The organism is Methylobacterium sp. A52T (assembly GCF_053346095.1).
Genome location: NZ_JBKFBI010000040.1, coordinates 1 through 40,757 on the forward strand (window position 1 = coordinate 1; position 40,757 = coordinate 40,757).

Annotated in this window: 38 protein-coding genes and 1 pseudogene; 16 read left to right on the forward strand and 23 right to left on the reverse strand. The window is 67.4% G+C overall.

Annotated elements, in window-relative coordinates:
• The 6 genes from ACLBYE_RS12195 to ACLBYE_RS12220 form a co-directional block, all read right to left on the reverse strand.
• A partial coding sequence (locus tag ACLBYE_RS12195) for an aspartate/glutamate racemase family protein (RefSeq protein WP_447694407.1) occupies positions 1 to 733 on the reverse strand: 733 nt, incomplete at its 3' end.
• A gap of 18 nt (positions 734 to 751) precedes the next feature.
• Positions 752 to 1,570, reverse strand: coding sequence for an ABC transporter permease (locus ACLBYE_RS12200; RefSeq protein WP_447694408.1), 819 nt, complete (start codon positions 1,568 to 1,570; stop codon positions 752 to 754).
• Positions 1,571 to 1,599: 29 nt separating this feature from the next.
• Positions 1,600 to 2,499 carry an ABC transporter permease gene (locus ACLBYE_RS12205; RefSeq protein ID WP_447694409.1) on the reverse strand — a complete coding sequence of 300 codons (900 nt, stop codon included), beginning with the start codon at positions 2,497 to 2,499 and terminating at the stop codon, positions 1,600 to 1,602.
• On the reverse strand, positions 2,496 to 3,539 hold the full coding sequence (locus ACLBYE_RS12210) for an extracellular solute-binding protein (RefSeq protein WP_447694410.1): 1,044 nt from the start codon (positions 3,537 to 3,539) through the stop codon (positions 2,496 to 2,498). The genes ACLBYE_RS12205 and ACLBYE_RS12210 overlap by 4 nt, the downstream gene beginning before the upstream one ends.
• 37 nt (positions 3,540 to 3,576) lie before the next feature.
• Positions 3,577 to 4,677: an ABC transporter ATP-binding protein gene (locus tag ACLBYE_RS12215; protein ID WP_447694411.1), complete on the reverse strand. Its 1,101-nt coding sequence runs from the start codon at positions 4,675 to 4,677 to the stop codon at positions 3,577 to 3,579.
• Complete coding sequence (locus ACLBYE_RS12220) at positions 4,674 to 5,423, reverse strand: maleate cis-trans isomerase family protein (RefSeq protein ID WP_447694412.1); 750 nt, start codon at positions 5,421 to 5,423, stop codon at positions 4,674 to 4,676. The genes ACLBYE_RS12215 and ACLBYE_RS12220 overlap by 4 nt, the downstream gene beginning before the upstream one ends.
• A gap of 176 nt (positions 5,424 to 5,599) precedes the next feature.
• Here ACLBYE_RS12220 and ACLBYE_RS12225 point away from each other — a divergent pair, with 176 nt between their 5' ends.
• Positions 5,600 to 6,328 (forward strand): GntR family transcriptional regulator, encoded by a 729-nt coding sequence (locus ACLBYE_RS12225; RefSeq protein ID WP_447694413.1) that lies wholly within the window; start codon positions 5,600 to 5,602, stop codon positions 6,326 to 6,328.
• 114 nt (positions 6,329 to 6,442) lie between these two features.
• Here ACLBYE_RS12225 and ACLBYE_RS12230 read toward each other — a convergent pair whose 3' ends face one another.
• Together ACLBYE_RS12230 and ACLBYE_RS12235 are read right to left on the reverse strand one after the other, a co-directional pair.
• The gene (locus tag ACLBYE_RS12230; protein WP_234080889.1) at positions 6,443 to 6,691 is read right to left on the reverse strand and encodes a PilZ domain-containing protein; all 249 of its coding nucleotides are present in this window, start codon (positions 6,689 to 6,691) and stop codon (positions 6,443 to 6,445) included.
• Between the two features lie 205 nt (positions 6,692 to 6,896).
• Complete coding sequence (locus ACLBYE_RS12235) at positions 6,897 to 8,429, reverse strand: diguanylate cyclase (protein WP_447694414.1); 1,533 nt, start codon at positions 8,427 to 8,429, stop codon at positions 6,897 to 6,899.
• A 24-nt stretch (positions 8,430 to 8,453) separates the two neighbouring features.
• Between ACLBYE_RS12235 and ACLBYE_RS12240 the strand changes: the two genes are divergently transcribed.
• Positions 8,454 to 8,999 (forward strand): efflux RND transporter permease subunit, encoded by a 546-nt coding sequence (locus ACLBYE_RS12240; protein ID WP_447694415.1) that lies wholly within the window; start codon positions 8,454 to 8,456, stop codon positions 8,997 to 8,999.
• 256 nt (positions 9,000 to 9,255) lie between these two features.
• Positions 9,256 to 9,483, forward strand: a complete 228-nt coding sequence (locus ACLBYE_RS12245) for a hypothetical protein (RefSeq protein WP_029360406.1) — start codon at positions 9,256 to 9,258, stop codon at positions 9,481 to 9,483.
• A gap of 20 nt (positions 9,484 to 9,503) precedes the next feature.
• On the opposite strand, the gene ACLBYE_RS12250 is transcribed toward ACLBYE_RS12245, so the two are convergent.
• Positions 9,504 to 9,779, reverse strand: a complete 276-nt coding sequence (locus ACLBYE_RS12250; RefSeq protein ID WP_042675634.1) for a hypothetical protein — start codon at positions 9,777 to 9,779, stop codon at positions 9,504 to 9,506.
• Positions 9,780 to 9,985: 206 nt separating this feature from the next.
• Here ACLBYE_RS12250 and ACLBYE_RS12255 point away from each other — a divergent pair, with 206 nt between their 5' ends.
• The gene (locus ACLBYE_RS12255; protein WP_447694416.1) at positions 9,986 to 10,276 is read left to right on the forward strand and encodes a hypothetical protein; all 291 of its coding nucleotides are present in this window, start codon (positions 9,986 to 9,988) and stop codon (positions 10,274 to 10,276) included.
• A 453-nt stretch (positions 10,277 to 10,729) separates the two neighbouring features.
• On the opposite strand, the gene ACLBYE_RS12260 is transcribed toward ACLBYE_RS12255, so the two are convergent.
• The gene (locus tag ACLBYE_RS12260; protein WP_447694417.1) at positions 10,730 to 11,980 is read right to left on the reverse strand and encodes a type II toxin-antitoxin system HipA family toxin; all 1,251 of its coding nucleotides are present in this window, start codon (positions 11,978 to 11,980) and stop codon (positions 10,730 to 10,732) included.
• Positions 11,981 to 12,669: 689 nt separating this feature from the next.
• On the opposite strand from ACLBYE_RS12260, the gene ACLBYE_RS12265 reads away from it, so the two are divergent.
• From ACLBYE_RS12265 to ACLBYE_RS12300, 8 genes are all read left to right on the forward strand, one after another.
• Entirely contained in the window at positions 12,670 to 13,560 is an 891-nt protein-coding gene (locus ACLBYE_RS12265) for a hypothetical protein (protein ID WP_447694418.1), read from the forward strand.
• A 110-nt stretch (positions 13,561 to 13,670) separates the two neighbouring features.
• On the forward strand, positions 13,671 to 14,114 hold the full coding sequence (locus ACLBYE_RS12270) for a hypothetical protein (RefSeq protein ID WP_447694419.1): 444 nt from the start codon (positions 13,671 to 13,673) through the stop codon (positions 14,112 to 14,114).
• Between the two features lie 14 nt (positions 14,115 to 14,128).
• The gene (locus ACLBYE_RS12275) at positions 14,129 to 15,853 is read left to right on the forward strand and encodes an AAA family ATPase (RefSeq protein WP_447694420.1); all 1,725 of its coding nucleotides are present in this window, start codon (positions 14,129 to 14,131) and stop codon (positions 15,851 to 15,853) included.
• A 622-nt stretch (positions 15,854 to 16,475) separates the two neighbouring features.
• Positions 16,476 to 17,018, forward strand: a complete 543-nt coding sequence (locus tag ACLBYE_RS12280) for a hypothetical protein (RefSeq protein ID WP_447694421.1) — start codon at positions 16,476 to 16,478, stop codon at positions 17,016 to 17,018.
• Positions 17,012 to 18,013, forward strand: a complete 1,002-nt coding sequence (locus ACLBYE_RS12285) for a GHMP family kinase ATP-binding protein (protein WP_116656884.1) — start codon at positions 17,012 to 17,014, stop codon at positions 18,011 to 18,013. The genes ACLBYE_RS12280 and ACLBYE_RS12285 overlap by 7 nt, the downstream gene beginning before the upstream one ends.
• Before the next feature lie 65 nt (positions 18,014 to 18,078).
• Entirely contained in the window at positions 18,079 to 19,011 is a 933-nt protein-coding gene (locus ACLBYE_RS12290) for an NAD-dependent epimerase/dehydratase family protein (protein ID WP_447694422.1), read from the forward strand.
• Between the two features lie 80 nt (positions 19,012 to 19,091).
• Entirely contained in the window at positions 19,092 to 19,679 is a 588-nt protein-coding gene (locus ACLBYE_RS12295; protein ID WP_447694423.1) for a D-sedoheptulose 7-phosphate isomerase, read from the forward strand.
• Positions 19,680 to 19,734: 55 nt separating this feature from the next.
• Positions 19,735 to 20,928 carry an HAD-IIIA family hydrolase gene (locus ACLBYE_RS12300; RefSeq protein ID WP_447694424.1) on the forward strand — a complete coding sequence of 398 codons (1,194 nt, stop codon included), beginning with the start codon at positions 19,735 to 19,737 and terminating at the stop codon, positions 20,926 to 20,928.
• Between the two features lie 52 nt (positions 20,929 to 20,980).
• Here the strand turns inward: ACLBYE_RS12300 and ACLBYE_RS12305 are convergent, their stop codons facing one another.
• Entirely contained in the window at positions 20,981 to 21,130 is a 150-nt protein-coding gene (locus tag ACLBYE_RS12305; protein WP_175556382.1) for a hypothetical protein, read from the reverse strand.
• A gap of 98 nt (positions 21,131 to 21,228) precedes the next feature.
• A complete protein-coding gene (locus ACLBYE_RS12310; RefSeq protein WP_447694425.1) occupies positions 21,229 to 21,774 on the reverse strand; it encodes an NUDIX hydrolase in 546 nt (181 codons plus the stop codon).
• A 232-nt stretch (positions 21,775 to 22,006) separates the two neighbouring features.
• Here ACLBYE_RS12310 and ACLBYE_RS12315 point away from each other — a divergent pair, with 232 nt between their 5' ends.
• Genes ACLBYE_RS12315 through ACLBYE_RS12325 form a run of 3 tightly spaced genes read left to right on the forward strand, consistent with a single transcriptional unit; the run spans position 22,007 to position 25,138 of the window.
• Complete coding sequence (locus tag ACLBYE_RS12315; protein WP_447694426.1) at positions 22,007 to 23,245, forward strand: class I SAM-dependent methyltransferase; 1,239 nt, start codon at positions 22,007 to 22,009, stop codon at positions 23,243 to 23,245.
• A gap of 26 nt (positions 23,246 to 23,271) precedes the next feature.
• The gene (locus tag ACLBYE_RS12320; protein WP_447694427.1) at positions 23,272 to 24,225 is read left to right on the forward strand and encodes an NAD-dependent epimerase/dehydratase family protein; all 954 of its coding nucleotides are present in this window, start codon (positions 23,272 to 23,274) and stop codon (positions 24,223 to 24,225) included.
• Complete coding sequence (locus ACLBYE_RS12325; protein WP_447694428.1) at positions 24,212 to 25,138, forward strand: NAD-dependent epimerase/dehydratase family protein; 927 nt, start codon at positions 24,212 to 24,214, stop codon at positions 25,136 to 25,138. Before ACLBYE_RS12320 ends, ACLBYE_RS12325 begins: the two co-directional genes overlap by 14 nt.
• A 567-nt stretch (positions 25,139 to 25,705) precedes the next feature.
• Here the strand turns inward: ACLBYE_RS12325 and ACLBYE_RS12330 are convergent.
• The 4 genes and pseudogenes from ACLBYE_RS12330 to ACLBYE_RS12345 form a co-directional block, all read right to left on the reverse strand.
• Positions 25,706 to 26,068: a hypothetical protein gene (locus tag ACLBYE_RS12330; RefSeq protein ID WP_447694429.1), complete on the reverse strand. Its 363-nt coding sequence runs from the start codon at positions 26,066 to 26,068 to the stop codon at positions 25,706 to 25,708.
• Between the two features lie 199 nt (positions 26,069 to 26,267).
• Complete coding sequence (locus ACLBYE_RS12335; protein WP_447694438.1) at positions 26,268 to 26,825, reverse strand: transposase; 558 nt, start codon at positions 26,823 to 26,825, stop codon at positions 26,268 to 26,270.
• Positions 26,714 to 27,100, reverse strand: a pseudogene (locus ACLBYE_RS12340) (hypothetical protein); the annotation flags it as partial. The pseudogene ACLBYE_RS12340 and the gene ACLBYE_RS12335, both read right to left, overlap by 112 nt.
• A gap of 381 nt (positions 27,101 to 27,481) precedes the next feature.
• The gene (locus tag ACLBYE_RS12345; RefSeq protein ID WP_447694430.1) at positions 27,482 to 28,807 is read right to left on the reverse strand and encodes an IS701 family transposase; all 1,326 of its coding nucleotides are present in this window, start codon (positions 28,805 to 28,807) and stop codon (positions 27,482 to 27,484) included.
• Between the two features lie 652 nt (positions 28,808 to 29,459).
• Here ACLBYE_RS12345 and ACLBYE_RS12350 point away from each other — a divergent pair.
• On the forward strand, positions 29,460 to 31,136 hold the full coding sequence (locus ACLBYE_RS12350) for a relaxase/mobilization nuclease domain-containing protein (RefSeq protein ID WP_447694431.1): 1,677 nt from the start codon (positions 29,460 to 29,462) through the stop codon (positions 31,134 to 31,136).
• Positions 31,137 to 31,365: 229 nt separating this feature from the next.
• Here ACLBYE_RS12350 and ACLBYE_RS12355 read toward each other — a convergent pair whose 3' ends face one another.
• From ACLBYE_RS12355 to ACLBYE_RS12385, 7 genes are all read right to left on the reverse strand, one after another.
• Positions 31,366 to 32,151: a hypothetical protein gene (locus tag ACLBYE_RS12355; RefSeq protein ID WP_447694432.1), complete on the reverse strand. Its 786-nt coding sequence runs from the start codon at positions 32,149 to 32,151 to the stop codon at positions 31,366 to 31,368.
• 142 nt (positions 32,152 to 32,293) lie between these two features.
• Positions 32,294 to 33,718 carry a phosphomannomutase gene (locus tag ACLBYE_RS12360; protein ID WP_447694433.1) on the reverse strand — a complete coding sequence of 475 codons (1,425 nt, stop codon included), beginning with the start codon at positions 33,716 to 33,718 and terminating at the stop codon, positions 32,294 to 32,296.
• Positions 33,719 to 33,943: 225 nt separating this feature from the next.
• A complete protein-coding gene (locus ACLBYE_RS12365) occupies positions 33,944 to 34,264 on the reverse strand; it encodes a hypothetical protein (protein WP_447694434.1) in 321 nt (106 codons plus the stop codon).
• A 14-nt stretch (positions 34,265 to 34,278) separates the two neighbouring features.
• The gene (locus ACLBYE_RS12370; protein ID WP_447694435.1) at positions 34,279 to 35,031 is read right to left on the reverse strand and encodes an FkbM family methyltransferase; all 753 of its coding nucleotides are present in this window, start codon (positions 35,029 to 35,031) and stop codon (positions 34,279 to 34,281) included.
• A 56-nt stretch (positions 35,032 to 35,087) separates the two neighbouring features.
• A complete protein-coding gene (locus ACLBYE_RS12375) occupies positions 35,088 to 35,429 on the reverse strand; it encodes a hypothetical protein (protein ID WP_447694436.1) in 342 nt (113 codons plus the stop codon).
• A gap of 158 nt (positions 35,430 to 35,587) precedes the next feature.
• Positions 35,588 to 36,382 carry an ABC transporter permease gene (locus ACLBYE_RS12380; protein ID WP_076729265.1) on the reverse strand — a complete coding sequence of 265 codons (795 nt, stop codon included), beginning with the start codon at positions 36,380 to 36,382 and terminating at the stop codon, positions 35,588 to 35,590.
• A gap of 45 nt (positions 36,383 to 36,427) precedes the next feature.
• Positions 36,428 to 40,429 (reverse strand): glycosyltransferase, encoded by a 4,002-nt coding sequence (locus tag ACLBYE_RS12385; protein WP_447694437.1) that lies wholly within the window; start codon positions 40,427 to 40,429, stop codon positions 36,428 to 36,430.
• Positions 40,430 to 40,757: the final 328 nt, after the last annotated feature.

A 40,757-nucleotide genomic window follows, 5' to 3' on the forward strand; every position in this document is an offset into this window, starting at 1 on the left:
GGGCGACCCGGGGGGCGAGCGGCCGGGCGAGGCCCGTGGCCGGCTTCGCGGGCGGCCGGGCGAAGCGGCCGGCCCGCGGCGGGCGCGTCCCGAGCCGCACCAGGGCCTGCGCCTGACCCAGGGCGGCCGCCAGCGGGTCGACGAGCGGCACCGGCACCGCGTCCCGCAGGACCGTGGCGAGGCCGGCGAGCGGCGCGCCGGCCAGGATCACGACGTCGGCCCCCTCCCCCACCGCCCGCTCGGCCAGGGCCAGGATCTCGGGCCGCAACTCGTCCTGCACGTCCGTCACGGCCTGGAACGGCCGGCGCACCGCGTGGAGGCCGGCGCACCGCGCCGACAGCCCAGCCAGCGCCACCGCGTCCTCGTACCAGGGCAGCAGGGCGGGCGCGAAGGTGACGATCGCGAACCGCGCCCCAAGCTGGCAGGCGGTCAGCATCGCGGCCTCGGCCATGCCGACGACCGGCAGGTCGAACAGCTCCCGCGCGGCGACCAGACCGGGATCGCCGTAGGCGGCGATCACCGCGGCGTCGTGGCCGGCATGGTGGGCAGCGAGCGTCTCCAGCACGGCCGCGCCGGCGAGCTGCGCCTCGGCCCGGCTCGCGATGTAGGGCAGGCCGGACGCGGCGGTGAGCGCGGTGATGTGCGCGTCGGGGGCAAGCGCCGCCTCGGCGGCTCGCGCCATGCGCGCGGTCATCGCCGCCGAGGTGTTGGGGTTGAGAAGCAGGATGCGCATGCGAGGGCTCCGGGCGCTTCAGCCCGCCATCCGGCGGGACAGGCCGGCGGCGCGCTCCATCACGGCGGCGAGCACCACGGTCACGAGGATCAGCAGGCTGGAGGCCGCCGCCACCGTGACGTCGAGGCGGCCCTCCAGGTCCTGCCACATGCGGATCGGCAGCATGTCGGTGGCGGCGTCGCGCAGGAACAGCGAGACCGGGACGTTGTCGAAGCTCGCCATGAAGGCGATGAAGCCGCCGGCCAGGATCCCGGGCCGGATCAGGGGCAGGGTCACCCGGCGGAACGTGTAGAGGCGCGAGGCGCCGAGCGAGGTCGAGCTCTCGAGGAGCACCGGGTCCATCTGCGACAGGGCCGCCACTGTGGTGCGGACCACGTAGGGCACGCAGACCACGGTGTGGCCGAGCACGAGGGTCAGCGGCGAGACCGGGATGCCGGCGAGGCTGAACAGCATCAGGGCGGCGAGCCCGAAGGCCAGGGCCGGCAGGACGAGGGGCGACAGGAACAGGCTGTCGAGGAGCCGCGCGGAGAGCCGCCGCGACCGGGCGATGGCGAGCGCCGCCGCGGTGCCCAGCGCCACCGACAGCAGGGTCGTCCAGCCCGCCACCACGAGGCTGTTCCAGGCGGCAGCCCGCAGCTGCTCGGCCTCCGCGAGCGCCGCGTACCAGCGCAGGGCGTAGCCCGGCGGCGGGAAGCGCAGGGAGAAGCCGCTGGTGAACGACACCACCACGACGATCACGGTGGGTGCCGCCAGCAGGACGAGGCAGAGCCCGGCCAGCAGCAGCACCGCGCCGTGGAAGCTGAACCAGTCGAGATCGCGCCGCAGGCTCGTCCGCATAGTGACCTCCCGGAGACCGCCCGTTGACCTCAGGCGCGCGCGCGGCCGACCGACAGGCGGCCCGCGAGGTTGAGGAGCGTGACGCAGGCGAGCACCGCCACGAGGAAGACGATCGCGATCGCCGCCGCGAACGGCCAGTTGTTGAGCGAGGAGGCCTGCTGGTACAGGTACATGGGCATGAACAGCATCTGCCCGCCGCCGATCAGCGACTGGGTGATGAAGGCGGTGATCGCCGCCGCGAAGGTCAGCAGGCAGCCCGCCAAGATGCCGGGCAGGCAGAGCGGCAGCGTCACCCGGAGGAAGGTGCGCCACGCCCCCGCCCCGAGCGCCGCCGAGGCGTCGGCGAGGTTCGGGTCGATCCGCGACAGGGCGGTGACCAGGGGCAGGACCATCAGCGGCAGCTGCACCTGCGCCAGCGCCAGGACGAGGCCGCCCTCGGTGTAGAGCAGCTTCAGGGGCGCGTCGGTGAGGCCGAGGCCGAGGAGCGTGGCGTTGACGATGCCCTGGCGCCCGAGGATCACGATCCACGCGAAGGTCCGCACCACCACGCTCGTGAGCAGCGGCAGCAGCACGATCAGGGTCAGCAGACCGCGCAGCCGGCCGGGCGCCCAGGTCAGGAGCAGCGCCAGCGGCAGGCCGAGCAGGAGGGTCAGCGCCGTGACCTCGACGCCGAGCCACAGGGTCGCGCCGAGTACCCGCAGGGAGAACGGGTCGAGCAGGAACCGGGCGTACTGGTCGAGGCCGAACTGGGTCATGGCCGGATCGGCGTAGAAGCTCACGAGCACCAGCAGCGCCAGCGGCGCCAGGAAGAAGACGAGGAAGAACGCCCCGAGCGGCAGCGCGAGGCGGATGTCGTAGGCCGCCGTCCAGGCGCGGCCCGGGCGGAGGGGCGCCGCGACCGGGCCCGCCGTGACCGGGCCGGCGCTCACACCCGGATCTCGCGGTTGAAGCGCTCGATCCAGGCCGGCCGGCCGCGGTTGATCGCGGCCCAGTCCTGGAACACCGACTTGCGCTTCAGCTCGTCCGCGTCCTTCGCCAGGACCTTCGCGACCTCGCCCTCGATGGCGACCTTCCGGTTGGTCGGCACGATCAGGTAGGGGCTCTGCATCAGCTTGGCCTGCACCTCCGGCGACAGCGCGGCCTCGATCAGCTTGAAGGCCAGCTCTTTCGACGGCGTGTTCTTGACGATGTGGATCGTCGTCTTGAAGGCGATGATGCCTTCCTTCGGTGCGGCGAACTCCACCGGCACGCCCCGGGCCTTCAGGATCTGGATCGCGTTGAAATTGCCCGGCCCGATGTCGACCTGCTCCTGCTGGTAGAGGGCCGCCAGGGCGCCCGGGTTGGCGGCGACGGCGGCGAGGTTCGGCTTGAGCGCCTCCAGCGCCTTGAAGCCCGGCTCGACGTCGGTCTCCGAACCGCCGTGCATGCGGGCGATCTCCACGAGGAAGCCGGTGCCGAGCGTCGAGTTCAGGTTGGTGATGCCGACCCGGCCCCTGTACTCGGGCTTCCACAGGTCGGCCCAGGAGGTCGGCGGCGTCTTCACCTTCTCGGGATTGTAGGTCAGGCCGACGATCTGGAAGAACGGCGCCGGGCCCATCGGCTCCTGCGCGTCCGCGATCAGGTCGCCGTAATGGGCCGACTGGGCCACCGGGTAGGGCTCGACGAGGTCCTGGGCGATGGCCGTGAGGGCCGGCCCCGGATCGTGCAACATCACGTCGATCGGCGGGTTGGCGCGGGCCGCCTGGACCTTGGCGATCTGGTCGACCGAGAGCATCGGATCGAGAATCACGTCGCCGCCCGAGCTCTTGCGGAAGGCCGGCACCAGCACGGCCCGGTGCGCCTCCTCCCAGCTGCCCGTGAAGGTCGCGAAGACGAGCTTGCGCGCCTGCGCGCGGGACAGGCCCGGGAAGGCCTGCACGGCCCCGAGGGTCAGGGCGCTGGCGAGGAGGCTGCGGCGGTGCAGGGGCATGGTCGGTTCTCCTGGCTCGGTATCGGGCGGCTCGGCCTCAGTGTCGGGGATCGGGAAAGACGCCGACCCGCTCGGGTGCTGTCGGGCGCAGGCGCACGCGGGCACCGGGCGGCCGGGGCCGGGCGCCCGCCGCGCGCGGCTCGGCGGTCTTGAGGCGGGCGCCGACGTCGAGGCGGATCTCGTGGACGAGGGTGGCGCCCAGCGGCAGGCCGACCTCGACCGCGCCGTCGAGGCCGTCCGCGACCCCCGCCCCGGCCCCCGGTCCCTCCTCCGCGAAGGCGACGTGCTCGGGCCGCAGGCAGGCGGCGACCCGGGTCCCGTCCGGCAGCGTCGTGGCGGCGGGGAGCAGGCCGCCCGCCTCCAGGGCCACCACGCGGGCGCCGCCCGGCTCCGTCGCGAGCCGGCCGTGCAGGACGTTGGCCGTGCCCACGAAGGTGTTGACGAACAGCGTCTCGGGGCGGTCGTAGACGTCGGTCGGGGGGGCGAACTGCTCCAGGCGGCCGGCGTTGAGCACGGCGACCCGGTCGGCCATCGACAGGGCCTCCTCCTGGTCGTGCGTGACGATCAGCGTGGTGGTGCCGGCGCTGCGCTGGATGCGCTTGATCTCGATCTGCATGTCGAGCCGCAGGTTCTTGTCGAGGGCCGCGAAGGGCTCGTCGAGGAGCAGGATCGAGGGGCGCACGGCGAGCGCCCGGGCCAGCGCCACCCGCTGCTGCTGGCCGCCCGACATCTCCCGCGGGAAGCGCCCGGCGAGGTGCTCCAGGCGCACCAGCGCCAGCATCTCGGCGACCCGCGCCCTCTGCTCGGCCCGCCCGACACCCCGGGCCGCGAGGCCGTAGGCGACGTTGTCGGCGACGCTCATGTGCGGGAACAGGGCGTAGTTCTGGAACACGATGCCGACGGTGCGCCGGTTCGGCGGCAGGTGGTCGACGGCTTGGCCGCCGATGATGACGCGCCCCTCCGTGGGCTTCAGGAAGCCCGCCACCGCGCGCAGCAGGGTGGTCTTGCCGCAGCCCGAGGGCCCGAGCAGGGCGACGAGCTCCCCGCCCCTGATGTCGAGGGTCACGGTGTCGACCGCGAGCGCCGACCCGTAACGCTGGGTGATCCCGTCGAGGATCAGGGTGGTCCCGGCGCTCACGGGCGGCCCTCCCCGCCCGCCGCGAAGGCGCGGCCGTGCGCGGCCAGATGCGCCGTCGGGCAGCCCGCCAGCTCCAGGCCCTTCCACAGGGTGACGGCCACCGAATCGATCACCGGCACGCCGAGTTCCGCCTCCAGGGCCGGGGCGAGCGGGGCGCCCGCGAGGTTCGTGCACACGATCGCCACCGCGTCGACGCCCTCGGCCGCCACGGCCCGGACCATGCCGGCGATGGCCTCCGGGCCGGTCTCGGCGAAGGCGAAGTTCTCCGACAGGTCGAGGTGGCGCTCGGCGGCGCAGTCGAAGCCGGCCGCGCCCCAGTTGTCCCGGATCCGGCGCTGCACGTCGCCGGTGTAGGGCGTGACGAGGCCGATCCGCCGGAAATTCCGGGCGCGGAACAGGTCGCGGAAGGCGAGCGCCGCGGTGGAGGCCGGGCACCCGGTCCGGTCGGTGATCGCGGCGCTCAGGCGCTCGTCCGCGTCGAAGCCGAGCCAGGCGCCGGAGGTGCCGTTCCACAGGATCGCGGCGACGCGGGCATCGGCGAGCAGTTCGGCCGCCGCCAGGATCGGCTCGGGGTCGAACTGGTCCAGCGCCGCCGCCGACAGGCCGATCTCCGTCACGCGGAAGCGGGCGAAGTGGGCGCTCACGCCCGCGACGCCGGCCAGCAGATGCGCCGTGGCCGGCTCGAGGACGCTGTTCGACGAGGGCGTCAGCATGCCCAGACGCGTCGTGCCGTTCGCTCGTTCCATCGCATCCATCCTCGATCCGTGAAGCATCCGACAGGCCCGGGCGGGCGACAAGGTATTTTCTGCATGCTGCATGCAATTTGCGCAAATGCATGATATGGCAGCGCAAGCGGCCGAAAAATATGTCATCGATCGGGCGGCCGGACGCGCTAGGCTGGCGCGGGAGAACGGGAGGATCGATGGACGTCGTCGCACGCCGCCGGGGCCGGCCCCGCAAGGCCCCGGTCGTCCCGGCCGCGCAGGTGCCGCGGACCGGGCTGCACGAGCAGGCGGCGGGCCGGCTCAGGGACATGATCGTGCGCGGCGTGCTGCCGGCCGGCGCGTCCCTGGTGGAGACGGACCTGTCCGTCGCCCTCGGGGTCAGCCGCACACCGTTGCGGGAAGCGCTCAAGCTCCTGGCCGCGGAGGGGCTGGTCGAGCTGCACCAGAACCGCAGCGCCCGCGTCCCGGACTGGACGCCGGAGGAGATCCTCGAACTGTTCGAGGCGCTCGCCGGGATCGAGCGGCTGACCGCGGAACTCGCGGCGCCGCGGATCTCCGAAGTCCAGATGGACGCGCTGCGCGGCAAGCAGGCGCAGCTCGACCGGATGCACCGGGACCAAGTGCTCGACGTCTATTTCGCCCTGAACCAGGAGATCCACCGGACGATCGTCGAGGCCGCCCGGAACCGCCCGCTGGCGGAGGCCCACGCGGCGCTCCAGGCCCGGGCCCAATGGGCGCGCCTGCGCGCGCTCTCCAGCGGCAGCCGCTGGGAGGAATCCGCCCGCGAGCACCGGGACCTGTTCGCGGCGCTCGCCGCGCGGGACGCCGCCTCGGCCGGGACCGTCGCCCACCGCCACGTGCTGCGGACCGGCGTGGTGATCGCCGAGACACTCCAGGCCCGGCGCGCGGACCCCGCGGCGCGGTAACTAAGCGTTAACCCTGTCGTCGCATCGGTGGGTCACCAGCCGGACGCTGGCCTTCCACGCCCATCCGATCCGCCCCTCAACACGGGTGGGCGTGGAAGCCTCGGCCGCCGCCCGTCAGGCGTCGCCGAACGCGACCCCGAGCTCGGTCTCCTGGCGCCACGTGACGCGCGCCGGCCGGCGCTGACCGCCGACCCCGTAGGCCAGCACGAACGCGTCGGGCACGCCGATCACGCTGACGACCCTCAGGCGGGCGCCCCCGTCCGACATGTTGCGGATCGTGCAGTCGATCACGCCGCCGCCGGCGAGTTCGATATGGCCCTCAAGCAGGGTCCGTCTGCGGGGCGCGGCGCGTCTGTCGTCCATCCTCGTTACCCTATAGTTGCGGGCCGGATCCCTCCGGATCCGCGCGCGCTCCACCGACCCGGGGCACGGATGATCGATCTCGCCCGCCCCGTCCCGGCGCGACGCCGTCGAGCCCTCGCCGGGCCGTCCGCCATCGCGCCCAGGAGACCACGGCGTTCGTGTCGATTCCGTCAAAGCGCTCCGCGAAAGCGCGGCAGCGCGCCGGTCAGGAGGCCCGCACCAGCTGCAGGGCGCCCCGCGGGGGCGGCGGCGCGACGCTGCGGGTCTGGTTGCGACCGCCGTTCTTGGCCTCGTACAGGGCGCCGTCCGCCAGCCGGTAGGGATCCGGCAGCGGCGCGCTCCGGTCGGCGCCCGGCCGGACGGCCGCGAGCCCGATGCTCACCGTCACAGCGCCAGCCCCGATCCCTGCCGACGGGACGGTCAGCTTGGCCACCTCGGCGTGGACCGTGTCGGCGACGCGCAGGGCGCCGGCCTCGTCCGTGTCGGGCAGGAGCAGGGTGAACTCCTCGCCGCCGATGCGGCTGACGAGATCCTGGGGGCGGTGCACGCTCGCCGCGAGGCAGCGGGCCAAGCCCCGCAGGATCTGGTCGCCCACCGGGTGCCCGTAGCGGTCGTTGAAGCGCTTGAAATGGTCCGCGTCGACGATGAGCAGCGACAGGGGGTGGCCGTCGCGCCGGGCGGCGTCCAGGTTCCGCCGGAGGGCGTCCTCGAAGCAGCGGCGGTTCGGCAGGCCGGTCAGGGCGTCGGTGCGCGACAGCGCCGCCATCTCGGCCCGCAGCGCCTCGCGGCGGCGCAGCTCCCGCCCGAACAGGAGCGACAGCGCGATCGTGAGGCCGCACAGCGCCAGCACGATGCCGCCGATGATCCTCGCCTTCGCGGCCCACTCCGCCTCCACGTCCTTGGTGGACAGGGCGACGTTCAGGATCAGCGGCAGATTTCCGATCCGCGTGAACGTGTAGTTCCGCTCGACGCCGTCGCGCACGGAGGTGCTGACGAAGTTGCCGCGTCCCTCGCGCAGGAACCGTTTGAAGATCGCGGTCTTCCCGATATTCGCCCCGAGATCCGCCTCCACGTAGGGGTAGCGCATCAGGCGGGTGCCGTCGGTCAGGTACAGGTTGATGGCCCCGCCCGGTCCGAGATCGATCTCGCTGAACAGGTGCGTGAAGTAGGACAGCTTCACGGTGCCCAGGACCACGCCGCCGAAGCTGCCGTCGGGCCGGTCGATGCGGCGGCTGAACGGGAGCATCCGCTCTCCGTTGAGCCGCGACACGATCGGGCGCCCGACATGGAGGCCGAGCCCGGTGCTCGCCCGGTGGACCTGGAAGTACTCGCGGTCCGCGTAGTTGCCGGGGCGCGGCGGCACGGCCGCGATGTCTCCGATGGCGTCGCCCCGCTCGTCCAGGATCAGCATCACGCCCATGTCGCGGGCGGTGGCGGCGCGGTCGAACAGGATGAGCTGGCGCAGGTGCGGGTCGGCCTCGGCCAAGCCCGGCACCTTCAGGTTGTCGACCGCCGCGTGGATCGAGAGATCGTACATCTCGATGTTGCGCGCGATGTCGCGCTCGAGGACCTGCAGGAGGTTCCAGGAGGTCTGCTCCGCGCTGGTCCAGGCGTCGCGACGCAAGTCGGCCAGCATGAGACCGGACGTCACGACCATGCCCAGCGGAGCCAGGATCCCGAGGACGATCCACGTGCGGGCCGAGCCGAGCCACGGGGCGACGCGTCGCCAGACGTTCATCGTCCCCCCGCGGACGGCGCTTCGTTGCCATGCTCTGGCACGCCGAGCCTTAACCGCCGCTTTCGCGGCGGTCGGGCCGGTCTTGCATCCCGGCGTCTCTGTCCACGATTCGAGAGACCTCGTCGATCGCGCCGCGCGGCCTTCCGAGTTCGCCGCCGGCCGGCGGGAAACGCTGCGTCACGGGCGCGCCGGGGATGCCGACGATCGCCGCCAGGAGACTCAAGCCATGTCCGGCGGTCCGGCGCGCGGTCGACGCGGCGGAAGACCTCGCTGCACTTCCCCGGCCTCGACCCGGCACTGACTCTGCGCGGCGAGCCGTTCTCGGTTCAGACAGCGATCGGTTTCATAACGCCCTTCGGCATCGCGATCCTGAACGGCGTCGTGCTCGCGAGCTACCTCCGCGACCTGGAGGCGTCCGGCTCGGGCGTCCGGGAGGCCGCCACCCACGCCGCCGCGATACCGCTGCGGCCTGTGATCTTGATGGCTCACCTTACGGCACTGAGCTTCCAGCTATGGCGTTCTCGACCAGCGCCCGCGCGGAGGTTCGACGGCTGCTCGCCACCGTGGTGATCGGGATCCTGATCGCCGCGACACCGGTCACCCTGGTGGTGCTGCCGGCGGTCGATCCCACCGTCGCCAGCCTTCACCGCCCTCCGAGTGGTCCCAGCCCCCTCCGGGATACGGTTCCAAAGCGCGGCGGCGCGTGGAGACTGACCCGTGAACGCGACAAAGTATCCGCAATCGGTATGTGGATACGCAATTCTGTGCTGATGCCGGGACGATGCTCAGGCGACTATGCTGAACTGACACGGAGCGGGAGTCCGGCATGTTGGACGGCGACGCCTTTGCCCACGAGATCGCGGCGCTCCTGATCGCCGACATCAAGACCTCCGGCGCGCGCACGCGCGGCGAGCTCGAGGAGGCCTGCCGGATCTCCCTCGAGAGCCTGCTCGGCGGCACCGCGGTGCCGCCGCAGATCGCCGTGCTGATGCCGATTGGCCTGGAGCGGTGGCCACGGGTGGTCGTGAAGGGACGGCCCCTGCCGGACGTGTAGGCCGGCGCCGCTCGCCCCCCTCAGCGGCCGATGACGCCGGTGCCCCCGGTCGGGCCGATGGCGTTCGGCCCGGTATTCGGAGCGGGCGTCGCGGCTTGGTTCCTCTGGATGTCCATCCGCAGCGTATTGCTCTGGGTCGTCTGCTCCTGTCGCAGAGCGCGGACCTGGCCGCTGGTCTCCATGGATTGGTTGGCGGCGTTCGGATTGTTCTGCTGCACCTGGGCCAGGGCGGGTGTCACGGCGGCCGCGGCCAGACCGAGGCTCGCGGCGGTGAGCGTGGCGATGAGGGGGCGCATTGAAAAGCTCTCGCGCTGAGGGATCCTGCGGAGTTGACACGCCGGCCGCCCGCCAAGTTCCATCCCGGTCGCGTCAGGGGGCCGTCCTCGCCGTTTGGCGAGGTGGTTAGCCAATTCCTGCAGACCGACGGCGTTCTTCATGCCTTGTTAACGCATCGGGGCAAGGCTGTCGGTGGCGTCGGGTGCGGGACGTTGAGAGGGGCGTGATGCGGGCCTTATCGGCGGAGGATGAACAGGCTGTCGATCGGCTCACGCTGCAGCTTCTTCACGACGCATATTGCGACCTCGCGGCGGTCCTGCGCGGTGCCCAGCCCCAGGCGGCCGCCGCGATCCTCGGCGTCATGGAGCAGCGCGTGACCGACGTTCTGACCCGGATCTGGCGGCAGGGTTCGGAAGGGGCGGCCTCGGTGGAGATCGCCGTCGCCGTCGGCGAGCGGATCGGGGAGATCATGGATCAGGCCCACGGACGGGACGTCGCCGGCACGCGAGCCGCTTGATTTGAAGAGATCACGGACACCGGCACAACCAGCGTGTTCAACGCCTTGCGCATAATCTATCATTCGAGGCTCAGGTAAAATTGCGGTCCGCACAGAACTTTTTTGACCTAAGCGAGTATATATTATATATTCCGAATATACGACCCCAGAATCTTCATCTTTTCCATCTTTTGCACGAAATATCTTAGCCAAAATGCCTGGCTACTGCAAAAATATTCTCATAATTATATCGGCTCGTGTCGAAAGGCCGGCGTATGGCTTTGTGGGCCAATCACGGCGTGTTCGAAGTTCTTATGTTTCTTGACGACATGATTTTTATAGAGGCTTAAGCCAGTTCCAGATCCTTCGCGGCGCGTCTAATTAGTAGTTCGACGGTATCTCTCAAAGTATGCAAATATTTGCTTCGTTGTTCCATCTTGTCACGGGCGTGGCGCCATTTGATGGCGCGGAATCTCATTGTGGCGCGCTGTTCTTAGGTAGCGAGCCGAGGCATGCCAGGAATATTTCCCGATCCCGTCTAGACACGCCTCGGGCGTCGAGAAATGCTGGGATGCGTGAGGTGGCTTCATGAATCTCATCGAGAATGGAGCTGGCTTCGGTAGCGGAGAGGCCAAATTTTGTATAGGCCGCGAATGCGGTGCTCGGGTTGCATTCCCGGCTAATACCGGGAGCCGGGGCGCAGACATGCTTGGTGCCCGACGGATGCGGGACAACATCGAACACCGGTGAAAGATTCCAGCCGGTTCCATCGTTGATGAAGGCGTGGTTGCGCAAATGATCGTCGGTGTTCCGGAGATAGGCATTGACTAGGAGCCTACGAAACATCTCGCGTTCGGGCTCGTGTACACCGATACGGCGCGCGGCTGCCGCGATGTCCAAATAGGTCTTGCTTGTCGCATAACCATAAGCTGGCTCGCCCAGCAAAGTGCCGGCGCTGAGGTAGGACAAACACGCTCCAGCCGAGGATCGGTCAAAACGTGATAGCAAGAGAACCGGCCTGTCGTTTACGACACGAAGCTCACGCTCCGGGACTCGAAGGCCTGCTGCCTCAGCGAAATCGAGGCAAACTGCTTCAGCTCTTGGATTGTCGAACCTGTCGTCCCACGCGGAAAATTTGGCTATCCATTCTTTATCTGAAATCCGAACACGCGCCTTTGGTCGAGCGCCCCCAATATCCGAACTGTGGATGAGTAGCTGCGCGAGTTGGCGCGCCGACACTTCGCCTTCCTCGTATTTCTCTGCTGCGATGAGCGCATCTTCGAGATCGTCCTCACTTTGAGCGCGCTCAAGCGCCGCTTCCATCCTGGGTGTCCACCTTTCGGGAGCCTCTGGCGTTGAGCCGAAGGCCAGATCGCCAGTCCGCGACAGGCCGCCCAGAGCCAGAAATTCCGGCATGCCGAGTTCCAGTTCTGGAAATACCTGTGTCAGGATTCCTTTGCCCCAGCCGTCGGGGCCTGCATCGTGAAAGGCCAGATGGACCTCTCCCACGGTCGCAGGCCGCCACTTGTTTCCGAGCGGCAGGCCAATGGGGTCAATCGGCCTCCGTCCTTCAGAAGCTAGATAGTCGGAGCTATAGGCAAAACGACCGAGCCGCCGTGAGGAGCCACCTTCGAAGACCAAGAGGCCGATGGGCACATAGCCGCTCGGCCCTGACCGGAACACGTGCATTTCCTCGATGCGGTTGTACTTAGAGGTTCGCCACATACCCGCTCACGATGATCCCGCGGCGATCCAGCACGGCAACCGCTGTGTCTCTGATGTGATCACACAGACAATGTCGCCATGTTGATCTGTGCGAATCGGCGAGGTCAGTGCACTGAGCAAGAATCTGCTGGCGACACCCGGCCACCCGGCCATCAGGCGATCATGGGATGTGATGCGCTCACCCGCAATAACGAAAAGGGCGCCAGGCTTCCGTTAACGATCGCGACAGGAAGGACTTCCTCAAGATCATATTGCCGCATCTGCGGCCTTCTCAAAGGCGCCGATCCACGCCAAGTTCGTCCCTGGCAGACCACACGCACACGCCGCGCCGCTCTTTAGCAGGGGGCGGCCAGCACCGGTGTTAGCAGCACCGAGTGCCGGCCTGACCACGATCCGTATCGTTAGGAGATACAGACTATGGCTGCGACCTTAACTACCGGCCTTATCGCGCCGACGAAACTGTCCCGACGCATGAATTCCGGGCAGTCCCACTTCCCGTCCCGGCCACCCGCCTGATCGCCTGAAGGTGCGCTGGCACGCGATACGCCGTGCCTCAGCGTCCCCTCGCTATCCCGCAATCCTGACGCCCTCGTCACCGCAGGCCTGAGGCTGCGAAAAACGAGCCCGTTCGTCGCTCAGCCATTCGGTGAGGCGCGCGCGGGTCGGCGTCGCCTGGACGGAAACCATCCATGACCATCGTCGTCCCCCACCCCGCCGCCCAGCGCGGCGGCCGACAGCGGCTATCTGCACGTGGGCAGCCTGGATCCGCGACCAGCAGCCGGATCACCGTCCCGCTCGGGAGCGCTGCGGCCCTCGGCTGCGGCCACGTCCAGCCCGCGATCCCGCAGATCTGCGCACCCGAACTGATGGCCGCGGCCCAGGCCGCGCTCGACGGCGCGTTCCGGGCGACCTTCGTGCCCGATCCCCTGCTTGGACCAGGCTTGTCGCAACTCGGATCCGTGCTGGCCTCCATGGTCAAGAGGCACGGGTCGCTCATCGAGGCGGCCATCACGGACGTCCTGGAGCGAAGCGGGCGCTACTTGGTGCTCCGCAACGTCGCGATGCCGATCACCGTTCCGACCCAGGAACTCGTCCGCGCCAGCAGCGTCGCCCAGCTCAACCAGACCTCGATCGAACTCGCGGGCGCCGTCGCGCAGTCGGTATTTCTCGACCTGATCGTCGTCGACCGGAAAGAGAGCCGAGCCATCATCGCGGAGGTCAAGAGAGGCTCCGGAAAAAATGAGGCTAGGAAAATCCACCAAGTCGAATGGGTACTGCGGTGCGCGCAGGTCCAGGGCCGCTCGTTTCTGGCTTCACTCGGCTACGAGGTCGCGCAAATCCGCGCGGTGCTGATCGACGTCTATGGACGGGCCGGGTACGGTGATGACCTTACGGTGAGCGGACCGGCCATAGATCAGCTGTTCGCGACCCCGGTCTTGGCCGCGCTCGAGACTGTCACGGCGGCGCTTCAAGCCCGATTGCGCGCGGCTGTGCCGGACCTTCTGACGATGGCGTTGGCGAGCCTCGCCGGTCCTGAGAACGTCAAACACCCGCACCCGCCCGGGCCGCTCGCGCCCTGACCGCACCACGCTGGCATCAGGTCGCGGCCGCGACCTGATGCGTCCATCTCGCTCTCCATCAATCCCGCACCGTGCGCCTGCGCGCCGTCGCGCTCTCCAGGTCTGTCTCAATGACACTCGCTCGTGACCCCGATGCCCATCTCTCCGGCACAACTGACGCGGCCAAACTCTCGCTGCCGCTGTCCTGGTGGCGCGTCCTCGCCCCTGAGGCGCTCGATATGGCGGCGCAGTGCCGACTGTCCGCTGCCCTGAATGCCACGCAGCCCCTGCCGTCCCCCGACTGGTCCGCTGCTTGCCGGGGCGATTCGGCGGCTGCGATCCATATCGCCCTCAACGTTCTCGCCGAGGCCATCGCCTTTCCTGGGCGCCTCGATCCGGCGATGTCGGCGATCTGCCTCTGCGCCGTACGAGGTGACGGCTCCTGCATCGACCTGCTCGTACACGTGCTCGGGCGGCGAGCCCGACGCCGGGCTGATCTCAAGGTGCTCTGCCTCGCCCGGGCTTGGTGCTCCGTTCCGCGCCGCGGTTCCGAACGCGTCGGCGTCGCCCGCTGAGAGGGAGGAAGCCGATGGCGTTCTCTTCGACCCCGCCTGCCCTGCAGATCGATCCCGAGGTGGCACGTCGCCTGCTCGAACCGATGCTTCCGCGCCGCCTGCGCGCCTGCCTTGCACAGGATCTGCGCGTGGATTCTGCCTGTTCTGAACTCGCCCTCGAGATCACCACCCTCGCCCCGGATGCCGAGGTCCTGGTCTCGGCCTGGATCGCGGCAAGGACTTCTTCGGACGGTGTTTTGTGGCGTGACCGTCGATGGATCGCCCGACGATCCGCCCTGATCCGGTTCCTCGACGTGTTGGCCGTGGAGCGCGATCAGCCGGTGGCGCGGGCGTTGGCCGATGTCGCGACGCTGCTTTCCTGCGCCGGCGATGATCGCAGAGCTGCCGCGCGCTTGACCCAGCCACTCTGGCTGGAACGCGAAGCGGTTCTCGGTCTCCGGAAAGGGTTCGCAGCCCTGGCCGAGGCGCAGACGCGCCTCGCTCTCGGACGCGTCGCGGAGCCGGGCGCGGATACTGATGTCACCGGGGCGACTGATCTCGCTGTCGCCCTGCAGGCAGCTTGGCACGACGCGCTCACAGATGCGCTTCTGACACTCTCCGAGAAGACGAGCAGCGCCATCGCTGCGGCCGCCGCCCTGGCCTGTGGCGCCGACGATGCCTTTGCCGGCGACGTCACACTCGTCCACGCGCTCGTACCCTTCGGGGAGACCTTGACACGGCCGGTCGCAGACAGCGCGGCGACGCGAGAGCGACGCAGGTGGAAGAAGATCGAGGCTCAACTCGTCCAAAACGAGGCGCGCCGGCGCGAGAAGGCGGCAATCGTCGAGACGACGGCACAGATGCCGGACGCCGATGCCCCACGTGCGGAAGTGCCCCAGGGCCATGTCCTCGTCGTTTCAGCGATCCAGGAGACCGGGAGCGACCGCGGCCGCTCCATCGCCCGCGGCTATGAGCACATCATCGGCAAGCCACTCCCGCTCGTCGAGGTGCCGGATCTCGCAGCCGTGCGCACGCGGCTCGTCTTCGAATTCCCGTATGCGTCGGCTATGATCGACAGGCTTCTGGCCGACCTGATCGGACGTGAGCACGCCACGTTCCGGCCGACCCTGCTGATCGGTCCGCCGGGTGCCGGCAAGAGTCGCATCGTCGCGAGGATCGCCCATCATCTTGGTTTGGGGCTGTGGCGGGTCGATGCAACGCGAGATGCGGGCGCGTCATTGGGGGGCCTTGATCGGCGTTGGGCAACGTCGGAGCCAGCGCATCCGATCATGGCGGTGGCTCGGTCTGGCACCGCCAATCCGCTGATGCTGATCGACGAGTTGGAGAAGGCCGCAACGCGCGCAGATCACGGTAGGCTCTGGGATGCCTTGCTTCCGATGCTCGAGCCGGAGACCGCTCGGGCCTACCAAGATCCTTGTTTTCAGACGGAGACCGACATCAGCCGTGTCTCGTGGCTGGGCACGGCCAACGAGGTGGGCAACCTGCCCGCTCCGTTGCTCGATCGCCTGCGCGTGCTGGAGATGCCGGCACCGCGCCACGCGGATCTGGAGGCGTTGCTCGGACCGATCGTGGCCAGGATTGCGGAGGATCGCGGGCTCAATCCCGCCTTCGTTGCGCCACTGGACGGAGAGGTGATAACATTACTTCGGAGGTCGTGGCGTGGCGGCTCCGTGAGGCGCCTGATGCGATTAGTTGAAGCTCTCGTGACGGCGCGTGAAGCTTTCGCCGTTCGACAATAGCTAGACAGCTAGACGGGTCTCGATGGACACACCGTAACGCGTGGCCAGCGCGCCGGAGCTCACGTGCGAGCGGGAGATCTCGGCACGCGGCCGGGGTTGTGTGGGCTGGATAGGGATGGCGAGCATCAGCGCTCTCTACCGGCGAAGTGGCGGCGCAGACCTGCGAATCGTCATGCATTAGTTATGATCGTCCAGCGCGCCACATCCCGACGATGATCCGTAAATTAACAACTATAAGCCCTTCCTAGTAGCGTAGCTCAAACCTAGGGCGCAGGGGCAAGATCCGATTCTACGAGGTCGAATCGGTTCGATGTGCGGCAAGTCTGTACAAAATCCGGGATTTTGGAAGTTATGCGGATTGAGAGATCGCATCAGCATTGAGTATAAACTCTGGAATATGATGCCAAAAATGGTGGACGGCCAGTATAATTTGATTTTAAGATGCGGGCGTGTTCAATTATCTATCTAATACGTTCGGTCAAGTCTGCCCTGTAACAGCAGAGAAGTCATATTGGCGCCTCGGCGGAGCGCCTCCTGGCGGTGCGATGAGCGGATCTGCAGAGTTTACAATCCCTTAACCATAAAGGAGGCATGTGACCTATGGAAAATTTGTCATGAACTCGTGGCCGTAGCCGGTATGTGCGCACAGGATGCTGATTTCTCGGATACGGTCAGGCTGAAGATTGCCGTGTCGGACCGTGTCGTAGTCGTCAGTGAGGCTGATGTGGTCGAAGCTGTGGCGTCGATTGAGCTCAGGTCTTTCTCAGACTCCTCTCGACCGAGCTGCGTGACCGATGACGTCATCACTTGTTCACCGAAGGGCCGGAACCAGTCCATGATGCCAGTGGAGGAGCGGTGGTCCAGCGCTGTCGATCTGCTGCGGCCGAAGAAAGGCATTTCAAATCACGCCAGCTTCTTTGCTCGGCAGATTAATAGTACCAAGTTTAATCGGATTGGGTATATTACTGTAATCGATCTTGTCAATGTTTCGGCCATTGACAAGTTTCGTGATGCTTTCGAGGTCGATTCATTCGGCATCGCTCATTTTCATGATGAAATAGGTGCGTTCGCGCATAAATTTAGCAATCGAAGTGACATTAGAAATCAAAAATACTTGAATCGAGCAGATTATGAGAATATAAACACCGGAAAATTTCTATGCTGACAGTCACGCGAACGCCGCTGCGTATTAGCTTGTTCGGTGGCGGTACCGATTATCCAGAATACTTCGAGCGCGCGCCCGGCGCCGTAGTCGGCGCGGCGATCGATAAATACATCATCATCGCGGCTCTCGACCTGATTGGCTGCCAAGATTACAACTATAGATTAAGTTATTCCCGAGTTGAGCATTGCAATAATATTTCTGAGATCGAACATCCGGTCGTTCGAGAGGTGCTTAAGCATTTCGACGTGACTCGTAGGCTCGATATGAGCATCATCTCCGATTTGCCTGCGGCGGGCAGCGGATTGGGCTCTTCTTCGGCTTTCACCGTCGGTTTCTTGCGTACGATCTACGCGATATTGAATCAAAAGCCTACAAAGATCGAGTTGTCGAAGAAGGCGATCGAAGTCGAGCGCGAAATTTTGCGCGAGAACGTTGGCGTCCAAGATCAGCTGCATGCGGCCTTCGGGGGGATCAACCGTTTCGATTTCAGCGGCTCCGCGATTCGGATCTCGCCCGTTCAGATGAGCTCCGCTGCCATACAGCAACTCAACGCGTCGATGGTGTTGGTCCATACAGGCATCGCGCGGCGTGCAACGACAACGGTCGCTGCGCAGATCGCGGTAACCCGCGCGCGCGCGATCGACAAGGAACTGTCCGAACTCTACCGCCTCGTCGAGGAATGTGTCTCGCTGCTGGAGGCGGGAACGAGCGGCTGGCTCACGCAGCTTGGCGAGATGCTCTCCGCCTCTTGGCGCATCAAGCGGACCCTGTCGCGTGAGGTCTCGAACGCGGTGCTTGACGATCTGTTCGAAGCGATCATCGCGTCGGGGGCCTACGGGGCGAAGCTGTGCGGCGCGGGCGGGGGCGGCTTCTTCCTCGCTCTGATCGATCCTGATCGGCTTCCGGCCCTGATCGAGCGGGTCGCGCCGCTGTCCGTCGTTCCGATCGGCATCGACGTCGACGGGTCCACCCTGATCTATCGCCAGACGCGCTGAGCGGCGTCCTCACTAGCTCCAGCCTGGGCAGCCGGGCCGCGGGCTCATCGCGACGAGAGGCAACGATGCGAATTCTGATCACCGGCGGCGCGGGTTATATCGGGACGATCCTGGTGCCGATGCTGCTGGAGCGCGGGCACCACGTGACGGTGCTCGACACGTTCAAGTCCGGCGCCCCGGACCTGTTCTCGGCCTGCCAGTACGACACGTTCGAGCCGATCAAGGGTGATGCGCGCGACACGCGCATCTTGGACGAGTTGATCCCGAAGCACGATGTGCTCATCCCTCTCGCCGCCCTGGTTGGCGCTCCCCTGTGCAAGGAGGACGCGATCGGCGCCACGACGCTCAACCGCGACGCCGTGATCGCCTTGGTCGAGCGCGCGGGCGGCGACCAGAGGATCATCTACCCGACGACCAACTCGGGCTACGGCGTCGGCGAGGCCGGCAAGTACTGCACCGAGGACTCGCCCCTGCGGCCGATCTCGCTCTACGGCACGACCAAGGTCGAGGCCGAGAAAGCCGTGCTCGACAGCGGCCGCGGCGTCAGCCTGCGGCTTGCGACGGTGTTCGGCATGGCGCCGCGCATGCGGCTCGACCTCCTCGTCAACGACTTCACGCACCGGGCCGTGACCGACCGGGCGCTTCTGGTCTTCGAGGGCCACTTCAAGCGCAACTACATCCACATCCGCGACGTCGCCAAAGGCTTCATCCACGCGATGGGCAATTACGACCGGATGCGCGGCGAGGCGTACAATCTCGGCCTGTCGAGCGCCAATTTGTCGAAGCTGGAACTCTGCGAGCGCATCAAGACGCACGTTCCGAACTTCGTCTACGTCGAGGCTCCGATCGGCGAGGATCCGGACAAGCGCGACTACATCGTGTCCAACGAGAAGCTTGAGGCGACCGGCTGGTTCCCCGATTTCGATCTCGACCGGGGCATCAAGGAGCTGATCAAGGGCTTCCGGATGATCCGCAACTCGCGGTTCGCCAACGTTTGATCGGGATGGGCGGAGCCTACAGCGAACGCCCCGCCGGCGGCCCGACAAGGCGGCCGGTGCGGGAACGGACCGAGGTGATCATGAGTGCGATCGTCGATTTTCTCACGCAGACCCGTGACACCTTCCAGGCCGCCCTCGACGATTCCCGCTTCCATGCGACCCTCGCCGAGATCGCCGATCTCGTGACCGCGTCCCTGCGCGGCGGCGGCAAGCTCCTGACGATCGGCAATGGCGGCAGTGCTGCCGACGCGCAGCACATCGCGGGCGAGTTCGTCTCGCGGCTCAACTACGACCGGCCGCCGGCCGCAGCCATGGCGTTGACCACCGACACCTCGGTGATCACCGCGATCGGCAACGATTACGGCTACGAGCACGTGTTCGAGCGGCAGGTTCTGGCCCTCGGGCGGCCGGGCGATGTCCTGCTCGCCCTCTCCACGTCGGGGCGGTCGCCGAGCGTGCTGAAGGCGATGGACGCGGCCCACGACTTAGGCCTGCGGGTCGTCGCCTTCACGGGTGCGACGGGCGGGGCGATGCTCGAGCGGGCGGATACCTGCCTGCACGCGCCGTCGGACGCCACGCCGTTGATCCAGCAGATTCACATCACCGCCGCGCACATCGTGTGCGGCCTCGTAGAGGAAAATCTGTTCCCCCGTGGGACGGCAGCGTGAGGGGCGGCCTGTGACCGAGCCAGAGCGGAAGGGTGGAGGCCTTGTCCGGCAAGCCATGATCTTGTGCGGCGGCTTCGGCACGCGCCTCGGCGCGCTGACCTCGGCGATGCCCAAGCCGCTGCTGCCCGTGGCCGGGGAGCCTTTCCTAGACGTGCTGCTGTTCGAACTCGGCCGCCACGGCTTCACCGAAATCGTGCTGCTGGCCTCGTACCACAGCGAGAAGATCCGCGCCTACGCCGCCGACAACCCGGTCGCGCGACGCTTCGGCATGACGCTGCGGGTCTCGGTCGAGCCGGAGCAGGCCGGGACCGGGGGCGCCGTCGTGCACGCCCTTCCCGAGGCCGACGAGACCTTTCTCCTGCTGAACGGCGACTCGTGGTTTGACGTGAACCTGCTCTCCTTGCCCGCTATGGCGTCGCGTCACCCCGATGCAGCGATGGTCCTGTCGCTCCGTCGGGTTCCGGACGCGGCGCGTTACGGCGTCGCGCTGCTCGACGGCGTCCGGATCACAGCCTTCCTCGAGCGGCCGCCTGAGCCGGGTCCCGGTCTCGTCAACGCCGGCGTCTACCTGGTGCGCCGCGATGCACTCACCGGCTTGCCACCGGCCTGCTCGCTGGAACGGGACGTCCTGCCCGCTCTGGTCGCCGAGGGCCGCGTGGTCGGCGAGGCCCATGACAGCTACTTCCTTGATATCGGCGTGCCCGAGAGCTACGCCCGGGCCCAGGAAGAGATCCCGGCCCGTCGGAGAAGACCGGCCGCCTTCCTTGATCGGGACGGCGTTCTCAATCACGACCACGGGTATGTCGGTTCCGTGGACCGGTTCCAGTGGATGGCGGGCGCGCGCGACGCCGTCCGCGCGCTGAATGATGCCGGGTACTTCGTGTTCGTCATCACGAACCAAGCGGGGGTCGCCCGCGGCTTCTACACCGAGGCCGACGTCGCCCGTCTGACGGCCTGGATGCGGGACGACCTGCGCGAGGCCGGCGCGCATATCGATGATCTACGCTACTGCCCCTATCATCCAGACGGGACGGTCGAGGCCTACAGGGCGGTCCACGGATGGCGAAAGCCCGAGCCCGGCATGATCCTCGACCTGATGGTCCATTGGGACATCGACCGCGCGCGCAGCTTCCTGGTCGGCGATCAGGAGACGGATCTCGCCGCCGGCCGTGCGGCGGGGCTCGCCGTGCACCACTTCAGGTCGGACGACCTGCTCGCCTTCCTGCGGGAGGTCGCGCTGACGGGGTAGGAAGGGACCCAGGATGGGGGCTCGCCGGGGCACGCTTCGCCGTCCGGCACGCTCAATCGTGCGACTGAATCGAGAGTTCCGCTTCCGCGGCCTCGCGCATGGCGCGATCCCAGTCGAGCTTGCGCTTGGGCAGGGTCTCGCGCTCCGCGTCCGCAGCTTGCCGATCTCGCGGAGCGACGATCTGGATGTCGTAATCGGGCACGCTTCGATCCGCTCTTTAATCGACAATTAATCGTATTGGCGGAACGCGCGGGTCTTGTCAGCGGTTCGATCGCTCGATCCACAATCCGGTGATGGACATCATCCTGTGCCGGACAGGCCGATCAGGAGCATGGCGGCGTGTACGGCTCCGACGATGGCGCCCGACTGGGCGAGCTGTAAGGCCTCGGCCCGCGGTACGCGCAATACGGCGATGTCCTCGCCGGGATCCGGCTGCGCCGGCCCGGCCACGGCCACGCGCGCGCGGACGAGATGCATGCGGTTGGCGTAGCGGGCCGGATCCGCATTCAGGGTGACCACGCGCTCGGCATCCGCGAAGATGTAGCCGGTTTCCTCGCGCATCTCGCGCTCGGCGGCCGCGAGGATGTCGGGGTCAGCGGGGTCGATGGCCCCGCCCGGAAGCTCCAGGGTCGGGCCGCCATAGGCGTGACGGTACTGGCGTACGAGGATGACATGATCGGCCGCGTCGATGCCCAGCACGAGCGCGATGTCCGGCGTCTCAAGCACGTAATAGGGATCGACGATGTGACCGGACGGAGTCACGCAGTCGTCGGCACGGAGACCGAGCCAGCGATCCTTCATGACGTGGTGGGATTTGCGGACTGTCCAACTCGATGTCGAGATCATTGCTTTCTGCAGACTGAGGGTTCGTGCTTTCGGATATCTGCCGCGGTCATTGTGGATCTTCGCCCCTGATGGACATGCGCGATGGCAAAACTGTCTCGCCTTTCGGGTCTGACTTCGATCGAGGTGCGACCGCGCGTTGCGCTGCCCTGGCTCAGCCGATAAGCCTCGCGGGGTCGTAGAGCTTCGCGCCGCGGATGTCACAGGTCGTAGGATGACGGGAACGAAACTCGCCATGGCATGCCGCGTCTGCGATGGACGCGATGTCGAGCTGTTCCTCGACCTGACCGATCAGCCGCACTGCAACCGCCTGATCCCGCCGGAGCTCGCCGACCGGCGCGAGCCGCATTTCCCCCTGCGCGCCGGCTTCTGCCACGACTGCACGCTCGTCCAGATCGATCATACGATCCCGAAGGAGAGCATGTTCAGCGACTACCCCTACGTCTCGGGCACGACGAAGACGCTGGTGGAGCATTTCCGCCAGACGGCGGCCAGGCTCGTGGAGCGGTACGGCCTTGGGCTGCAGGACCTCGTCGTCGACATCGGCAGCAACGACGGCACGTGGCTGCGGCAGTACGAGCCCTTCGGCCTGCGTCGCCGCGGTGTCGAGCCCGCCTCCAACGTCGTGGAACTCGCCCGCGCCGCCGGCGTGCCGACGCTGAACCGCTTCTTTAACGCGGAGACCGCCGAGATCGTCCGCGGGCAGGACGGGCCGGCGAGCCTGATCACCGCCGCCGGCGTCTTCTTCCACCTCGAGGAACTGCACAGCGTCGTGAAAGGCATCGTCACGCTGCTCAAGCCGGACGGCGTCTTCGTCGTGCAGGCGATCTACCTGGGCGGCATGATCGAGAACACTGCCTTCGATCAGATCTACCACGAGCACCTGTGCTACTACACGCTCCGCTCCCTGGAGCAGCTGTTCGCGCGCCACGGCCTGGAGGTCTTCGACGTCAGCGTCGTCCCGGTCCACGGCGGCTCCCTCGAGGCGCATGTCGGCTTCCCCGGCGCCCACCCGGTCAGCGACGCGGTGAAGCGCATGCGCGCCAACGAGGAGGCCCGCGGCTACGGCAAGTTCGAGACCTATGTCGGCTTCGCCGAGAACGTCCGGCGCCTGCAGGCGGCGCTGCTCGACCTGCTGGAGCGCATGCACGCCGAGGGGAAGACGGTCCACGCCTACGGTGCCCCGGCCAAGGGCGCGACGCTGCTCAACGCCTTCGGCATCGGCCCGCGTCTGGTCCAGTACGCGGCCGAGAAGAATCCGCTGAAGTTCGGCCGGCTGATCCCCGGCGCCCGCATCCCGATCGTCGAGGAGGGCAGCGTGCCCGCGCCCGACGCCTATCTGGTGCTCGCCTGGAACTTCATCGACGAGTTCCTGGCGCGCGAGCGCCGCTACCTCGAGAACGGCGGCGCCTTCATCGTTCCGGTGCCGGAACTCAAGGTGATCACCGCCGCCGACCTGCCGAAGGCGGTCTGAGCGTGGCTGCCGTCTCCCGATCCTCCTTGCCCGAGACCGTCGTCGTCGTCGGTGCGACCGGGTTCGTCGGCCGCAACCTCGTCGCGCATCTCGCCGACCGCGTGCCGCGACTGATCGCGGTCAGCCCCTCCGGCCGCGCGGTGTCGGGGGCGCATGAGGCCGCGCGCTTCGATGCCCTGGAGGCGCTGTCGGTCCCCGCCGACGCGATCGTCGTCAACGTCGCCGCGCAGCGCTACGACGCCGACAAGTTCGAGACGGCGCAGAGCGACCTGCTGACCGGCAACGCCGAGATCGCCAACCGCCTCTACCGGTTCTGCCTGACGAAGGGCATCCGCGAGGTGCGCGCGGCCTCGAGCGTCGCGGTCTACCCGGCGGCCCTCGATCTCCTCGACGACGCGCAGGCTGTCGACCTGAACGCGCCGCCCAACCGGAACGAGGCCTTCTACGCGTGGTCGAAGCGCTGGTCCGAGGTGATCGCCGACCTCCACGCCGAGCGCTACGGGATCCATACGATCAGCTTCCGCCTGAGCAACCCCTACGGTCCCCACGACTCGACGGATCCGCGCAAGGCGCACGTCCTGCCAGCCTTCGTGATGCGCGCGCTCGCACCGGGGGAGCGCTTCGAGATCAAGGGCAACCCGCTGGTCGAGCGCGACTTCATCTACGTCGGCGACGTCGTCGACGTGTTCGCCCGCTCCCTGGAGATGCGAGAGACGAGCGACGCGCTCAACCTCTGCCGCGGCGAGACCACGACCCTGCTCGACCTCGCCCGCACCATCCTGGAGGTGGCGGGCGAGAAGCGGCCGGTGCACGCCCCCGACACGGCGACCCACGGCGTGCTCGCTCGCCGCTCGACCAACCGGCGGCTGCTGGAGCGCTTCGGGCTGTCGAGCTTCACGGGACTCGCGGACGGGCTGCGGCCGACGATCGCGTGGTATCGCGAGGCCTATCGCGGGGGGGCTGACCATGCCGGGGCCTGAGCGCGACATCGTAATCGGGGCGGATGGCTTCCTCGGGCGCAACCTCGTCCCGCGGCTCCGGGCCGAGGGCCGCGAGGTCGTCGAGATCGGTCGGGCGGCGGGTGACCTCTCCGCGTGGGCGAATGTCGAGCAAGCGCTGCGCGCGGTGCCGCCGGCCGGCCGGATCTTCCACGTGGTGACCCGCCAGCGGACCGGCGCGGTGCAGTACGACATCCAGGGCGAACTCCTGGCGATCAACGCCCGGATGCACCTGAACGTCCTGGAAGCGTGGCGCCTGTTCCAGCCGCAGGCCAAGCTCGTCTCCACGGGCTCGTCCTGCACCTATCCGGAGTCGCCGGAGCCGCTGCCGGAGGCGCGCTTCGGCCAGGGACCCACGCACCCGTCGGTGATCGGCTACGGGCTCGCCAAGCAGGTCCTGGCGACGGGCTCGGCGGCCTACGCGCACCAGTACGGCCTGAGCTTCCTGCACTGCGTGCTGGCGACTCTGTACGGTCCGCACGACAACAAGGCCTCCGACCGCAGCCACTTCGTCGGCGCCCTGCTCGACCGGGCCGTGCGGGAGAAGGCGGCGTGCGCTGCGCAGTTCGAGGTCTGGGGCAACCCGCAGACCGTCCGCGAGGTGCTGTACGTCGACGACCAGATCGACGCGATCCTGGCGGCCGACCGGGCGTTCGATAACGAGATCCTCAACTGCGCCGCCAACACACCCGTCACCGTCGAGGCGGTAGCCCGGGCCGCCCTGGCGGCCCTCGACTGGTCCGCCCCCCTGGTCAGCCCGCCCGGCTCGTTCCAGGGCGCGGCCTACAAGATGCTCGACTCGTCGCGGTTCCTCGACCGGACCGGCTGGCGGCCGCACATCGATCTCGAGGCGGGCCTGCGTAGGCTCGTCGCCGCGGAGTACGCCGGCCGTTGAGGCTGCCGCGTGCGCCTATGTCATAACCGCGCCCTCTGCGCGCAGGAGCAGATTCAGTTTCCCACTTTGACCGACTGCGCGGCTGAGCCTTAGCTTGCTCCACATGATGCGCGGTCCTCACTATGCCGAAATCTTCTACGTATTGCGTCTCTTGCCTGACGGAAGCCGACGTGCGGGTTCGACGGCTGATGCCCAACAATTCTTGGGGATCGAGATAGTGGGCCGCATCTGAGTTTCGATAGCAACGCAGCGCTGCTCTACCCCGAGAGCGCCCCGGCCGCCGGCACACGGGTGAATCTATCGCTCAGATCATCGATGCCTGGATCGCAGCGATTACACTTGTGAGGTGCCTACGGTCGGCGACCTCCAATATTCGAACTTTCGTCACAAGCCGGCTTGTCGTGTCCGATGCTCGGCCGGTAGATTGAGGGCAGCCAGCTTCAGGATCGAGATTGAGACGGGGTGTCAACGCCGTGTGCATCGTGGTTCTCCGTCAGTTCGTGTGGTGGGTCAGACCGCGCTGAGGACGCGCTGACGCAGGAGTTTGACGCTGGCGCGGCCATACATCTATCGCTTGGTCGTCTTCAGTCGGCTGATCTCGCCCTCGGCTGGCCCTGTTGACCACGGCAGGGCGATGGCATTCTCGACCCCAGCCAAATCACGTTGCAGGCCGGCAGCAAACCGCTTCGGCACGCTTGAGCGAGCCGCGGCCAGTCGATCCGCGACTGGTTCCGAGGACTGACCCCGCAGCATGCGCGCGAAGCGAACTGCCAAGTCGGCCGCCTTGGCCAGTTTCGGTGCAGTGCGCCTCAAGCGCGCGATGAACACGCCGTCCGCGCCGGCTATCCCCCCGGTATCGCTCTGCAGAAGCCGTGCAATCCGCCTCGTTCCGGGCGGCTTCCACGGGGGCAGGCCCTTGGCCGCCGGCATCGAGCGTGTCGCCGCCGGCCCGGCGCCGCACCGTCGCCCAGGCGCGCACGACTCGTGGATTGATACGAGCCCCAAGGCGATCGACTTCGCGGGCCAGGGCCGCCGCGTTGTCATAGGCCCGGTAAGGGTCGATGAGGCACGGGCGCGCTGGTTTCGCCCAGTTCGGCGGCTCGTCCCGGCGCAGCCAGCACCGCACCGTTTAGCGATCGAGGTCGTGATGGCGCGCGATGCCGGACACGGAGGCGCCGGCTCCATGCAACTGCAGGACCTCGGCGTGACGCGCCCGACCCGGCGCGTGTCTGGCGAGCCGGCGCCGGTAAACGGCTGTGGCCGGACGCGCATGGTTCTGCTCGGTCCGGTGCGCCGCGGCCCGCTCATCCCCGAGCGTGCGCGCCACAGAGCGGATCACGGCGTGCTCGCTGCCGACCGCCTCCTGCAACGCCTCGCCGAGGTTGCGCAGCAGATGCCAGCGGTCCAGGACGTGCACCGCCTCGGGCGCCTCCAGCCAGACGGCCTCGCCGTAGACCTCGGCCCGGTCGCGGGCGACGATCTCAACCCTAGGATGGCGCCGCAGCCATCCGGCAACCGCTTCGGTCTCGCGATCGGGCAGGAGATCGGCGATCACCCAGCGTTTCAGATCGACGATCACCGTGCCGTAGTGGTGCCCGCGTCGCCAGGCCCTTCGTCGATAGCGATCACGCGCGGCGGTAGCGCGACAGGGGCCGGCCCGGCCCGGACGATGCGCAGGACGGTGGATGGGCTGGCCGGGATGGCCAGACGGTGGGCGAGCCGCGCGGCTGGGGCCCCGCCGAGGGCGAGACCGAGGTGGCGCTGCAGGTCCTGAAGGCGCCGCGAGCGTCGTGCGTGTGGTGCCGCGACGTCCGGCGGGGTCTCACTGAAGGTCCGACGAGAGCAGGCGGGGTTGCGGCAGCGTAGGCGGCGCAGCCGCACGCACAGGCCGACGGAGCGACCCTGGCAGGGCAAGTCGGCGAGGTGCCGCTCGTAGGTGCCGTGGACGCTGTGCGACCGGTTACGGCAGGCGGGTCAGCACGGTTCTATCGACCGCGGCACCGCCAGCACCATCACGTGCTCGGGCTCGGCCGTGACGGCGACGACCCGCAGCGAGGGCGGAATGAACGGGAGCAGGCGCTTGGGCATGGGCGGACTCGGGCGACCATCATGCTGGTCCGGATCCGCTGGCGAATGCCGGGTCCCGGTCCGCCCACCCCACCACACGAAGTGACGGAGAACCATCATTCACCCGGCGTCGACACTGGGCTAGCAAGGCGAAGATCTGTCCCGCGTGTCGTGATCCATCCCGACACTCGGGATGGATCACGACACCCGTTTTACCCGACACGCTCCTGGTCGCCCGACGCTGCAACCTCCTAGCACTACCTGGGCACTTTGAGGTCAGACGGCAGCCGGAAGCGGCGGCGACAGTGCGGGCATCGCACCGGTGGGATGAGGCCGACGAACAGGCGGCCGATGATGGCCTGCCGCACGGCGGGCAGGCTCGGAGACGGTGGCGGTCCCGGTAGGCCGGCCACCTTTTTTTTCCCCATCCGTCCGGTCGGACCCAGCCAGGCGCAGGTGCTGCAGGTAGGCGCAGGCGATGCACGTCATCAGCGCGTGCCGGTGCAGGCCGGTCCAGGAGCGGCCCTCGAAGTGGTCGAGGCCCAGTTCCTCCTTCAACTGCTGGTGGCCCTGCTCGCACACCCAGCGCGCCTTGATCGTGCCGGCCAGGGCGCGCCGGGTCGTGCGGGGCGGCAAGTTCGAGAGGTAGTACTTGCGCTCGCCCGAGGCGCGCCACTCGCCCACCAACCAGACCTCGGCGCCCGGCAGATGGCGGTTGTTGCCCCAGATCGGACCGTCGCCCACCCGCACGCGGGTCATGGCAAACCGGGCCGCGAGCACGCCCTTCGTGCCCTGCCGCCACGTCACGCGCCGCCACGGCAGCGCAGCGAGAACCGCCTCGGCCTCCTGCGGCTCCTGATCCGGCACGGGTCTGCGCGCCCTCCCGCCCGGCTCCACCAGCCGCACGTCGGGATCGTAGACCTTCTGGTTCTTGGCGATCCCCACTGCCCAGGTCAGCCCGCGCGCGTCGAGGCCATGCCGAAACACGGCGCTACAGCCGTAGCCGGCATCGGCCAGTACCACACCGAAGCGGACGCCTTCGGCCTGCAGGCGGTCGAGTTCGGCAAGCGCGATCTCGCCCTTGCTCTGCGGCACCACCGCCGCCTCGGGCACACCTGCCCGCTCACACCGCTTCGGGTTGGCGACCCACTCCTCCGGCAGGAACAGGTGCAGGCAAACCGGCACGGGCACCTTGCCCCGCGCCAGGGTGAGGGAGACGAGCGACTGGCAGTTGGCCTTCTTGCCGAGGTGCCCGCAGTACTGGCGCGCCACGCCCACCGAGCGCGTGCCCTTCTTCGGCAGCGCCGTATCGTCGATCACCAGGCAGGCGTCGGATCCGCCGACCAGCCGGTCCGCGGTACGGGTGAGTTCCGCCCAGAGCGGGCCGTCGTCCCAGGCCGGGCTGGCGATGAAGTGCTGCAGTTGGTCGTGACCTGGCAGCCCGAGACGGGCGGCCATCGGCTGCAGGCTCTTGCGATCCCCGGGGCCGAGCAGGCCGCGCAGGTACAGCGGAGCCCAGGTCCGCCGCGTCTTGCGCCCCATCACGGCCAGGAACGGCACCAGCCACGCATCGAGATCCTGCCCCGACGGTCTCTCGGCCATGTCCGTCTCCCGCAGTGCCGCCGCAGGAGCAGAACGCCCAACGCCCTCCAAAGTGCCCAGGTAGTGCTAGGTACGGTTGGTAGACCCTTCAGCGACCCGTCATCGGCCTCTCCGGCGATCCGGAGGCCCTTACCCATAGCGAACGGGACCACTCAGCCTCGCGTATTGGCTGACCCTTGGGATTTTCAGGGCTCCTTGCCAACCTTGCGAAATCGGGAGTGCACGGAGGCGAGCCAGCAATGGGCTCGTAATACGCGCAATCCCGAATTCTGCCTCCGTGGAACCTTCTTGCGATGCCTCGCTCCGCTACCACACTTGCCAATTACGGGACCTCGTTGCGACTTACGCTGGCAGAGCGCCAGCTTCTCGATAAGGCCGCAGCAGAGCTCGGCCTCGGGCCAAGCCGCTACATCCGCGAGGTCGTACTGTCCGCAATCCGGCGGAACGCTGCTGCCTCCGGAGCCGCGGACACCCGGGCCACCCGCGCCCGCCTTCTGGCACATTGGACCATTCAGATCGGTCGGCTTGCCGACGAAGTCCGGACGCTAGCAGCCACTCCGGCCGGCGAGCTCGACCCAGCAGGCCTCGAGACGCTTAAAGCCACGATCGCCCAATGCCACGTGGCTATGGTCGTTGCCTGCGAGGAGCCCCGGTGATCATCACGATCCAGACGCATGGCAGGACGCGCCGCGATACGGCCGCCCTCCTCGCACATCTACAGAAATCCACTTCCGATCAGGTTGTCGAACTGATCCGCATTAAAGGAAGTCCCGCCTGCGAAATGGCCGAGGCGTTTGCAGATTTCGAGCGCATCCGGGACGGCAGTGCGGCCAAGGTCGCGCTCCAGCACCTGACGGTCAACCCTGGTCGTCCTTGGACGGCGGCCCAGCGCGACGAAGCGGTCGAACGCATCCTACGCGTGCTCGGCGCCGAGGATCATGGCCATGTCTTGATCGCCCACCGGAACAAGCCGCGGGCGCGTGGCAAGTCTGGGGACGAACATTTCCACCTCGTCATCGCTCACGTGGGCCCGAATCTGCGGGCGCTCGACCTCTCCTGTTCCTACGCCGAGCTCGAGGCCGTCCGCGCATCGATAGAGTTCGATTTTGGCGAACCCCTTACCCCATCCCGGCGCAGCGCCGCGATCGCGAAGCGTCTGCGCCGCGACGCTTTGAACGCAGTGGCCGAACGGGTTGAGGCGGCAGCTCTCCTGCGAGCGCTGCCTCGCTCCGGCATGACCAGCGGGATTCGCGCCCGGCTGGAGCGCCTCGGAATTGCAGCTCCCCTGGCACGCGCCAGGATCATGGAGGCTTATGCGCTCGATGAGGCAGGGTTCGAGGCCGCCCTGTCCCGGGCGGGTCTTACTTGTGCGCCCGGCGACCAAGCCGCTAGTACCTGGATCGTGCGACAGGGCGACGTGCTCATCGGCGCCCTCGACCGACTTGTTACTCGTCCCCGTTCCGCGGTGGCTGCGCGGATGCTGACCATAGCCGAAGCAGCGCGCAACCGAGCGGAAAGTCGGTTCGTCCCGGTCGAGGTTGGGGAGCCTGATAGCGTCCGGGACGGAGCGAAGGTGCCGGAGACGTTCGCCCGTACTGTCGACAAAATAGCGGATACCGAGATGCTGCACCTCTCGCGCCCGGACGCACTGTCCCCTCTTGAGGACTGGCGGGCGCGGCTCAAAGAGGATCTTGCGCGGAACAGGGCCGCTCTCGAAAAAGCCCGACAGCGTAGTCCTATTCCGCTGGATCGCCGGTTTGAGGAGGAAGGTGCCAGAGCCGAGTATCGCGCCGCCCAGGCGGCGCGCAAATCGGCGGAGGGTCTTGTCGAGACCCACGCCGAACAACGTCCCTCACCAAGATGGTTTGGGGGTTTGTTTCGCAGGAAGCGACGACCCAATCCTGAACTCGTCAAAGCTACGGCAGAGCTTCTATCAGCCTACAATAGAGAGGCGAATGCCCAGAAGGTGTGCGATCAAATTGCCTCTATCAGAAAGGCGGAGGCTGCGGCCTACGCGCTCCGGATGAAGATCGAGAATGCGGATTTTGGGCCGGTGGAAGACCATGCCGAGCACCAAATCTCCCTTCTTGAAGACGCCCTTGCCGTCTTGGAGCACGAGCCCTGGCGCGCGGACCTCGGCGCAGAAGCCATCTGCGACGGGGTGCGCCGGTTGCGTAATGCGGATCGACTCATCGAGGAAAGTTACCCAGACGACGATGCAAAACCGGCGAACGACCCCGTGTCGCCACGGCCTTTGGTTCAGCAATCGTCTGATGAATCTTCGGTCATAAACGCCCAACAACACGCGACCGCGCCATCATACCCTTAGTTGAATCTATCCTCATACCATTTGATGCCGTCATTATTTCCTACCGAACAACAAGCTGCTAATAATAATTGACATAGACATATTTCGAAAAGAAACATTACTCTAAGTGCGACATAGCCGTATGATCGGCGCTGTCTTTATTATGGGTATGAACCAAAATCTTGTTATGATTTATGAACTGGCGATGGGACGTGTAAATAATTGTTCCGCGTCGTCTGTCGCCAGAAGTCTAAATCTCCGAAAATCCCGCCTGTGATAAAGAAACTGGTATAATGGCATGTCGATGATGTTGTCGGCAAAAACCCTTCTTGTTTTCCAGGCACAGAAAGGCTGCTGGTCTGTCGCAAATCAAATGTTGACACCGCTGCGGTAGCTTAAAATTTTTAAGATCACGAGCCCAGCTGTCACCGGAATCCAATTCCGAGGATATTGAGGTCGCGATACTGGGATTGCGTAGAGATTTGGCGGTCGTTTCTTTCAATAAATGGCTGGACACCGTCTTCGGATCGGCTTGTTCGGCCAAGGGGATCGCCGCATCAAGGTCGAGGTTCGATACCGGCACCACGACTTGTTCTGAACTCGTCGACTCAGGCATAACCTGATCCATTTGATCTAACATTGGCAAATCAGATATGGATGGTACGGTTCCATCCTCAAGCATGTCCCTTTGAGAAACCACGGCGTCCCTCCAAGCCTTTTGGTAGACTGGGTGAATCAGGCGGCGACGCTGGCCTCCGGCTTTCACCCCGCGGCAGGCGATATGGCCAAATCCACGAAGAATTGTGATTGCATTCGCCACACTATGCGGATGCATGCCCGTTTCGGCGCTGATCGCAGCATAGTCGAGCATCCAGCCATCCTCTGCAAAGCCTGGTTGCTCCATCAGAAACCAAGCGATGCGGATCCCGCCTTTCGTTACTGCGGCATCCTGAGAAACCTGCCGGCGCCAATCTGAAATCATGATGATATTTCTGTCAGGCTGAAAATGAACACGTGCGTGGATCGCTATCCGCATCGACGGGATCGTGTTCGAGGCACGATTTAATGACCCTGCGGAAGCCTAGCAGAAAGCTGAATTTCACTGTCGGGATTTTGCACATGAGATCGGGGCGTGGGCGAGGCTGGAGTTGCATCGAACTCACTGTTCCACTCGTTCCTCAGCGTCGCCCGGTGAGCTTAACCATGACGGCCGCAGCCGATTTGAGCCCCCATCCCACAAGTTCTTTTGCATCGCACTCCGACTTGGCCTCCGCATAGCATCGCAACTCAGGCGCATTGCCCGACGCGCGGAAATGGATCGTGCGCCCGCCGTCCAACTCGATCCGGATCCCGTCCTGCTGATCGATCGAGGCCGATGATCCGATCGGGCCGAGGAAGGCAGCGCGGAAGTCCGGCTCCCGAAGGCGATCGAGGAAGGCGGCGCTCGTCTCGGACGGGGTGTTGGGCAGCCGATCGCTGGCCATCTCTCCCGCATCCAGGGAGGCCACGAGGTCAGCGAGGGAAGTGCCGGCGGCGCGCACCGCTGCCAAGGTGGCCAGGATCGGCAGCATCGCGTCGCGCGTCGGCAGGGCGGCCAATGTCCTGCCGTGGAGCGTGACGTCCGATCCGAGCAGGAATCCACCGTTTGCCTCGAAGCCGGCGACGATCCGCGCCCCGGCAGACGTCGCCTCCTCCATCCCGGCGATGACGAAAGGCGAGCCCACCTTCGTACGAACAACCTTCCGGAAGCCGCCGGAATGCTCGAGCGCCGAGCCGGCCGTGACCGGCACCACCACCGTGTCGGCACCCAGAAAGCGGGCGGTGATGAGCCCGAGCACGTCGCCCCGCAGGATCCGGCCCGCGCCGTCGGCTACCAGCGGCCTGTCGGCGTCGCCGTCCGTGGTCACGAGGGCGTCGAAGGAGCCCGGTGCCATGACGTCGCGGATGAAGGCGATGTCCTCCGGACGGTGGGCCTCGGTATCGATCGGCACGAAGACATGCGACCGGCCGATCGCCGTCACCTGCGCGCCGAAGCCAGCGAGCAAGTCGGCCATCAGGTCGCGGGCCACCGAGCTTTGCTGGTAGACCGCGATCCGCAGGCCTTGGAGGATGTCCGGCGCGAAGGCGGCAGCGTAGCGCTGCTGATAGCGCGCGATCGCGTCGGGTTCAGGCGTGGCGGGCGTTGAGGCTTGGCCCTCGCCAGATGCGCCCTCCTCCAAAGCGGCCAGGATAGCAGTCTCGTCGGCCTTGGTGATCTCACCCTCTGGCCGGTAGAATTTCAAGCCGTTGCGATCCTCAGGGATATGGCTGCCCGTCACCATGACCGCGTAGGCACCGCGCCGCATCGCTTCGAGGGCGAGGGCCGGGGTCGGCAGCGGGCCGCAATCGATCGCCGTGAAGCCGGCGCCTGCCGCGGCGTCCGCCACCGTCGCGGCGATGCCGGGGCTGCTGTCACGCAGATCTCGCCCGATGACGACCGTGCGCCGGCCTTCGCGCGGGGCGACTGATCGGAAGAACGCGCTGGCATAGGCGTAGCTCGGGCCGCCGACGAGGTCGGTTACGAGACCGCGCAGGCCGCTCGTCCCGAATTTCAGACTGCTCACGGTACCTCCTTGGTCGCCGCACGGGCGCTCGCGCACAGGATCGATGCCTCAAACCGTACGCAGGCTCAATGCTTGGCGTTGAGCAGCGCGCTCGGGCGGGTGGAGTTTGGGCTGCGCTGGATTTCGACTGGTGTACTGGCGCGGCTGACCGGCGTGTCGTGCTGGCGTGCTGGCGTGCGGCGCATTCTCGGAGCACCCATTTGCACCGGGTCAATCATTACGGCGTCAGGAGGCCGGCAACTGCTGCTCCAGATGCGCGCGAAGGATCGAGTAATGTCGGACGACTTCGTCGAGCCTTTCGGCGTTCTTCTTTCTGATCGCCTCTGAGCCGAGAGGCTCGCGGTAGGTCGCGGCGTAATGGGCGGCGTGCGACTTGAGTTTGACGGCGACGAAGTCGAGATCGGCCGACCACACGGCTTCCGCGCGAACCTGCTGGAGGCGTCTGGCGATCGCGAACCAGTTGAGATCGAGGGCGATGCCGCTGCCCATTTCCTTGAACAGATCGAACATCGAATCCAGAATGGCGATTGCGGACTGCGCGGACATAGCCGAACCCTCCATCAGGATCGTGCGGTTACGAGATCCGGGCGCACGTACCAGTCGTCGAACAGGGACAGCTGACGGAAGCGCCGTCGGTAACCGTGGCCGCTCAGCAGCGCGGCAATCTTCTCCCGGCTGCCCGAAAAATTATGCTCGACGCTGATCAGCGCGATATCGTGGCGGGTGAAATCGAAGCTCTGCAGCACGTCGAGCTCGCCGCCTTCCACATCGATGCTCACGTAGTCGATGCGCCGTGGCGCCCGAGCCTCCGAAAGGAATCGTTCCAGCGAGATGGTCGCCACCGGGTATTGCCGTCGCTCCTGGCGGAACTGGGCGTGAAAGTCGTCCCCGGCAAAATCCTCCATGCCGGAGAGCTCGCCGATGTCGACCTCGTTGAACAGAACCTCAATCCCGTCGGTCTTGTAGACGCACTTATCGGAGATGTAGCAGCTGCGATTGCGACGCAGCGCTTCATGCCAAGCCCGAGCTGGCTCCGCCAGGGCTCCCTGCCAAGCATAGGTCTTTTCCAGCAGGAGCGTGTTGCTCAGGCTGACGCCATCGCAGGCACCGAATTCCACGAAATAGCCGTTTCGCTTCTCTTGGAGCTCGTACAGCACCCACAGGTCCTGCATCAGCTGCGCGTTGGAGTACGGAGCCATCCGCGTGGCGAAGGACAGGAAGTCGAGATCCGAGCTGAGAATGTGCGGGTGGGCGTCCAGATTATCTCTCAGGTTGATCAGGGCATTGAACACCGTCAGGAGTTCGACATCCATGGTCCTGGGCTCCAGTCTCGGAACGGGATCGCGAGTGCGCGCAGACGTATCGGGGTTCAGCCGCGCGTGGCCGCTTGGCCCGGCATGCGCGAGGCCTCCAAGATCCGTTTCGAACCTTCGAACAGGACGCCGTGCTGAAGCGCGGCCGGTCCGTGATCCGGCACGGCCCGCGCAGCCTTGCGGATCGCGGAGAGAAAGCGCTTGCGACTGAACCCGTAGGGCCGCACGCTTCCGATGAGCGCCTCAATCAGCGTGGACGTCGCCTCCGACCGAGCACGGGCCAGATCGCGCTCGCGGAAGGCGGCGTCGCGCTCGGCCTGGAGGAGAGTCAATTCGATCTGCTGCTGTTGGATCCGACGAATGTATTTCGTCTCAGTGGCATGAACGGCACTCGTCATCGTGTGACAGCCCTGGCCCGAAGCGGTTGGAGAATTCGAAGCCGAAGGCTCGCGTCCCGATCACGCGGAAGCCTGCGGTCGGCTCTGGTGGGGCAGCCTGAGGATCGTGCCGGCCGCGGGTTGCGCGACTGTAGGGCAAACGCGCAACCCTGCATTCTTCAAGCTTGAAGCTTGCTGACGACATGCTTGACCAGCAGCAGGCCGATGCTGGCGCAGGTCAGGCCGAACATGATGATGTAAAGATAATCTACCTGAATGCCTGCGTAGGGATAGTAGGCGGACCTAACCCACTCGGCCAGCTGCATGGCTGGATTGTACTTCATCCAGTAGTATACTTTGTCGGGCATGTAGCTCGGGAGGAACATGACTCCGCTCGATACATACAGGATGATGCTGAAGAGCGCGTATCCGATCAGCCAGCCTGGAAAAAAGCCGATGATCGCTACGTTGATTGTTCCAATCCCGATGCCAAGTACGATCGCGGCAAGGTAGCCGCACATAGCCGTGAATGGGTCCGCTGGAATCGGATTGGTCCCTATGACGACCAGGATGGAGCAGACGACCAGCAACGCGAGGAAGCCGGTCACGATCTCCACGAGGATGCGGGCCAGGATCACGTCGAACAGCTTGACCTGCGGGTAATAGGTCAGCGGCCGGTTCATGATCACCGCCTTCATGACCTCGCGCGAAATGTACTGGAAAACCAGAACTGGAACCGCACCCGTCGCGAAGAAAAGAGCCCTGTTATCGCCGAGAGGCGCCGCCAGCTTTTGGAAAGTGTAGATCGCAATCAGCATGAAGACGTGCACGCAGGGCCAGAGCACGACCACGCCGTAGCCCCAGAGGGAGGCTCCGAAACGGGTGCGCATGTCCCGCAAAATCAACGCATGCAGCACGTGCAGATAGGACTCGATCGGGCTCTTCTGTCCCTGGACCGGCGGGAGGGCGGGCATCGACGTGACCTCTGGTTGCCGGGCCTGCTTCGATGAGAAAAGGGGCTAAAGTGCGTTGCCCGGTGCCCCCCGGTCGGATGAGGGGCGCATCGCGAGATCATAGTAGTCGCGCAGGAGGCCCTCGTAGGTCGCGGCTCGAACAACCCGGGCGCGGCGGTCATCCGCCGTGATGTTGATGGCCAACAAGTGGTCGTTGCAGGCGGCGGGATCGGTGGCGAGCGCACAGGGCAGGAGATGGCCGTTCGGCATGCCGCGCAGCCGCTCGGTCGGCGCGCCGAGGTCGAAGGCTGCCACCGGCAAGCCGGTTCGCAGGGCCAGGGGCAGCGCGTAGGAGTAGGTCTCGGGCCAGATCGACGGTAGCAGCACGAGGTCGGCCGAGACCTGGGTGACGAGATCGAGTGTCTCGTCATCCTCCCAGTGGCGGCCGGTCTCGGCGATCTGGAGGGCCGCCCGGGCGACCCGGTCGAGGGTCGGATCGTCGGTGGAGTATCGCCCCGTCTCGGCAACGCCGGCGCGCTCCAGGCCGCCCGTCAGGGCAGGGTCCGAGTAGCCCACAATCGCGAAGTGCAGCGGCAGGTCCCGCTTGCGCGCATCCGAGGCCAGGGCCTGCAACAGCAAGCCGCCTTCGGGGAGGCTGATCGCGCCGAGCACGGCGACGCGGCGGACGCGTCCGGGCCGCTGCAGGGCGGTCGAGCGTACCGACCGCTCCGGCTCGACGTGCGGCCGCACCGTGACCGACAGATCCGGGTAGACCGTCCGGATCCGGGCCGCCGTGTCGGAGGACGGCGCGAACACCCGCGCGGCGCCGGCCAGGAACGCCCCGAACACCGCCCGCCGCTCGCCCGGATCCGGCTCCTCGAACCCGTCCGCGTCCACCGCCAGGCACGACCGGCACTCGCTGACCGGCGCCAGGCCGCAGTAGCGCCCGTCCGGCTGCACCAGGTGGTTGCGGTGGCACACCGGCGAGTAGTCGTGCAGCGTCCACGCGTAGGGCCGCCCCGCGCCCGCCACCACCGCCATCAGCGCCCGCGCCGCGCCCCAGCGCAGCCCCGCCAGCGAGTGCACGTGGATCAGAACCGGCGCCAGCTGCCCGACGAAGTCGGCGAGCTCGGCCGCGTCCCGCGGCAGGTACAGGCTGTCGAGGTTGGGCAGGTACAGGAACTCGGGGCCGCGATACGAGACGTGAACCTCCAGGTTGCGGGTCCGGTCGATCTGCAGCAGCACCACGCTCAGGCCCTCGGCCCGGGCCTGCGCGACCATGTCGTCGATGTGCCGCTGGATGCCCCCGCCCCAGCTGTGCGTCACGTAGAGCAGCGCCCGCCCCGAGAAGTGCCGGGCCAGCCGCGCCCGGTCGAGCCGCGCCCGCCCGCGCCGGCCGGGATCGGCCTGGACGAACTGCCCGACCCGGGCCGGGTAGTCGGGGTGCTTGGCGAGCAGCGCCGCCTGGCCCTGGTCGTACTCGCCGCCCGCGTCGAGGCCGAACGAGATCTGGCCGGCGTGGTGGACGAACACGTCCTCGGCGAGCAGGTTGACGAAGCCGGCCTTGATGGCGCGCAGGCACCAGTCGTTCTCCTCGCCGTAGCCCTTGCCGAAGGCCTCGGCGTCGAGGTCGCCGACGGCGTCGAGGGCGGCGGCGGTCATGTACATGCAGAAGCCGACGCCGGTGGGCACGGGCACGGCGCGGCCGCGATTGACCTGCGCGGCGAGGCGGTCGAGGTCGGGCCGGGCGATCTCCAGCGGCATGGTGTTGTTGGCGTTGAAGCGCGGGTAGGAGCAGATCGTGGCGTTGTTGGACAAGGGCGTGACGCTGCCCACGGGCAGCCCCGCGCCCATTCCCGCCTCTGCCTCTACTCCTGCCCCTTCCTCCGTGTCGGAACCGGCCTGAGGGTCTGTCTGAGGTTCGGCGTGGGCGACGAGGCGGTCGAGCCAGTCGCCGAAGACTTCAGCGTCGGAGTTGAGCAGGACGACGGCGCGGCCCTGGCGCAGGCCGAGGGCGCGGTTGACCGAGCGGACGAAGCCGAGGTTGCGCTCGTTCTCGACGAGGTGGAACAGGCCGCGTCCGGCGAGGGCGGCCAGCTCCGCGGTGAGCTGCAGGTCGGGGGAGCGGTCGTTGACGGCGAGCAGGGTGAAGGGGGTGGCCTGGGGCGCGGACAGGCAGGCGTGGAGGGCGCGCAGGGTCTCGCCGCGGCCCTTGTAGACGGGGACGATGACGACGACGCGGGCCTGCGCGATAGGCAAGGCGCGGGGCAGGCGGTCCCACGCGTCGGAAGCGGGGGCCTCCATGGGCGGGTAGGTGCCGAGATCCTCGGGGCAGCCCATCAGCCCGGCGACGCGGCCGGTGCGCACGTAGTGCAGGAACGGCGACTCCCCGGCGGCGAGGAGGTGACCGTAGGCCCGGCGATAGAAGCGCGTCGAGAAGGTCTTGCTCGGGTCGCGGTCCTCCTCTTGGCCGTGGGACAGGAAGTGGATCGCCGGGCCGTTCTCGAAGCCGCGGGTGTCGGGGTAGCGCTTGAGGTACCAGGGCGCGTCGAAGAGCGGCTCGATCAGGCGGGCCTGCTCGAACAGGTCCGCGTCCTCCTCGGCCGGCGGCGCGCCGTAGCGCGGATCGACGGCGTCGCCCGCGAGGTCGTCGCCCCGCAGCAGGGCCCGGGCGAGGTGGTGGACGAAGGGCGCGATGCCCGTCGCCTCCGCGGAGGGATGGTGCGCGCGGTAGGCCCAGCCGTTGAAGTCGGGCCTGGGATTGCGGCCCTCGCGCCAGCCGGTGTCGCAGTAGTCGCGCACCGCGTCCTCCGCCTCGGACAGCCCGTAGCGCGCCCGGTAGAAGCCGTGGTCGAAATGCCCCGCCACCAGCCGCGCCTGCAGGTCCAGGAACGCATCCCGCTCGAGCGCCCCCTGCCCGATCGCCCCCAGCCAGCCCGTGTCCTCCACCGGCGCCCGCGCCGGCCGCAGCCCGCAGACCCGCAGCAGCGCCGCCAGCGTCGAGCGCCCCGGGCCGGGATCGCGCAGCTCCCGCCAGCCCGCCTCGGCGAAGTGCAGGAACGGCTCGCGCCCGCCCGCGTCCGGATAGGTCGCCCGGTACCACGCCGCGTCCACCGCCGGCAGGTTCAGCCGGTGCGGCTCCGCGAACGGCTCGGCCCCGGAGAGCCGGGTCTCGGCCACGTAGCGGAAGAACGGGTCGTCCGCGACCGCCCGGCTGCCGGCCCGCGCCTGCACGTAGCCGGCCGGGTCGAAGTCCGGCCGCGGGCCGATCCGCGCCCGCCAGCCCTCCGCCACGTAGTGGCGCAGCAGCGCCGCGTCCGGGGCGTCGGCCAGCGCCTCGGCCTGCGGTCCGGGCAGGCGCTGCCGGTAATGGGCTGCGTCGAAGTAGGGGGCCAGTGTCTCGATCCGCAGGGCGAGCGCGGCGTCCGGGTCGGGTCGGGCGGGACCGCCGTGGAGGACGTAGTGGACCAGCGGGTTCTGTGTGGCGAAGGTGATCCCGCGGCTGAGGCAGTAGGCCAGGGTGTCGAATTGCGGCGCCGGCTCGCGGCCCTCGCGCCAGCCGGAGGCCATGTAGTGGTCGACCGGGTCGACGCCGGCGGCGGCGAGGTCGGGGTTGCCGGCGAGGTAGAAGGCGCCGTCGACGAGGCGGCGGGCGAGGCGGTGGGCCTCGGCCGTGTCGGGCTTGGGCAGGGCGGCCGGCTCCCCCTCCCCTTCACGTCCGGCGCGGCGGCGCGCGAGGGCGTGCAGGAGCGGGTTGATGCCGGCGCGGGCGAGGTGGGGATGCTGGGCGAGGTAGGCAGCGGAGTCGAAGTCGGCGCGCGGGTCGCGGCCCGCGCACCAGCCATGGACGAGGTAGTCGCGCACCGGGTCGGCCGTGATCCCATACCAGCTCGCGTAGAACGCCGCGTCAAAGTGTGGGGTAAGGGCGGCGATCTGCGCGTCCGCGGTGACGAGATCGTCTGCCGCCGGCAGGCCGCGGCGGGCCGCCAGCCGGATCAGCGGGTTGCCGCTTGCGCGGACAGAGCCGGAGCGCGCCCAGCGATGGTACAGGCCGCGGATCTGCTTCAACGCGCGGCGCCCGTTCTGTCGCACGACGGCCGCCAATCGCTGTCGGAGGGCAAGTCGGGATCGGCGCTGGGTTCGGGGCCTGGAGCTCGGGTGAGCATGTGTTCGCGCGGGCTGGATCGAAGGCGTGGCGGTGCGCCGGGCAAGGCGTCGCACCGACGGGTCATCGCCCTAACGGAACGCGCGCGCGGGGTAAACAACGGCTGATCCTCCCTCGGCATCGCGGACACCTCTGATACGCTCGTGCTGAGCGGGGAAGGTGTCGGATGGCGAAGACGAGACGCGAGTTCACACCCGAGTTCAAACGCGAAGCGGTCGCCCTGCTGGAGAG

Excerpts from the sequence above, each read along its gene's own strand:
- ACLBYE_RS12200 (WP_447694408.1), bottom strand. The coding sequence starts at position 1,570 with ATGCGGACGAGCCTGCGGCGCGATCTCGACTGGTTCAGCTTCCACGGC.
- ACLBYE_RS12210 (WP_447694410.1), bottom strand. The coding sequence starts at position 3,539 with ATGCCCCTGCACCGCCGCAGCCTCCTCGCCAGCGCCCTGACCCTCGGG.
- ACLBYE_RS12220 (WP_447694412.1), bottom strand. The coding sequence starts at position 5,423 with ATGGAACGAGCGAACGGCACGACGCGTCTGGGCATGCTGACGCCCTCG.
- ACLBYE_RS12225 (WP_447694413.1), top strand. The coding sequence starts at position 5,600 with ATGGACGTCGTCGCACGCCGCCGGGGCCGGCCCCGCAAGGCCCCGGTC.
- ACLBYE_RS12230 (WP_234080889.1), bottom strand. The coding sequence starts at position 6,691 with ATGGACGACAGACGCGCCGCGCCCCGCAGACGGACCCTGCTTGAGGGC.
- ACLBYE_RS12235 (WP_447694414.1), bottom strand. The coding sequence starts at position 8,429 with ATGAACGTCTGGCGACGCGTCGCCCCGTGGCTCGGCTCGGCCCGCACG.
- ACLBYE_RS12245 (WP_029360406.1), top strand. The coding sequence starts at position 9,256 with ATGTTGGACGGCGACGCCTTTGCCCACGAGATCGCGGCGCTCCTGATC.
- ACLBYE_RS12250 (WP_042675634.1), bottom strand. The coding sequence starts at position 9,779 with ATGCGCCCCCTCATCGCCACGCTCACCGCCGCGAGCCTCGGTCTGGCC.
- ACLBYE_RS12255 (WP_447694416.1), top strand. The coding sequence starts at position 9,986 with ATGCGGGCCTTATCGGCGGAGGATGAACAGGCTGTCGATCGGCTCACG.
- ACLBYE_RS12260 (WP_447694417.1), bottom strand. The coding sequence starts at position 11,980 with ATGTGGCGAACCTCTAAGTACAACCGCATCGAGGAAATGCACGTGTTC.
- ACLBYE_RS12265 (WP_447694418.1), top strand. The coding sequence starts at position 12,670 with ATGACCATCGTCGTCCCCCACCCCGCCGCCCAGCGCGGCGGCCGACAG.
- ACLBYE_RS12270 (WP_447694419.1), top strand. The coding sequence starts at position 13,671 with ATGACACTCGCTCGTGACCCCGATGCCCATCTCTCCGGCACAACTGAC.
- ACLBYE_RS12275 (WP_447694420.1), top strand. The coding sequence starts at position 14,129 with ATGGCGTTCTCTTCGACCCCGCCTGCCCTGCAGATCGATCCCGAGGTG.
- ACLBYE_RS12285 (WP_116656884.1), top strand. The coding sequence starts at position 17,012 with ATGCTGACAGTCACGCGAACGCCGCTGCGTATTAGCTTGTTCGGTGGC.
- ACLBYE_RS12290 (WP_447694422.1), top strand. The coding sequence starts at position 18,079 with ATGCGAATTCTGATCACCGGCGGCGCGGGTTATATCGGGACGATCCTG.
- ACLBYE_RS12295 (WP_447694423.1), top strand. The coding sequence starts at position 19,092 with ATGAGTGCGATCGTCGATTTTCTCACGCAGACCCGTGACACCTTCCAG.
- ACLBYE_RS12300 (WP_447694424.1), top strand. The coding sequence starts at position 19,735 with ATGATCTTGTGCGGCGGCTTCGGCACGCGCCTCGGCGCGCTGACCTCG.
- ACLBYE_RS12310 (WP_447694425.1), bottom strand. The coding sequence starts at position 21,774 with ATGATCTCGACATCGAGTTGGACAGTCCGCAAATCCCACCACGTCATG.
- ACLBYE_RS12315 (WP_447694426.1), top strand. The coding sequence starts at position 22,007 with ATGGCATGCCGCGTCTGCGATGGACGCGATGTCGAGCTGTTCCTCGAC.
- ACLBYE_RS12325 (WP_447694428.1), top strand. The coding sequence starts at position 24,212 with ATGCCGGGGCCTGAGCGCGACATCGTAATCGGGGCGGATGGCTTCCTC.
- ACLBYE_RS12330 (WP_447694429.1), bottom strand. The coding sequence starts at position 26,068 with ATGCCGGCGGCCAAGGGCCTGCCCCCGTGGAAGCCGCCCGGAACGAGG.
- ACLBYE_RS12345 (WP_447694430.1), bottom strand. The coding sequence starts at position 28,807 with ATGGCCGAGAGACCGTCGGGGCAGGATCTCGATGCGTGGCTGGTGCCG.
- ACLBYE_RS12355 (WP_447694432.1), bottom strand. The coding sequence starts at position 32,151 with ATGCGGATAGCGATCCACGCACGTGTTCATTTTCAGCCTGACAGAAAT.
- ACLBYE_RS12365 (WP_447694434.1), bottom strand. The coding sequence starts at position 34,264 with ATGTCCGCGCAGTCCGCAATCGCCATTCTGGATTCGATGTTCGATCTG.
- ACLBYE_RS12370 (WP_447694435.1), bottom strand. The coding sequence starts at position 35,031 with ATGGATGTCGAACTCCTGACGGTGTTCAATGCCCTGATCAACCTGAGA.
- ACLBYE_RS12375 (WP_447694436.1), bottom strand. The coding sequence starts at position 35,429 with ATGACGAGTGCCGTTCATGCCACTGAGACGAAATACATTCGTCGGATC.
- ACLBYE_RS12380 (WP_076729265.1), bottom strand. The coding sequence starts at position 36,382 with ATGCCCGCCCTCCCGCCGGTCCAGGGACAGAAGAGCCCGATCGAGTCC.